Origin of the sequence: Actinophytocola sp., assembly GCF_035762905.1 — a bacterium.
GTDB lineage: Bacteria > Actinomycetota > Actinomycetes > Mycobacteriales > Pseudonocardiaceae > DASYTH01.
Genome location: NZ_DASUCC010000080.1, coordinates 1 through 57,504 on the forward strand (window position 1 = coordinate 1; position 57,504 = coordinate 57,504).

Annotated in this window: 50 protein-coding genes and 1 pseudogene (1 of these 51 only partly in view); 31 read left to right on the forward strand and 20 right to left on the reverse strand. The window is 69.9% G+C overall.

What is annotated here, in order from left to right:
* Nucleotides 1–169 precede the first annotated feature (169 nt).
* A complete protein-coding gene (locus VFV67_RS16390) occupies nucleotides 170–637 on the forward strand; it encodes a hypothetical protein (protein WP_326470975.1) in 468 nt (155 codons plus the stop codon).
* A 12-nt stretch (nucleotides 638–649) separates the two neighbouring features.
* On the opposite strand, the gene VFV67_RS16395 is transcribed toward VFV67_RS16390, so the two are convergent.
* The gene (locus VFV67_RS16395; RefSeq protein WP_326470976.1) at nucleotides 650–964 is read right to left on the reverse strand and encodes a hypothetical protein; all 315 of its coding nucleotides are present in this window, start codon (nucleotides 962–964) and stop codon (nucleotides 650–652) included.
* Between the two features lie 88 nt (nucleotides 965–1,052).
* Between VFV67_RS16395 and VFV67_RS16400 the strand changes: the two genes are divergently transcribed.
* From VFV67_RS16400 to VFV67_RS16410, 3 genes and pseudogenes are all read left to right on the forward strand, one after another.
* Complete coding sequence (locus tag VFV67_RS16400) at nucleotides 1,053–1,841, forward strand: hypothetical protein (RefSeq protein WP_326470978.1); 789 nt, start codon at nucleotides 1,053–1,055, stop codon at nucleotides 1,839–1,841.
* Nucleotides 1,842–2,221: 380 nt separating this feature from the next.
* Nucleotides 2,222–2,389 (forward strand): annotated as a pseudogene (locus VFV67_RS36785) (hypothetical protein); the annotation flags it as partial.
* Nucleotides 2,390–2,465: 76 nt separating this feature from the next.
* The gene (locus VFV67_RS16410; protein ID WP_326470981.1) at nucleotides 2,466–2,624 is read left to right on the forward strand and encodes a GNAT family N-acetyltransferase; all 159 of its coding nucleotides are present in this window, start codon (nucleotides 2,466–2,468) and stop codon (nucleotides 2,622–2,624) included.
* Between the two features lie 76 nt (nucleotides 2,625–2,700).
* Here the strand turns inward: VFV67_RS16410 and VFV67_RS16415 are convergent, their stop codons facing one another.
* The 3 genes from VFV67_RS16415 to VFV67_RS16425 are packed head-to-tail and all read right to left on the reverse strand — an operon-like array spanning nucleotide 2,701 to nucleotide 7,162.
* Complete coding sequence (locus tag VFV67_RS16415) at nucleotides 2,701–3,636, reverse strand: PmoA family protein (protein ID WP_326470982.1); 936 nt, start codon at nucleotides 3,634–3,636, stop codon at nucleotides 2,701–2,703.
* Nucleotides 3,633–4,736 (reverse strand): Gfo/Idh/MocA family oxidoreductase, encoded by a 1,104-nt coding sequence (locus VFV67_RS16420; RefSeq protein WP_326470983.1) that lies wholly within the window; start codon nucleotides 4,734–4,736, stop codon nucleotides 3,633–3,635. The genes VFV67_RS16415 and VFV67_RS16420 overlap by 4 nt, the downstream gene beginning before the upstream one ends.
* Entirely contained in the window at nucleotides 4,733–7,162 is a 2,430-nt protein-coding gene (locus tag VFV67_RS16425) for a glycoside hydrolase family 3 N-terminal domain-containing protein (RefSeq protein WP_326470984.1), read from the reverse strand. Before VFV67_RS16425 ends, VFV67_RS16420 begins: the two co-directional genes overlap by 4 nt.
* Nucleotides 7,163–7,339: 177 nt before the next feature.
* Here VFV67_RS16425 and VFV67_RS16430 point away from each other — a divergent pair, with 177 nt between their 5' ends.
* The 6 genes from VFV67_RS16430 (at nucleotide 7,340) to VFV67_RS16455 (ending at nucleotide 14,382) form a co-directional block, all read left to right on the forward strand.
* Complete coding sequence (locus tag VFV67_RS16430) at nucleotides 7,340–8,329, forward strand: ABC transporter permease (protein WP_326470985.1); 990 nt, start codon at nucleotides 7,340–7,342, stop codon at nucleotides 8,327–8,329.
* The gene (locus VFV67_RS16435; RefSeq protein WP_326470987.1) at nucleotides 8,326–9,213 is read left to right on the forward strand and encodes a carbohydrate ABC transporter permease; all 888 of its coding nucleotides are present in this window, start codon (nucleotides 8,326–8,328) and stop codon (nucleotides 9,211–9,213) included. The genes VFV67_RS16430 and VFV67_RS16435 overlap by 4 nt, the downstream gene beginning before the upstream one ends.
* 16 nt (nucleotides 9,214–9,229) lie before the next feature.
* Entirely contained in the window at nucleotides 9,230–10,882 is a 1,653-nt protein-coding gene (locus tag VFV67_RS16440; protein WP_326470988.1) for a hypothetical protein, read from the forward strand.
* 93 nt (nucleotides 10,883–10,975) lie between these two features.
* The gene (locus tag VFV67_RS16445; protein ID WP_326470989.1) at nucleotides 10,976–11,926 is read left to right on the forward strand and encodes a hypothetical protein; all 951 of its coding nucleotides are present in this window, start codon (nucleotides 10,976–10,978) and stop codon (nucleotides 11,924–11,926) included.
* Between the two features lie 67 nt (nucleotides 11,927–11,993).
* Nucleotides 11,994–13,838 carry a glycoside hydrolase family 15 protein gene (locus VFV67_RS16450; RefSeq protein WP_326470991.1) on the forward strand — a complete coding sequence of 615 codons (1,845 nt, stop codon included), beginning with the start codon at nucleotides 11,994–11,996 and terminating at the stop codon, nucleotides 13,836–13,838.
* Nucleotides 13,839–13,884: 46 nt separating this feature from the next.
* Complete coding sequence (locus VFV67_RS16455; RefSeq protein ID WP_326470993.1) at nucleotides 13,885–14,382, forward strand: NUDIX hydrolase; 498 nt, start codon at nucleotides 13,885–13,887, stop codon at nucleotides 14,380–14,382.
* Between the two features lie 89 nt (nucleotides 14,383–14,471).
* Here VFV67_RS16455 and VFV67_RS16460 read toward each other — a convergent pair whose 3' ends face one another.
* Entirely contained in the window at nucleotides 14,472–15,626 is a 1,155-nt protein-coding gene (locus tag VFV67_RS16460; RefSeq protein ID WP_326470994.1) for a mandelate racemase/muconate lactonizing enzyme family protein, read from the reverse strand.
* 84 nt (nucleotides 15,627–15,710) lie between these two features.
* Between VFV67_RS16460 and VFV67_RS16465 the strand changes: the two genes are divergently transcribed.
* From VFV67_RS16465 to VFV67_RS16475, 3 genes are read left to right on the forward strand one after another with little or no spacing between them, the layout of a single operon-like run.
* Nucleotides 15,711–16,439: a FadR/GntR family transcriptional regulator gene (locus VFV67_RS16465; RefSeq protein ID WP_326470995.1), complete on the forward strand. Its 729-nt coding sequence runs from the start codon at nucleotides 15,711–15,713 to the stop codon at nucleotides 16,437–16,439.
* Nucleotides 16,436–17,434 (forward strand): zinc-dependent alcohol dehydrogenase, encoded by a 999-nt coding sequence (locus tag VFV67_RS16470; protein WP_326470996.1) that lies wholly within the window; start codon nucleotides 16,436–16,438, stop codon nucleotides 17,432–17,434. The genes VFV67_RS16465 and VFV67_RS16470 overlap by 4 nt, the downstream gene beginning before the upstream one ends.
* A 12-nt stretch (nucleotides 17,435–17,446) precedes the next feature.
* Nucleotides 17,447–18,325, forward strand: coding sequence for an SMP-30/gluconolactonase/LRE family protein (locus VFV67_RS16475; protein WP_326470997.1), 879 nt, complete (start codon nucleotides 17,447–17,449; stop codon nucleotides 18,323–18,325).
* A gap of 100 nt (nucleotides 18,326–18,425) precedes the next feature.
* Here VFV67_RS16475 and VFV67_RS16480 read toward each other — a convergent pair whose 3' ends face one another.
* The 12 genes from VFV67_RS16480 to VFV67_RS16535 form a co-directional block, all read right to left on the reverse strand.
* Nucleotides 18,426–19,934, reverse strand: a complete 1,509-nt coding sequence (locus tag VFV67_RS16480; protein WP_326470998.1) for an alpha-L-fucosidase — start codon at nucleotides 19,932–19,934, stop codon at nucleotides 18,426–18,428.
* Entirely contained in the window at nucleotides 19,931–22,810 is a 2,880-nt protein-coding gene (locus tag VFV67_RS16485) for a beta-galactosidase (protein WP_326470999.1), read from the reverse strand. The genes VFV67_RS16480 and VFV67_RS16485 overlap by 4 nt, the downstream gene beginning before the upstream one ends.
* Entirely contained in the window at nucleotides 22,807–23,562 is a 756-nt protein-coding gene (locus tag VFV67_RS16490; protein WP_326471000.1) for a GH12 family glycosyl hydrolase domain-containing protein, read from the reverse strand. Before VFV67_RS16490 ends, VFV67_RS16485 begins: the two co-directional genes overlap by 4 nt.
* Before the next feature lie 26 nt (nucleotides 23,563–23,588).
* Nucleotides 23,589–26,597, reverse strand: a complete 3,009-nt coding sequence (locus VFV67_RS16495; protein WP_326471001.1) for a glycoside hydrolase family 3 protein — start codon at nucleotides 26,595–26,597, stop codon at nucleotides 23,589–23,591.
* 184 nt (nucleotides 26,598–26,781) lie between these two features.
* Entirely contained in the window at nucleotides 26,782–29,100 is a 2,319-nt protein-coding gene (gene yicI, locus VFV67_RS16500) for an alpha-xylosidase (protein WP_326471003.1), read from the reverse strand.
* Nucleotides 29,097–29,960: a carbohydrate ABC transporter permease gene (locus VFV67_RS16505; protein ID WP_326471005.1), complete on the reverse strand. Its 864-nt coding sequence runs from the start codon at nucleotides 29,958–29,960 to the stop codon at nucleotides 29,097–29,099. Before VFV67_RS16505 ends, yicI begins: the two co-directional genes overlap by 4 nt.
* Nucleotides 29,957–30,919, reverse strand: coding sequence for a sugar ABC transporter permease (locus VFV67_RS16510; RefSeq protein WP_326471006.1), 963 nt, complete (start codon nucleotides 30,917–30,919; stop codon nucleotides 29,957–29,959). The genes VFV67_RS16505 and VFV67_RS16510 overlap by 4 nt, the downstream gene beginning before the upstream one ends.
* A gap of 1 nt (nucleotide 30,920) precedes the next feature.
* Nucleotides 30,921–32,231, reverse strand: a complete 1,311-nt coding sequence (locus VFV67_RS16515) for an ABC transporter substrate-binding protein (RefSeq protein WP_326471008.1) — start codon at nucleotides 32,229–32,231, stop codon at nucleotides 30,921–30,923.
* 84 nt (nucleotides 32,232–32,315) lie between these two features.
* A complete protein-coding gene (locus VFV67_RS16520; RefSeq protein WP_414636262.1) occupies nucleotides 32,316–33,332 on the reverse strand; it encodes a LacI family DNA-binding transcriptional regulator in 1,017 nt (338 codons plus the stop codon).
* 105 nt (nucleotides 33,333–33,437) lie between these two features.
* A complete protein-coding gene (locus VFV67_RS16525) occupies nucleotides 33,438–35,006 on the reverse strand; it encodes a glycoside hydrolase family 6 protein (protein WP_326471011.1) in 1,569 nt (522 codons plus the stop codon).
* A 235-nt stretch (nucleotides 35,007–35,241) separates the two neighbouring features.
* Complete coding sequence (locus tag VFV67_RS16530; protein ID WP_326471013.1) at nucleotides 35,242–36,666, reverse strand: glycoside hydrolase family 30 protein; 1,425 nt, start codon at nucleotides 36,664–36,666, stop codon at nucleotides 35,242–35,244.
* Between the two features lie 5 nt (nucleotides 36,667–36,671).
* A complete protein-coding gene (locus VFV67_RS16535) occupies nucleotides 36,672–37,766 on the reverse strand; it encodes an endo-1,4-beta-xylanase (RefSeq protein WP_326471014.1) in 1,095 nt (364 codons plus the stop codon).
* Between the two features lie 219 nt (nucleotides 37,767–37,985).
* On the opposite strand from VFV67_RS16535, the gene VFV67_RS16540 reads away from it, so the two are divergent.
* From VFV67_RS16540 to VFV67_RS16570, 7 genes are all read left to right on the forward strand, one after another.
* Entirely contained in the window at nucleotides 37,986–39,017 is a 1,032-nt protein-coding gene (locus VFV67_RS16540; protein ID WP_326471015.1) for a LacI family DNA-binding transcriptional regulator, read from the forward strand.
* Between the two features lie 134 nt (nucleotides 39,018–39,151).
* Nucleotides 39,152–39,388, forward strand: a complete 237-nt coding sequence (locus VFV67_RS16545) for a hypothetical protein (RefSeq protein WP_326471017.1) — start codon at nucleotides 39,152–39,154, stop codon at nucleotides 39,386–39,388.
* 8 nt (nucleotides 39,389–39,396) lie between these two features.
* Nucleotides 39,397–39,927: a DUF6879 family protein gene (locus VFV67_RS16550; RefSeq protein WP_326471072.1), complete on the forward strand. Its 531-nt coding sequence runs from the start codon at nucleotides 39,397–39,399 to the stop codon at nucleotides 39,925–39,927.
* A complete protein-coding gene (locus tag VFV67_RS16555; RefSeq protein ID WP_326471073.1) occupies nucleotides 39,857–40,780 on the forward strand; it encodes a helix-turn-helix transcriptional regulator in 924 nt (307 codons plus the stop codon). Before VFV67_RS16550 ends, VFV67_RS16555 begins: the two co-directional genes overlap by 71 nt.
* Nucleotides 40,781–40,871: 91 nt before the next feature.
* Nucleotides 40,872–41,330 carry a hypothetical protein gene (locus VFV67_RS16560; protein WP_326471019.1) on the forward strand — a complete coding sequence of 153 codons (459 nt, stop codon included), beginning with the start codon at nucleotides 40,872–40,874 and terminating at the stop codon, nucleotides 41,328–41,330.
* An 84-nt stretch (nucleotides 41,331–41,414) separates the two neighbouring features.
* Nucleotides 41,415–41,792, forward strand: a complete 378-nt coding sequence (locus VFV67_RS16565) for a DUF4440 domain-containing protein (protein ID WP_326471020.1) — start codon at nucleotides 41,415–41,417, stop codon at nucleotides 41,790–41,792.
* A gap of 148 nt (nucleotides 41,793–41,940) precedes the next feature.
* The gene (locus tag VFV67_RS16570; RefSeq protein WP_326471022.1) at nucleotides 41,941–42,609 is read left to right on the forward strand and encodes a DUF998 domain-containing protein; all 669 of its coding nucleotides are present in this window, start codon (nucleotides 41,941–41,943) and stop codon (nucleotides 42,607–42,609) included.
* Here the strand turns inward: VFV67_RS16570 and VFV67_RS16575 are convergent.
* Entirely contained in the window at nucleotides 42,555–43,184 is a 630-nt protein-coding gene (locus VFV67_RS16575) for a helix-turn-helix domain-containing protein (protein ID WP_326471023.1), read from the reverse strand. The genes VFV67_RS16570 and VFV67_RS16575 overlap by 55 nt on opposite strands.
* Nucleotides 43,185–43,322: 138 nt before the next feature.
* Between VFV67_RS16575 and VFV67_RS16580 the strand changes: the two genes are divergently transcribed.
* The 10 genes from VFV67_RS16580 to VFV67_RS16625 all read left to right on the forward strand — a co-directional run bounded on the left by VFV67_RS16580 (nucleotide 43,323) and on the right by VFV67_RS16625 (nucleotide 53,791).
* Complete coding sequence (locus VFV67_RS16580) at nucleotides 43,323–44,645, forward strand: Xaa-Pro peptidase family protein (RefSeq protein ID WP_326471025.1); 1,323 nt, start codon at nucleotides 43,323–43,325, stop codon at nucleotides 44,643–44,645.
* Entirely contained in the window at nucleotides 44,629–45,639 is a 1,011-nt protein-coding gene (locus tag VFV67_RS16585) for a thiamine pyrophosphate-dependent dehydrogenase E1 component subunit alpha (RefSeq protein WP_326471027.1), read from the forward strand. Before VFV67_RS16580 ends, VFV67_RS16585 begins: the two co-directional genes overlap by 17 nt.
* Nucleotides 45,627–46,616, forward strand: a complete 990-nt coding sequence (locus VFV67_RS16590; RefSeq protein ID WP_326471028.1) for an alpha-ketoacid dehydrogenase subunit beta — start codon at nucleotides 45,627–45,629, stop codon at nucleotides 46,614–46,616. Before VFV67_RS16585 ends, VFV67_RS16590 begins: the two co-directional genes overlap by 13 nt.
* Nucleotides 46,617–46,642: 26 nt before the next feature.
* Entirely contained in the window at nucleotides 46,643–48,001 is a 1,359-nt protein-coding gene (locus VFV67_RS16595) for an amidohydrolase family protein (protein ID WP_326471029.1), read from the forward strand.
* Entirely contained in the window at nucleotides 48,001–48,876 is an 876-nt protein-coding gene (locus tag VFV67_RS16600; RefSeq protein WP_326471030.1) for a cupin domain-containing protein, read from the forward strand. The genes VFV67_RS16595 and VFV67_RS16600 overlap by 1 nt, the downstream gene beginning before the upstream one ends.
* A 1-nt stretch (nucleotide 48,877) precedes the next feature.
* Nucleotides 48,878–49,567 (forward strand): SDR family NAD(P)-dependent oxidoreductase, encoded by a 690-nt coding sequence (locus VFV67_RS16605; RefSeq protein WP_326471031.1) that lies wholly within the window; start codon nucleotides 48,878–48,880, stop codon nucleotides 49,565–49,567.
* The gene (locus VFV67_RS16610; RefSeq protein ID WP_326471032.1) at nucleotides 49,567–50,448 is read left to right on the forward strand and encodes an NAD(P)-dependent oxidoreductase; all 882 of its coding nucleotides are present in this window, start codon (nucleotides 49,567–49,569) and stop codon (nucleotides 50,446–50,448) included. Before VFV67_RS16605 ends, VFV67_RS16610 begins: the two co-directional genes overlap by 1 nt.
* Nucleotides 50,449–50,615: 167 nt before the next feature.
* A complete protein-coding gene (locus tag VFV67_RS16615; RefSeq protein ID WP_326471033.1) occupies nucleotides 50,616–51,926 on the forward strand; it encodes an extracellular solute-binding protein in 1,311 nt (436 codons plus the stop codon).
* A 12-nt stretch (nucleotides 51,927–51,938) separates the two neighbouring features.
* Nucleotides 51,939–52,931, forward strand: a complete 993-nt coding sequence (locus VFV67_RS16620; protein ID WP_326471035.1) for a sugar ABC transporter permease — start codon at nucleotides 51,939–51,941, stop codon at nucleotides 52,929–52,931.
* The gene (locus VFV67_RS16625; RefSeq protein ID WP_326471036.1) at nucleotides 52,928–53,791 is read left to right on the forward strand and encodes a carbohydrate ABC transporter permease; all 864 of its coding nucleotides are present in this window, start codon (nucleotides 52,928–52,930) and stop codon (nucleotides 53,789–53,791) included. Before VFV67_RS16620 ends, VFV67_RS16625 begins: the two co-directional genes overlap by 4 nt.
* 56 nt (nucleotides 53,792–53,847) lie before the next feature.
* On the opposite strand, the gene VFV67_RS16630 is transcribed toward VFV67_RS16625, so the two are convergent.
* On the reverse strand, nucleotides 53,848–55,998 hold the full coding sequence (locus VFV67_RS16630; protein WP_326471037.1) for a glycoside hydrolase family 15 protein: 2,151 nt from the start codon (nucleotides 55,996–55,998) through the stop codon (nucleotides 53,848–53,850).
* 119 nt (nucleotides 55,999–56,117) lie between these two features.
* Between VFV67_RS16630 and VFV67_RS16635 the strand changes: the two genes are divergently transcribed.
* The gene (locus VFV67_RS16635) at nucleotides 56,118–57,140 is read left to right on the forward strand and encodes a molybdopterin-dependent oxidoreductase (RefSeq protein ID WP_326471038.1); all 1,023 of its coding nucleotides are present in this window, start codon (nucleotides 56,118–56,120) and stop codon (nucleotides 57,138–57,140) included.
* Between the two features lie 13 nt (nucleotides 57,141–57,153).
* On the opposite strand, the gene VFV67_RS16640 is transcribed toward VFV67_RS16635, so the two are convergent.
* Nucleotides 57,154–57,504, reverse strand: partial view of a helix-turn-helix transcriptional regulator gene (locus VFV67_RS16640; protein ID WP_326471040.1) — the end only. The gene runs 516 nt beyond the window's last position; only the last 351 of its 867 coding nucleotides appear in the window; the start codon falls outside the window, past its right edge — the gene reads right to left on this strand; the stop codon is at nucleotides 57,154–57,156.

Consider the following 57,504-nt stretch of genomic DNA (forward strand, 5'->3'; position numbering starts at 1 on the left):
GGCGAAACCCGGCGTCGTTCATGGGTCGAGACCTCAGGTGCGCGGCCGACCCCGGTCGGGTCGGCGTGGCGTACCGCGACTGTCGGTGCCTCGCGCTAAGTTCAGCCACCACATCTAGTAGCACCAGCCGCGCAAGACACCATCAGTAGTGCAAGGAGGGCACCCCGCCGTGACCCACGAACCCACCCGCGAACGCCTGCCGCAGCGCCGGTCGGGCGTCACACACTCGGTCGAGGTCAACGGGGCCGCGGTGTTCATGACGACCAACCGGTTCGCCGACGGCCGGCCCGGCGAGGTGTTCGCCAAGTGGGGCAAGGAGGGTTCCACCGCGGGCGGCCTGATGGACGCCTTCTCCATCGTGCTGTCCCTCGCGCTCCAGTACGGCGTGCCCGCCGACGTGATCGTCACCAAGCTCAAGGATCTCCGGTTCGAGCCCTTCGGCCGGACCGACGACCCCGACATCCCCGAGGCCTCCAGCGTCATGGACTGGCTGGCCCGGCGGATCGCCCTCGATCACCTATCCTTCGACACCCGCAAGAAACTCGACCTTCTCACCACCGACGAAGAAGCGTCGCTGCCCGCCGATGCCTACGCCGCCACCCCCCTCGTCCCCCACCAAACCTCGCGCAGTGCGTGACGGCCCTCGGCGTCACAGCCGGTCCACGTCGTCGACTCTGGGCAAGATGACCGTCGGAAACTGCCCCAACTCATCTGGCCTGATAGGACTGCGATACAGATCGTCTTCGGGCCAGCTCAGCCGGATACCTTGGCCCTTCTCAGTGGCATCGTCCACCAGCTCAGCCACCGTGATGGCCTCACCCTGGCCCCGGAACCGATGACGGGATCTGCGCGCTGCTCGTCGCCGCCGAGCCCGCCGGGTGTCGCCGACCAGGAACGAGATCGCGCACCCCAGCGCCACCACCAGCGGCACCATGAGGGCCAAGGCGATCCGCAGCTGGTCCACGGTTCACCGGCGAACAACGAGAGTCATGGTCGCGGCATCTCCCGCCCTCGGATCATGGATGGCACCTACTGAGAGATCATCACCTCCGATGACTACTGTTCAGCGCTGGACTGGCGCGGAGATCAAGGCACTCCGCTCCGCGATGCGCCGGACCGTGCGGGCGTTCGCCGAGCACCTCGGGGTGGACAGCCGCACGGTAAACAAGTGGGAATCTCGCGGGAGCGGTATCACCCCGCGACCGGAAACCCAAGGCATCCTGGACAGTGCCTTGCGATTGGCAGGCCCGGAGGTGCAGAGCCGGTTTGCGCAGGCGGTGGATCGCGGGCGGCAGGTATCTCGGGTCGCAACGCCTGTCCGCGACCGCTTCAGCCCTGGAGACGTTGAGCAACTACGCCGCGCACTGCACGACCTGTTCGCCGGAGGGCAGGTGACCGCGGCCAGCTTGGACGACTGGGAGCAAACCGTCGCCCGGCAGGGCACGGCCACCAAGGATCGACCGGCAACGATCTTGGTCCGTGATCTGGCCGCTGACGTTGCCGAACTCGGACGCGTCATGGCCGGATGCCATTCGTTGTCCGCCCAACGCCGACTGACCCGTGTGGCTGCCAACCTGTCCGGCCTGATGTGTCTGACCCAGGTCAAACTCGACGACCGGCAGGCGTTCCGACGCTGGGCCCGGACAGCTCGAATCGCCGCGAATGAAGCCGATGACGCCAGCACCTACTCGTGGGTCCTGCCCTCGGTCGGCCAAACGAAACGCGCGCCGCCCTGCGGCGAGCCGAGACTCTGGTGTCCCGGTTGGGCATGGAAAGGGCGCAACCATCGGCGTTCTCCTACAACGAAGCTCAACTACGCTTCCACGAGAGCAGTGCTATGACGCACCTCGGTGACATCAGGGCCGCCTGGCTGGCCCAAGACAAGGCGTTAGCGCTGGTTGCGTCGGCTGACTTCATGGATAGGACGTTCACCCGGCTGGATCGGGCGACATGTATTGCTGCGACGGGCGATCCGGCCGGGGCCAGCTCGTACGCCAGGGACACGCTGCTCGCCCTGACGGAAGCCCAGCGGGTCGGGATCATCACCGGTCGGGCCCGGCAGTTCATCGAGGCAATGCCGAAGCGCGTACGAGCGCAGCCAGCGGTTCATGAGTTGCATGATCTGCTCATGTTGCCGCAGGGACAGGAGGGATAGCCGGTGGTCTTGATCGCCCAGGTTGAGCCGCAGCACGTGGATGCGCTGACCGGGCTGCTGGAGGAAATGAACCGCCACTACGGGGTCACGGAGTTCGAGCCGTTCCAGCAAAGGTCGGTGCAGGTTCGGGACGCGTTGTTCAGGGAGTTGCCGGCTGGCTTCGCACTGCTGGCCTGGGATGGTGAGCGGCTTGTTGGTCTGGCTTCGTACTCGTTTCTGTGGCCGGCTGCGGGCGTGACCCGATCGTTGTATCTCAAGGAGTTGTATGTTGCCCGGACTCACCAACGGCGAGGCGTTTGGGACGTTGCTCATGGAGGCGCTCTGGGAGGTGGCTCGAAAGCACGCCTGCAGCCGAGTGGAGTGGACGGCCGACCGGGACAGCGATGGCGCGCGGCGGTTCTATGCGAAGCTGGGAACCGCGGTGCACGGGGGGAAGCTGTTCTACCGGGCGGAGTTTCCGGACGCTTGATCGGATCGCTGTTCGACGACGCCGGTTTCGCCGGGGTGGCCGCGCCAGCGGCCACCCGGCGAAACCGGCGCTGCGTTCAGGGGAGCGCGGTGAGGGCGGTGCGGCCGTGTTTGGCGAGGAGTTCGAGTCCGCTGGGGGTGGGTTCGCCGTCGGCGATGGTGATGGCGTAGCGGAGGGTGAGGGTGGTGGCGGGGGGGACGGGGACTTCGGCGCTGAAGAAGGGGGCGGGGCACAGGCAGGCGTAGATGCCGGTGCGCACGAACCATTGGGTGGGGTGGTCGGGGTTGTCGGGGGAGTCGACGAACACCAGGGTGGAGCAGCGGCCGTGGTCGTCGTGGCGGCCGGTGTAGGCGAGCCAGGGGGCTCGGATGCCCATGAGGTCGTCGCCACCGACCACGCCGGGGGCGTGCACGCGGCCGTCGCTGAACGAGCGGGGGCCACGCCAGAACAGGCCGCCGTAGCCGGCGTTGGGCCGGCCTTCGGTGGTGGGGCTGCCGATGCGGATCTCTTGGGAGGTCACGTTGGTCAGGGAGGTGGCGAAGGCCAGGGTCCAGGCGGCCTCGCCGGCCAGACCGAAGCACAGGGTGCGGTGTTCGGTGAACCAGGTTTCGCCGGGTTCGGTCACCCAGTCCAGGGTGTGTCCGATGTGGACGGAGACTTCGTTGGCCGACAGCGCGGTGAAGTCGCGGTGGCGCATCGTGCCGTTGTTGGGCAGTTGCTGGTAGCCGCCGACCCGGGTGTAGGTGACGCCGCCCCAGAAGTTGGCCGGGCCCACGTTCGGCAGCGACCAGGCGATTCCCTTGTGCCACACGTGATCGTGCGGGCGGTACAGGGTCACCAGGTCGCCGCCGAGCGTGTGCACCGGGTGGAGATACGGTCGGGGCGACTCCACCCGGGGATCCCAGGGCCGGTAGACGTAGCGGGCCAACTCCTTGCCGTCGTGGGAGATCCGCACCGACCGGCCGTGCTCGTGCAGCAGCCGCAAGCCGGTGACCGGCGGTTCCTCGGTCATGGCGCGCTCCCCACCGGCACCGCCCACGGCGCCCCGGTGCCGTCCATTCGCTCGTAGAACGGCGATCCGGGGCCGATCTCGCCCCGGTCCACCGGCGTCGCGGTAAACGCCGACGCGTAGATCGCCGCCACCAGCTCCATGGTGACCGCGGTGTCGGCGATCGTCACCGGCGGCGGTGTTCCGGCCTCCAGCGCGTCGAGCACGGCCGCGAACTGCGCGGCGTGCCCGCTCGGCCGGCCGGGCAACCCCTCCGCCCAGGCGGCGGACACCTCGTCCTCGTGGCCCGGCACCGGGGTCACCGACCAGTCGGCGTCCCCGTACCCGTACAGGTGCTCCAGTTCGACCGTGGCCCGCTCGAAGTCGACCCGCAGATAACTGGTCTGCCGCGGCGAGAGCAGGCTGTTCACCACGGTCGCCACCGCGCCGCTGTCGAACGTGACGATCGCGCAGGACAGGTCCTCGGTGGCGGTGGCCCGGGCCATCCGCCGCGCCACCGCGACCACCGACCGCCACGGACCGAGCAGGGACAGCAGCAGGTCGAACTGGTGGATCCCGTGCCCGAGCGTGGGTCCGCCGCCCTCGGTCTCCCACCGCCCGCGCCACGGCACGGCGAAGTACTCGTCGGTGCGCAGCCACAGCGTGTTGCACACCGCGGTCAGGGGCCGGCCCAGCCGGGCGGCGCCGACCAGTCGGCGCACCGACCGCGCGCCGCCGCCGAACCGGTGCTGGAACACGGTGGCGAACCGCCCGCCGCCGGCCTGCTCGGCGGCCGCGATGTCGGCCAACTCGGCCAGGCTGAGCGCCGGCGGCTTCTCGCACAGCACGACGTGCCCGGCGCGCAGGCAGCGCACCGCCTGTTCGCGGTGCAGCCACGGCGGGGTGCACAGATGGATCAGGTCCGGCGACTCGTTGCCCAGCAACAGATCCAGGTCGCGGTACCGGCGCGGCACCGACCAGGCTTCGCCGAACGCCGCCAGCCGCTCGGGATCCACGTCGGCCACGGCGACCAGCCGGACCCGGTCGCCGAGCTGGCGGAGGTTGTCCGCCTGCACGGCGGCGATCCCGCCGGTGCCGATGATCGCGACGTCGAACGTCCTCACCGGACGCTCACGTCCGCGGTGAGCCGGCGGCGGTGGTCCACCTCCCGTTCGGCCCCCACCAGGCGGATGCCGACCACGTGCCGGTCGTCCGCGCTGGAGGTGCCCAGCCGCAGGTCCAGGTCGCCGGGCTCGACGACGATCGTGCCGCGGCGCCCGGTGAACGCGGACAGGTCGGCGTGCACGCCGAAGCTGACGATTCGGGACTCCCCCGGCTCCAGCCGCACCTTGGCGTAGCCGATCAGCCGGACCACCGGGCGGGTGGCCTGCGCGACCGGGTCGTGCAGGTAGAGCTGGACGACCTCGGCGCCGACCCGGTCGCCGGTGTTGCACACCGCGACCGACACGCTCACCGAGCCGTCGGTGCCGGTCACCGTGCGGTCCGCCGGATCCACCGGCCGGCCGTCGATCCGGACGTCGGTCCAGTCGAACTCGGTGTAGGACAAGCCGTAGCCGAACGGGTAGAGCGGTGTGGGGTCGACGTTGGTCGCCTCGCTGCGTTGGGCCAGCGGCGGAACGAGGTAGGTCACCGACTGGCCGCGCCCGTGCCTCGGCATGCCGATCGGCAGCCGGCCGGACGGGTTGACCCGGCCGGCGAGCACTCGCGCCACCGCCGGGCCGCCCTCCTCGCCCGGGAAGAAGCACTGCACCACGGCGGCCAGCCGGCCGTCGAACCGGCCAAGGGCGTAGGGGCGGCCGGACAGCAGCACCAGCACGACCGGCACGCCGGTGTCCAGCAGGGCGGTCAGCAACTCCTCCTGAGCGCCGGGCAGGTACAGGTCCTCGGCGTCGCAGCCCTCGCCCGACGTGCCCCGCCCGAACAACCCGGCCCGGTCGCCGAGCGCCACCACGCACACCTCGGCCGACGTGGCGGCGGCGACCGCGGCGGGGATTCCGCTGGTGTCGGCGCTGTGCACGTCGCAGCCGACCACGTGCTCGATCGGCGTCTTCGGCAGCTCGTCGGCCAGCGCCTCGAGCAGCGTGGGGATGTGAATGCCCAGCGGCACACCGGGGTGCTGGATGCCGACGTGGCTGGGGAAGGTGTAGCAGCCCAGCATCGCCGAGATGGTGTCCGCCTGCGGCCCGACCAGGGCGATCGGCCGGTCCTCGCGCAGCGGCAGGGTTCCGTCGTTGGTCAGCAGCACCACCGACTCCTCGGCCATGGTGCGGGCCAACTCGCGGGCGTGCGGCGGGTCGAGGTCCAGGCTGCCGCGCAGATCCCTGCCCTCGTGACCGTCGGTGCCGACCACGGCCTCCAGTGCGGGCGGGACCGGCCGCCAGTCGGGGTCGAGCAGTCCCAGCTCGCATTTCTGCAGCAGCACCCGGGTGACCGCCCGGTCGATCAGCTCCCCGGGGATCTCGCCGTCCCGGACCGCGGCCAGCAGCGGCTCGCCGAAGCAGTCCACGTTGGGCAGTTCCACGTCAAGGCCGGCGGCGAGGGCCAGCCCGGCCGCATCGGCCGGCTCCCCGGCGACATGGTGCAGGGTCTGCAGGAACCGCACGCCGAAGTAGTCGGACACGACGGTGCCGTCGAACCCCCAGGTCGTCCGCAGCAGCCCGGTGAGCAGGTCGGGGTCGGCGGCCGGTGGTATCCCGTCGACCTCGGCGTAGGAGTGCATGACCGAGCGGGCCCCGCCCTCGCGCACGGCGAGCAGGAACGGCGGCAGGTGCACGTCGGCCAGCTCGCGCCGGCCGATCCCGACCGGAGCCATGTTCCGGCCGGCCCGGGAGGCGGCGTGCCCGGCGAGGTGTTTGAGCGTGGCGATCACGCCGGCGGACTGCAGGCCGCGCACGTAGCCGAGGCCGATGGTGGCGACCAGGTACGGGTCCTCGCCGATGGTCTCCTCGGTGCGCCCCCACCGCGGGTCGCGGTTGACGTCAAGTACCGGCGCCATGCCCTGGTGCACGCCCATGCTGCGCATGCCGTGCCCGATCTCGGCGGCCATCCGCTCGACCAGGTCCGGGTCGAACGCGGCACCCCAGGCAAGCGGCGTGGGGTAGACGGTGGCGGTCCAGGTCATGAACCCGGTCAGGCACTCCTCGTGCACCACGGCCGGGATCCGGAACCGGCCGGCCGAGACGATCTCGCCCTGCAGCCGGGCCAGCGCCATGGCGCCCACCGCCGGGTCGACCGGCGCGCTGCCGAACGGGCGGGTGAGCTGTCCGAGACCGAGCTTGATCAGCTCCGCCCAGTCCAGGTCCGGTCTGATCAGTTCATGCTGGAACGGGGCGACGTCGTCGCCGTCCTCCGGCACGCCGGCCCAGATGCTGTACAGCTGAGCGACCTTCTCGGTCAGGGTCATCCGGCCGACCAGGTCGGCCACCCGGTCCTGCGGGGCCAGCCCTCGGTCCTGCCACGGTTCCAGCTCCCCCGTCACCAGCACGGACTTCTCGCCCGGGCCACCGGGGTACCCGTCGTTATTCAGCATCGTTTCGAGACTCTTCCGGAAGTTGGGCTCAGCAAACCGGGACAGACAGGCCCAAACGTAGCCCCCGCTAAGGTCTTCCTTCAAGGGGTTGACCGGTTTTTTGCCTGGTCGTAGCCTGCAGGCAGCGTCCCGTAATTTTCGGACCACTGACCGATAACTCTTCCGGGAAGGCCAGCGTTGACGCGATTCGCTCAGGCGGTGGCCGAATCCACCCGATCCGTCCCGGTACCGCGCCGGCCGGACACCGGGCGGACCCGGGTGACCTGGCGACAGCGGCTCGGCCGGGACCGGGTGCTGGTGCTTGTCGCGCTGCCCGGCATCGCCTCGCTGGTGCTGTTCCACTACCTGCCGCTGCTCGGCAACGTCATCGCGTTCAAGGACTACGTGCCGTACATCGGGATCCTGGAGAGCGAGTGGGTCGGCCTGGCCAACTTCGCGGTGATCGTCAACGGCGACCCGCTGTTTCTCAACGCGCTGGGCAACACCGTGATCATCACCCTGCTCCAGGTCCTGGTGGTGTTCCCGGCGCCGATCGCGCTCGCCCTGCTGCTCAACAGCCTGATGTCCGAGCGGATCAAGCGGGTCGTGCAGAGTGTGCTGTACCTGCCGCACTTCCTGTCCTGGGTGATCGTCGTCGCGATCTTCCAGTACATGCTCGGCGACGCCGGGCTGCTCAACAACTTCATGCGCGACTACGACCTCGGCACGGTCAGCATCATCGGCAACCCGGAGGCGTTCAAGGCGCTGGTGACCGGGCAGGTGCTGTGGAAGGACGCCGGCTGGGCCACGATCCTGTTCCTGGCCGCACTGGCCCGGATCGACAACACTCTCTATGAGGCCTCCGCGGTGGACGGCGCCGGCCGCGCGCGGCAGCTGTGGCACGTCACCCTGCCCGGACTGCGCAGCCTGATCATCCTGCTGCTGATCCTGCGGCTTGGCGACTCGCTCTCGGTCGGTTTCGAGCAGATCGTGCTGCAGCGGGAGACCTACGGCGCCGACGCCGCCGAGGTGTTGGACACCTACGTCTACTACAACGGAATCCTGGCCGGCGAATGGGGATCCAGCGCCGCCGTCGGCATGGTCAAGGGCCTGGTCGGGCTGCTGCTCGTGTTGGGCGCCAACAAGTTGGCCCACCGGTTCGGTGAGCGGGGGATCTACCAGTCATGACCACCGCACCCGGCCTCAACCCGCCGGGCCTGCCGGCCCGGGCGGTCAAGGGCGTCGTGCTGCTCGCCTGCTGCGCCGTGGTGATCCTGCCGTTCATCACGATCGTCTCGACCAGCCTGGCCACCCGCGAGCAGGTGACCCGCTCCGGCGGCATGGTCTTCCTGCCCGACGAGATCAGCTTCGCCGCCTACCAGGCGATCTTCAACGGCGACGTGGTGACCAGGGCGATCCTGGTCAGCCTGATGGTCACGGTGGTCGGCACCACGCTCAGCCTGGTGTCCACCACGCTACTGGCCTACGGGCTGAGCCGGCGGGGATCCGTCGCACACAAGCCTTTTCTGATGATCGTGCTGTTCGCGCTGCTGTTCACGCCGGGCATCATCCCCAGCTATCTCATGGTCAAGAGCCTCGGCCTGATCGACACGTACTGGTCGCTGATCCTGCCGGTGATGATCAACGCGTTCAACGTGATCATCCTCCGGGCGTTCTTCATGGAACTGCCGGAGGAAGTGATCGACAGCGCCCGGATCGACGGGGCCGGCGACTTCGCCATCCTGTGGCGGATCGTGCTGCCGCTCAGCAAGGGCGTGCTCGCCGTCGTCGCGCTGTTCTACGCGGTCTCCTACTGGAACGCGTTCTTCTCGGCGCTGCTGTATCTCAACGACATCTCGATGTGGCCGTTGCAGCTCGTGCTGCGCACCTTCGTGGTGAACCAGACCCAGGTCGGCGTCGACCAACTAGGCGTGGCCGGCGCCGACCTGCCACCCCAGGAGGCCATCCAGATGGCCATCCTGGTGCTCTCCATCATCCCCATCCTCGTCGTCTATCCCTTCGTACAGCGACATTTCACGAAGGGTGTGCTGATCGGCGCGGTCAAAGGCTGAGCTCGGAGGAGGACCCATGAACAACGAACCGATCGACCGCCGCCGGTTCCTGTCCGGCACCCTGGCGACGGCCGCGCTCGCCGCCGCCGGGCCGAGCGTCCTGGCCGCCTGCGGCTCGGGGTCCGGTTCGGACCCCACCGCGGCGACCGAGGGCCTGAAACTGCCCACCTACCAGAGGTTTGACCGGGTCAAGCCGGACCTGCTCGGCAACGAGCAGGGCCTGCTGGACGCGTTCCTGTCCTACCCCACGCCGCCGGTCAAGGCGTTCGACAGCCCGCCCGGCGACGGCGGCACGGTGTCGGCGTTCGTGCAGACCAACTCCCCGGTGCCGCCCGCCCTGCCACAAAACCAGTTCTGGCAGGAGCTGAACAAGCGGCTCAACGTCGACCTGAAGCTCACCATCGTGCCCACGCCGGACATGGGCACCAAGTTCGCCACCCTGATCGCCGGGGACGACCTGCCGGACATCATCGAGCCGGCGCTGTTCCTGCCCAACGGAATGCCGACCGGGGTGGCCAACCTGCCGGCCTGGTTGGAAGCCAAGTGCCACGACCTCACCCCGTACCTGTCCGGCGACGCGGTCAAGGAGTACCCGTTCCTGGCCAACCTGCCGCCCGCGGCGTGGCGGCAGTGCCGGTTCAACGGCGGGATCTACGGCGTGCCGGTGCCGCGCGGCGTCGGCGGCACGCTGACCTTCCGCCGCGACGATCTGCTGGCCCAACTCGGCGTCAACCCGAACCCGGCGAGCTTCGCCGAGCTGCGGTCGCTGGCCATGCAGGTGTCCGACGCCAAGGCCAGCCGGTGGGCGTTCGCCCAGGCACCGACCGACTTCATCCGCCAGACGCTCGGCCTTCCGTGGCGGTGGAAGGAGGAGGGCGGCAAGTTCACCAGCGGGTACGAGATGGAGCAGGCCAAGCAGGCGCTGGCGGACGCTGCGGCGCTGACGCAGGCCGGCACGGTCCACCCGGACAGCACCGCGAACAACGCGCCGGTGAAGAAGTGGTTCAACTCCGGGCAGGCGCTGTTCATCAGCGACCGGTACACCGCGTGGCCGCAGTACTTCGCCGACAACGTCGCCGGTCCGTCGTTCGCCATCAGCGGGTTGCGCCCGCCCAAGCACGAGGGCGGCGGGTTCGCCGGCACCTGGCAGGCCGAGCCCACCAACAACTTCACCGCGTTCAAGAAGACCAGCGAGGACCGGATCAAGTACATGCTCCGGCTGGCCAACTGGTTCGCCGCCCCGTTCGGCACCGCGGAGTACCTGTTCAAGGTGTACGGCGTGGAGGGCGTGCACTACAACGTGCGCAACGGCGGCCCGGCGCGCACACAGGAAGGCGTGGCGCAGACCGCGTTGGGCATCATCTACATCGTCGACGCCCCATCGGTGATCTTCATTCCGGGCAACCCGGACGCCACCCGCAAGTCCTACGACTACCAGGCCTCGATCATCCCGACGTCGGTGCGCGATCCCAGCGTCGGCCTGTACTCCGATACCTGGTCGCGTAAGCAGGGCCAGCTCGGCCAGATCATCAACGACGCGCAGCAGGACATCGTGAGCGGCCGCAAGCCGGTCTCGTCCTGGGACGACGCCGTGAAGACGTGGCGCAGCACCGGCGGCGACGCCGTACGCAAGGAGTTCGAGGAGGCCTTCGCCCGCGAGAACAGCTAGAGGAGCTTGGGCCCACAAGGTCCAGCCATGGGTGCCACGCACGGGTTCGGTGGGCGGCCCGTGCGTGGCATTCGTGGTTTCTATGCTTGGTCGGTGCGCCGCATCTGGCTGATCCCGTTGTTGCTGCTCGCCGCGTGCTCGGCGCCGCCCGCGCCCTCGCCGCCGCCGGGCCCGGATCGGTGGACCGAGCGGGCCGCCGCGCCACACGCCCGCACCGAGGTGTCCGCCGCGACGCTCGGCAACCGGATCTGGGTGCTCGGCGGCATGGACGACGACGGCCGCCCGGCGCCGGACGTCATGATCTACGACCCGGCCGCCGACCGGTGGAGCACCGGACCGGCGCTGCCCGAGGGCGTGCACCACGCGGCCGCGGCCGGCGACGGCTCCCGGCTGTGGATCGCCGGCGGCTACGTCGATTCCGGCTCCGGCCACCAACCCACCGCCGCCGTGCGGATGATCGACTCGGCCACCGGCACCTGGTCCGACGGCCCCCCGCTGCCATCCCCGCGCGGCGCCGGCGCCCTCGCCTGGGACGGTTCCCGCCTGGTGTTCGCCGGCGGCGTCGGACCGTCCAGCCTGTCCGGCGACGTTTTCGCGCTGGAGAACGGATCCTGGCGCACCCTCGGCCGCCTCACCACCGCGCGCGAACACCTAGCCGCCGCCTCCGACGGCTCCGGCTCGACCTACTTCCTGGCCGGCCGCCTCGGCGGCCTCGACACCAACCGCCCCGACGTCGACCTGGTCACCGGCGCGGTGGTCACCCGCATCGGCGCCGTCCCCACCGCGCGCGGCGGCGTCGCCGGCTTCTACTCCCCCACCCACGGCGCCTGCGTAGCCGGCGGCGAACAACCCTCCGGCACCTTCACCCAAGTCGAATGCATCCGCTCGGACGCAACCACCACCACCCTCCCCCCACTGACCACCCCCCGCCACGGCCTCGGCGCCGTCTACCTCGACGGCACCGCCTACGCATTACTCGGCGGCCCCAACCCCGGCCTCACCGTCAGCCCCACCATCCAGGCGCTCCGACCCACGACGCCCTGAGGTTGCGCCGTAGTCCTCGCCCACGGCAGGCGATGCGCCGGGACGTCCGCACGCGAACACTGCGGCCATGGTCGAAACCGCGATTGCTGATCACGGCCTGATCGGCGACCTGCACACCACGGCGCTGATCAGCACGGACGGTTCGGTCGACTGGTTCTGCTGTCCCCGGTTCGACTCGCCGAGCGTGTTCGGCGCGCTGCTCGACGACCAGCGCGGGGGCCACTTCCGGGTGCGGCCGGCCGGCCAGGCGTACCACAGCAAGCAGATGTACTTCCCGGACTCCACCGCGCTGATCACACGGTTCTTCACCGAGTCCGGCGTGGGCGAGGTCGTCGACTTCATGCCGCCGCTCGGCCCGGTCGCAACCGACAACCACCGGCTCGTGCGGATGCTGCGCTGTGTACGAGGCCGGATGAGCTTCGAGGTGGAGGTGGCGCCCAGGTTCGACTACGGCCGGGCAGCGCACCGCACGCAGGTGACCGAGCACGGAGCGGTGTTCGCCTCCGACGCCCTGACCCTTACGTTGCACGCCGTCCGGGATTCGGACGACGCCAAGCTCGCGCGGATCGAGGTGCGCGATGGCGATGTGCGGGTCTCGGTCGATCTGGTGGCCGGTCAGCTGCGCGGGTTGCTGCTCGAGTCGGCGGCGGACGGGCCGCCGCGCGAGATTCCCGTTGCGCGGTTCCAGGCACTGTTCGACGAGACGGTCGGCTACTGGCGGTCCTGGCTCGCGCGGTCCACCTACAGCGGACGGTGGCGGGAGATCGTGGAGCGCTCGGCGATCACGCTCAAGCTGATGACCTACGCCCCCACCGGTGGCCTGGTGGCCGCACCGACCCTGGGTTTACCCGAACAGGTGGGTGGCGAACGCAACTGGGACTACCGGTACACCTGGATCCGCGACGCGTCGTTTTCGGTCTACGCACTGCTCGGTCTCGGGTTCACCGAGGAGGCCGCCCAGTTCGCGACCTGGCTCGGCGACCGGGTCCGTGACCACGCAGCAGGCGAAAGCGGTCCGCTGAACATCATGTACCGGGTCGACGGCACGTCGGATCTCCAGGAGGAGGTCCTTGAGCACTGGTCGGGCTACCGCGGCTCGCGTCCGGTGCGGGTCGGCAACGGCGCCGCCGGCCAGCTCCAGCTCGACATCTACGGCGAGGCCCTGGACAGCGTCTACTTCGCCGACCAGGCCGGATTGCGGGTATCCCATCAGGGCTGGACCGCGGTCCGCGAGGTGCTGGACTGGGTGGCCGGGAACTGGGACCAGCCCGACGAAGGAATCTGGGAGACCCGGGGCGGCCGGCAACCCTTCACCTACGGCCGCCTGATGAGCTGGGTCGCCCTCGACCGCGGGATCCGGCTCGCCACCGCACACGGCCGACCCGCTGCGCTCGAGGGCTGGACCCGGGAGCGGGACGCGATCTACGACCAGATCATGCTGCGCGGCTGGAATCCCGAGCGACGCGCGTTCGTGCAGCACTACCACACCGACGTCCTCGACTCCGCCCTGCTGCGGATGCCCACCGTCGGATTCATCTCCCCGCGCGATCCCCAGTGGCTGTCCACACTGGACGCCATGGACACCGAACTGGTCACCGACAGCCTGGTCTACCGCTACGATCCGGCCGCGTCCCCGGACGGCCTGCGCGGTTCCGAGGGCACGTTCTCGTTGTGCACCTTCGCCTACGTCGACGCCCTGACCCGGGCCGGACGCACCGGCGACGCCCGCAACGCCTTCGAGAAGATGCTCACCTACGCCAACCACCTCGGCCTCTACTCGGAGGAGATCGCCCTGACCGGCGAACAGATCGGCAACTTCCCCCAGGCCTTCACCCACCTCGCCCTCATCGATTCGGCGATCACCCTCAACGCCGCACTCGACGCCGCTCAGCACCGGTCCCGCGCCAACTGAGCTGCCGCCCCGCCGAGCCGTCGACGTGATCAGGAGACCAGCCCGGATGCCCGACACCCCCGCCGCAGCCGCAGTTCTCCGCGTCGGGGCCCGCGTGCTTCTCCTCGATCGCAACGATCGGATCCTGCTCATCCATGCGCGGGATCCCGACCGGCCCGAGCATCACTGGTGGGAACTACCCGGTGGCGGCTGTGATCCCGGCGAACCTCCGACCCAGACCGCCCGGCGCGAACTGGCCGAGGAAACCGGCATCCTCGTCGAACACATCGGCCCGCACCTCTGGGACCGCGAGACCCGGTTCCACTATCGCGGCCGCGAACACCACCGGCGCGAGAGTGTCTACCTCGCCCGGATCACCGACAGCGCACCGACCCTGCGGCCCAGGCACACCGCCAACGAGAAGGCCGGCCTCATCGAGCACCGCTGGTGGACCCAACCCGACCTCGCCGCCTGCCGCGACAAGCTACTACCGCCCAACCTTCCCGCCCTATTCGCCGACATCCTGCGCGGCACGCTTCGGCGGCCGGTCCTCCTCCTCGCATGAAGCTGCACGACGTCGGCTCCGCGCATTGTGGACCACGAACCGGAACGCCGGCCGGCGGCCGGCTCGGTGGTGGAGCCGGTCCACCTTGGTTACGCGCGTTGGGCTTGGCGGCGTTCCCAGCCGGATTCGAAGAGGTTGAAGTGGACGGCTACGCGGGGGTGTTGGGCCAGGAGGTCGTGGTTCAGCTCGACGCCGAGGCCGGGGGCGGTGGGGAGGGGGAAGTGGCCGGCGGTGACCTCGGGAAGGCCGGGGACGCAGTCGGACACGAAGGGGTCGGCGAAGTCGTTGAAGTATTCCTGGATCTTGAAGTTGACCATGGTGGCGGCCAGGTGCAGGTTGGCGGCCGTCGAGATGGCGCCGCCGACGTTGTGCGGGGCCATCAACAGGTAGTGGGTTTCGGCGGTGCCGGCGAGTTTCTTGGCTTCCAGGAGGCCACCCGAGTGGGTGATGTCGGTTTGCAGGATGTCGGCGGCCTGGGATTCGAAGAGTTCGCGGTAGTCATAGCGGGTGTGCAGGCGTTCGCCGGTGGCGATGGGGATGTCGGTGTGGGCGGCGACGGTGACGAGGGCCTTGAGGTTTTCCGGGGGAACGGGTTCCTCGATCCAGGCGGGGCGGAACGGGGTCAGCAGCCCGGCCACGCGAATGGCGGTGGCGGCGCTGAAGCGGCCGTGCATCTCGATGAACAACTCGGCGTCGGGGCCGATGGCGTCGCGCACCGCCTCGACCAGCGACACCGAGCGGGCGGTCTCGTTGGCGTCGAGCTCGAACATGCCGGCGCCGAACGGGTCGACCTTGAGGCCCTGGTAACCGCGGGCCACCACGCGCGCGGCGGCGGCGTTGAACTCCTCGGGGGTGCGCTCGACCTGGTACCAGCCGTTGGCGTAGGCGCGGATCTGGTCGCGCACGGCGCCGCCGAGGAGCTTGTAGACGGGCAGACCGAGGGCCTTGCCCTGGATGTCCCAGCAGGCGATCTCGATGATGGCGAGGGCGGACATGGCGATCTCGCCGGGGCGGGCGTAGTCGTACCGGGTCATCCGGTGGACCAGGCTCTCCACGTCGAACGGGTCGGTGCCCACCACGTGCCGGGGCACGGCTTCGGCCAGGTAGCCGTGCAGCGCGTCGGTATGGTTGAGCATCCGGACCTCGCCAAGGCCGGTGATGCCCTCGTCGGTCTGCACCTCGACAATGGTGAGATTGCGCCAGGCCGTGCCGAGCACGTGAGTGCGGACCCCGGTGATCTTCATTGGCGGACCCCCTTGAGCGCAACGAGGTGCATGGTCGATGCTAGGTGGTTTGACTTTATCTATCAATCATTCGATGATTCAGCCGTGAAGGCGGAGGGGCCGCTCGGTCGGCACCGGACCATGCACGGCCAGGTGGTGGAGTGGCTGGGCCGGCGCATCGTGTCCGGTGAGCTCGGCGACGGCAGCCAACTGCCCAACGAGGCCGATCTGGCCGCCCAGCTCAAGGTCAGCCGCGGTGGCATCCGCGAGGCGGTGAAGGCGCTCGCGGCCAAGGGTTTGGTCGAGGCGCGGCCCCGGCTCGGCACCCGGGTGCTGCCGCGCAGCGAGTGGAACCTGATGGACGCCGAGGTGATCATCTGGCGCGGCCGGCCGGCCGACCCGCAGTTCCTGCGCGAGCTGTTCGAGCTGCGGCTGATGGTCGAGCCGGGCGCCGCCTGTCTCGCCGCCGACCGGATCACCCCGGAGCAGGCCCGGACGCTGGAGTCGGCCTACCTGGCCATGGCCGAATACGCCCCCCAACTTCCCGAGCGCGAGGCGGAGTTCGTCGAGGCCGACCTGACCTTTCATCTGACGCTGCTGCGGGCCAGCGGCAACCAGCTGGTCGAGCACCTCGGCCGGCTGCTGGAACCCAGCCTGCACCACGGACTGGAGGCCAGCTCGCACGTGCCGGGCGGGGTCGCCGCGACGCTTCCCCACCACAAGGCGGTGTTCCACGCCGTGCGGGACCACCACGCCCGCGCCGCCGAACGATCCAGCCGCCGGCTGATCGAGGCCACCGCCACCGCCGTCGAGACGATGCTCGGCCCCCCGTGAGGGAAATATGGATCGACGAGCCCGGCCGGATCCGGGTGGCCGGCGCCGAGCCGCGCACCCCGGGCCCTGGCGGGGCGCTGGTGCGGGTGGCCTATGCCGGGATCTGCGGCTCGGACCGCGAGGTGCTCGCCGGTAGCCGGCCGGCGGCGTTCGTGCGCTATCCCGTGGTACCCGGGCACGAGTGGTCCGGCACGGTCGAGGCGGTCGGCGACGGCACCGACCCCGGGTTGGTCGGAAAGCCCGTGGTGGGCGAGAACATCCGCGCCTGCGGGCGGTGTCCGGCCTGCCGGCGCGGCGACGGCAACCTGTGCTCGGCCGACTACGACGAGACCGGCTTCACCCGTCCCGGCGCCTGGGCGGACCAGCTCATCGTGCCGGCGGGGGCGCTGCACGTGCTGCCGGCGGACAGCGACCTGCGGGCGGCGGCGGTGCTGGAGCCGGCCGCCTGCGTCGCGTCGGCCTGCGGCAAGCTCAGCCCGGCTCCCGGGGAGCGGGCGGCGGTGGTCGGCGCCGGCACCCTTGGCCTGTTGGCCACCCAACTGCTGGCCGCCCACCACCCGGCCGAACTGGTGGTGATCGACCCCAGGGCCGACCGGGCCGAGCTGGCCCGGCGGTGCGGGGCGACCGCGGTGCACGCCGATGCGCCCGCGACCGGCGGGTTCGACCTGGTCGTGGAGGCGGCCGGGGTCACCGGAACCGCCCGTACGGCGGTGCGGCTGGTCCGGCGCGGCGGCCGGATCGCGCTGATCGGGATCCCTGGCGCCGACGACGACCCGCCCACCCCGGCCGAGCTGGTGCTCGGTGAGATCACCGTGCACACCGTGTTCGGCGCGCCGACCCGGGCCTGGGCGGCGGCGGTGCGCGCGTTCGCCGCCGGCGCGCTCGATCCCGCCGTGCTGATCACCCACGAGGTGGGTCTGGCCGACGTGACCGAGGCGTTCCGGCTGCTCGCCGATCCGGACTCCGGCGCGGTGAAGATCCTTCTCCGACCCTGAAAGGAAACCCGGGTGTCCACAGTGGAGCAGATCACCGACCCGGTCGCCGCGCACGGTGAGGGCCCGGTCTGGCACCCCGGCTGGCCCGGCCTGCGCTGGGTGGACATGCTGGCCGGCGACGTGCTCGAACTGAACCGGCAAACCCTTGCGGTGACCCGGTTCCACGTCAGCGCCGTGGTGGCGGCGCTGCGCCCGTGCGCGGACGGTGGCACGGTGCTCGCCGTGGAGCGCGGATTCGCCCTGGCCGACGCCGACCTGCGCAACGTGCGCCCGCAGGGCGAGCTGTGGACCGATCCCGGTGTCCGGATGAACGAGGGCGACTGCGACCCGCACGGCCGGTTCTACTGCGGATCGATGGCGTACCGGGAAACTCCGGGCGCCGGAACGCTGTACCGGCTGAACAGCAACAGCACGGTGAGCGTGGTGCTCACCGGCGTGACCATCTCCAACGGCCTGGCCTGGAGCCCGGACGGCGGCACCGCCTACTACGTGGACAGCCCCACCCACCGCGTCGACGCGTTCGACTACGACGGCGAGCTGACCGGCCGGCGCACGCTGTTCACCATCGACGAGGCGGACGGCGCCCCGGACGGCCTGACCGTGGACGCCGACGGCCGGCTGTGGGTCGCGCTGTGGGGCGGCGGCGCGGTGCGCTGCTACACGCCGGACGGCCAACTGGTCGAGCAGTTCGACCTACCGGTCCCCCGGGTGACCGCGTGCACGTTCGGCGGGGCCGAACTGGACGAGCTGTACATCACGACCTCCCGACAGGACACCGACCTGGCGGTCCACCGGCAGGCCGGTGCCCTGTTCCGGGCCCGCCCAGGGGTCAAGGGCCGGCCCGCTCGGACCTATGTCGAAGGCCCCGCTCTCGTCGTCCAGCCGACGTGACAGGGCACCGACCTCCACGCCCACCGGGAGGCCGGTGCCCTGTTCCGGGCCCGCCCAGGCGTCGAGGGCGGGCCCACTCGGACAGTTGCCGGGAGCTCCGCTACTCCCGGCTGCCCAACGTGATCTCGCTGACCCGCACGGTCCCGCCGCCGACCGCGGAAAGGGCGTGCAGCCGCACGTAGCGGGCCCGGACCGGACGGAACCGGGCCTGCTTGAGCAGGTGGTCACCGGCCCAGGTGCCCCGGCTCACCTCGCGGAACCGCACACCGTCCACACTGGTCTCGACCCGGTAGCCGGTGATGTTGCCCTCGGTCAGGTAGTCGTACTGATGGTTGGTCGCGGTGTCCTGGCGCGGTAGGTAGGCGAGCGTGTCGATGCCGGACCGCACCCGGCCGAGGTCCAGCGTGATCGCCTGCGGCGCCGGGGCTTCGGACAGCCACAACGTCTGGTCGGCCTGGCCGTTCCAGCCGAAGTCGCTGTGCCCGTCGATCAGCGCGGCCGCGGTGCCGCTGGTGGCCGTCGCGGCGACCGGGGTGAGCTGGCGGATCAACTGGTCCGGCTGGGCCGGCAGCGGCGGACGACCGCGGTCCGGCCGCCACCGCGCGCCGACCTGGTGCAGGGTCTGGACCATGGTCGCGTCCAGCAGGCCCTGCGGGTTGGGCGGGCAGTTGAGGATGAACGTGCAGTAGCGCGGTTCCAGGATGTCGAGGTGCCCTTCGACGATCTGCTCCGGGGTGAGCAGCAGGTTCGGCGTCGCCGGGTGCCAGAACCAGCCGGCCGGGGAGATGGTCTGTCCCTGGCTGGCCGCGAACGTGTTGTCCTCCGGGCAGAACACGCCACCCTTGGGCTCCTCGATGAACAGCAGGTCGGAGTCCCACGGCACGGTCAGCCCGTTGAGGTCCAGCACCAGGCAGTCGGGCTGGATGGACGCCACGTGCGCGCGGATGTCGCCGAACGAGATGGTGTTGTGGCCGAGCTTGGGATGCCAGGCCCAGCCGTCGAAGATGAGCAGCGGCACCCGCCCGTACCGGGTGAGCAGCTCGGTCAGCTGGCCCTTGACCAGGTCCAGGTCGATCGGTGCCGGCTCGTCCCAGACCGGCGGACCGACCCCGTTGGTGCGGTCCCAGATGGAGAAGTACAGGCACGGCGTGACACCCCGGGACCGGAACGCGTCCATGTACTCGCGGACCACGTCGTGCCGGTAGGAACTGCTCATCACGTCGTAGTCGGTGTAGCGCGACGGCCACAGGCAGAACCCGTCGTGGTGCTTGGCGGTCAGCACGGCGAACCGCATTCCGGCGGCGCGCGCGGCGTCCGCCCACTGGCCGCAGTCCAGCTCGGTCGGGTTGAACGAGAGCGGGTCCTGGTTGGGGTTGACCCATTCCTGGTCGTGGTACGTGCCCATGTTGAAGTGCAGGAACATCCCGAACCGCCAGTCGACGAACCGCTTCTGCAGCTCATAGCGGTTCCCGGCCCGATGAGCACCGCCACGGCGACCGTCATCGTCGCGCGCCGGGTCGGCCGCGGCTGGCACCGGCAGCGCGCCCGCCGCCGCCAGCGCTCCGGCCGCGGCAAGGAAACCGCGGCGGCCCAACGCATCCGTACTCACTGTCGGACACCTCCCCGTTGGTTGCCGAGCGCCACCAGGCTGACCGGACCCGGTCCGCCCGGCGCGGCCTCGGGTGCGATCACGGCCAGCGCGAGTGTGTTGCGGCCGTGCTCGTCGAGCAGTCCGGCGGGCAGCACGAAGTCCCGCTGCGGACCGAGGTTGTTGATGTACTTGCCGACGTTCCAGCCGTTGAGGAAGATCAGCACGCGGTAGTCGCGGCTGGTGTCGCCGCCGAACCGCAGGCCGACCGGCACGTCCTGGTCGCGCGGCAGGTCGAGCCGGAACGTGGTGCGGTACCAGGAGATTCCGGGGGTGAGCGGGCCGTCGTCCGGGGTGCCGACCGGGCGCCAGGCCCGGTCCGGGGACTCCGGCAGGTGCCAGCCGGCCCGTTCGCCGAACAGGCCGCCGTTGTTCAGCGGGCCACGCATCCGGTCGGCGAGGTCCCGGCCGCCCCGGGTGCCCTGGATCCGCCAGGCGATCGGTGCGGACGAGCCCTGCAGCACCGCGCCGGTCAGGCCGCGCGGCTGCTTGAACCGCATGTCGTTGGCGATCCAGTCGTCGTTGTGGCCCATGTTCTCGACCAGGACGGCGAGCGTGGCGGTGGATCCGGGGGTGAGCAGCCCGGCCGGGATGGCGAAGTCGCCGCGGCCCGGGTCGGGGTTGGGGTTCGGGTTGTCCGGATCGGTGTCCGCCTGGGTGCCGCCGTTGGCGACACCGAGATAGCGGCCGTTCAGCCACACCTGGTAGATCCCGTTCTTGCCGGTGATCGCGTTCAGGGTCACCGCGGTCTCGGCTCCGGTGGCGGTGAACCGGCCGCGATACCAGACGTGGCCGTAGTCGAACCCGTAGTCGCCGGCGTAGAGCACCGGCAGGGTCCGGGGCGGCAGCGGGCTGGTCGAGACGGTCTTGTCCGCCACCGTCCAGCCGCGGTCGTCGAAGTCCACTGTGGACTCCGGCGCCTCGGTGCGCTGCCGCCAGCCGGTCAGCGCCGGCAACCGCACCGGATCCGGGCCGCGGAGCACGGCAAGCAGCGAGCCGCTCGCCGTGCGCCGGGCGTGCACCGGGCCGGCGTCAACGATCAGCCGACGCGCCGGCGCCGGCCCGAATACTTCCACCTCCCCCGTGGTGGCCAGGTCCGCGCGCAGGTGCACGGCGTCCCGGGAGACCTGCGCCGAGCGGGCCAGCGAGGTGCCGCGCACCAGCACCGGTCCGGCGTTGGTGTCCAGGCGCCAGAAGGCGGCCGCGGTCTGGTCGGTACCGAGCAGCAGCAGCACCGGCCGCCGGCCGCCGTCGCTGACCAGCACCCTGGCCAGTCCGGAGTGGACGTAGTCCAGCCGGAGGTCTCCGGTGGCCGGGTCGTAGGCGGACCGGACGGTTCCGTCGAGCACCCGCACGGTGGGCCGGGAGCGGTAGCGCAGCACGGTCGAGCCGGACTCGCCGTCCCGGCCGTAGAGCAGGGCCACGTCCTTGCCGCCGATGAACGCGTGCGTCATCAGCTCCGAGTTGGACCACACCAGCCGCTGCCCGCCGAGGTCGTAGCCCGCCACCAGGACCTTGGCGTCCCGCCCGTTCACCCGGACCGGCACGGTGTAGCGGCCATCCGGCGTCATCCAGTCCAATGTGGACTGATCATCGGTCTGCGCCGCCCGGTCGGCGTGCCGGACCAGCACGAACTGGGTGCGGGTGTCCGGGTTGGCCCGCGCGCTGGTGGCGACGACCGGGTTGGCCGAGGCCGGCGCGGTGGCCGGATCGGTCTTCGTCAGCGGCGCCACCGAGGTGACGAAGTAGCCCTGGCGCTTGAACTCGTCGTACTTGTCGGTGTGCTGACGGGCTTCGGTGATCGCCGCGCCGTAGTCGTAGGAGGTGTAGACGTCGTTGGGTTGGCCCAGCCAGCCCCAGTTGGTGCCGCCGTAGGTCATGTAGTAGCCGTATAGCGTGGCGCCACTGGTGATCAGGTTGGATTTGTAGAAGAACTTCATGTAGCTCGGCCCGGTCAGCTCGGCGCAGCCCTCGTAGCCGGCCCGGTTCAGGTCGATCGCGCCGGCCTGGTACTCGGCCGCGTAGACCGGCGCGTCGTCGCGCAGCCGCTCGGTGATGCCCTGGCCCCACGGCCCCCAGACGTCCGGCGTCTGGCACTCGAAGGACTGGGGATAGTCGTCCACGCCCGGAATCTGCACCGCGCCCGGCCCGGTTCCCCAACTGGACGACCATTCCGCGGCGTCACAGCAGGCGTTGTGGGTGATCGGCACGTCGATGTCGGCCGCCCGGGCCTGGTCCTGGAGGTCCTGCATGTATGCGGCGGAGGTGTTCACCGCGTATTCGTTCTCCACGTTGTACAGCAGTACCGAACCGCCCCGGGTGACCTGGTGCCGTGCGATGATCGGGTTGATCCGGCCGAGCCATTCCCGGTAGGCCGCGGTGTAGCCGGGGTCGGACGACCGCGCCCGGCCGGGAACCTGCTTGAGCCAGGCCGGGAAGCCGCCGCCGCTCACCTCGGCGTTGATGTACGGGCCTGGCCGGACCACCGTGTACAGCCCGACCTCCTCGGCCAGGCGCAACAGCTTGTCCACGTCCCGCACGCCGGTGAAGTCGTACACGCCCGGCGCAGGCGAGTGGTAGGCCCAGTTGAAGTACAACGAGACGCCGTTGAACCCGGCGGCCTTGATCCGTTCCAGCACGTCCCGCCACAGCTGCTGGCTGGGCAGCCGGAAGTAGTGGAACTCCCCGCCCCACAGGAACAGCCGCTTCCCGTCGACGCTGACGGAGTGGTGGTCGTAGCTGACCGTGTGCACCGGCCGGGTCTGCGGCTCCGCCGAAGCCGGTGGCACGGCGAGGAATCCCGCGATCAGCAGCGCCGCGAGCAACCGTCGCGTCATCGGATGTCCGCGGTGTAGGAGTCGACGTCGAGCCGGCCGCTGCCGATGAACACCTCGGTGCCGTGCTCGATGCTGGACAGGTACTTGGTGTTGCTCATCCAGCCGCGGGAGATGAGGTTGTTCAGGAAGTCCTGCATGTGCAGGGTGGCCGAGGTGGCGTTGGACCGGCGGATGAACGAGAAGACGTTCCAGCCGATGTTGCCGCGGTAGAGGTCCCAGCTGGTGCCGGCGATGTTCACCGTGCCCTGGAAGGTGCCGAGCGGCCCGGCCCCACCGGACCGGTAGGTCCAGATCATCACCTCGTCGGTGGGGTTGTCCGGCCAGTCCGGGTTCGGGATGGTGTGCAGCCACAGGTCGTAGGCGACGTTCATGGTGCCCGAGCCGGACACCCGGTAGCGCACGTCGGTGAAGATGTCCCGCCCGGCGTTGAGCCGGACCGGCAGCTCGGTGCCGCCGGTCTTCCAGCCCCAGTGCCAGCCGAGCACGCTGCTGGTGAAGGACTTCACCTGGCTGGGCTGCCCGGACCAGGTCCAGCTGGTGTTCCAGCCGATGGTGGCGCCGGACCTGGTGTCGGACAAGCACTGCGAGCCGGAGCCGGCGCTCTGGCCCCACAGGTTGTTGTTGACGTAGTACTTGCCGAGCGTGATCGTGCCGAACGCGGTACAGGTGGTGGCCGCCTGTGCCGGCGTGGCGGGGGCAAGGACCACCGCGGCGCAGGCCGCGGCGAGCAGGGATGCCGTCTTGCGCAACATGTTTTCGCCTCTTGGCTATTCAGGTTTCATCGCAGGGAGAAGGTGCTGATCCTTTGATCTCCGGTGAACACGAGGTACACGTCGTGCCGGCCGCTTGCGCCGGTCAGCCGCGCGGTCGCCGTGGTGTAGACGTACTTGTCACCAGTGCTCGGCACGGTTGCGGTACCGACCAGGCGGCCGTTCACCGGGTCGTCCAGCCGAATCTGGATGGACGTGGGGCCGGCCTCCGCCCGGGCCACCCTGGCCCGGAAGTTTCGTGCGCCCGAGCGGAGGTCGGCGTCGGTGAACTTGACCCAGTCGCCCGCGGTGGCGCCGACCGCGTCGCCGCGCACCTTGCTCTCGTCGACCAGGTCAACCCCGGAGTAGTCGTCGAAGTCGATCGCCCGGGTGTCGCTGCCGAGGCCGCGCGCCGGAATCCGGTCGCCGTCGACCCGCAACGTGGTCCGCTGCCGGATGTCCGCGAGCGAGGCGCCGACCAGGACGTCGTGCGTGGCCGACTCGACCACCCAGCGTCCCCGGGTCACGTCCCAGTGCGCGAGGTCTGCCGCGGGCAGCCGCAGCCGCACCGTCTTGCTCTGCCCCGCTTCCAGGTGCACCCGCTGGAACGCGCGCAGCTGCGCGACCGGCTGCTTGTCCCGGGAGGTGCGCTGGTGGGTGTAGAGCTGGACCACCTCGTCGCCGGCCCGCCGCCCGGTGTTGGTCACCCGGACGCTCACCTCGACCGTCCCGTTCGGACGGACGCGGGTGTCGCTGAGCCGAATGTCGCCGTAGCGGAACGTGGTGTAGGACAGCCCGTGCCCGAAGGCGTAGAGCGGGTCGCCGCGGTAGTAGAGGTAGGTGCGGTCGGTCTTGATGATGTCGTACTCGAGGATGCTGGGCAGGTCGGCGTCGGACCGGTACCAGGTCTGGGTGAGCCGGCCGGCCGGGTTGACGGCACCGAACAGCACGTCGGCAACGGCGTGCCCGGTCTCCGCCCCGGCATGCGTGGTCCACAGGATCGCCGGGACGTTCTGCTGCTCCCAGTTGAGCGTTGTCGGGTAGCTGTTCTCCACCACGACGATCGTGTTCGGGTTGGCCCGGTGCACGGCCTGGATCAGTGCGGACTGGCTCTCGGCCAGCGCCATCGTGGTCCGGTCGTGGTCCTCGCGGCCGTTGATGAACGGCATGCTGCCCACCACGACCACCGCGGCGTCGGCTCCGGTCGCGGCCGCGACCGCGCTGTCGATCCCGCTGCTGAGCGTCTCCTTGGTGAACCGGGTGGCGCCGGCGGCGTCGGTGGCGCCAAGGGTCAGGGTGCCGTCCGCGGCGACCGTGACGTAGTTGTTCGGGCCCTCCCAGTCGTTGGGGGTCTCGAACCCGGCGTAGCGGATCACGAAGGTGCCGTTCCCGGCGTCCTCCAGCTTGAACTGCTGCTGGACGAACCAGTCCCGGGGCTGCGGCGCGCGGTTGACGAACGGGCTGGTGGCGCCGAAGTCGAACCGCTCGACGTAGCGCCCGTTGGCCACGCTGCGCAGGGTCAGCACGCCCTGGCCCCAGTCGAACACGTCGAACTGTTCGGTGGCGCCCGCGCCGGTGCCGGCGGCGCGCAGCAGTTCGCCGTCCGCGTCGGTCCCGGCGGTGACATAGCGGCCGGTCGCGGCCTCGCGCAGCGCGATCCGGTCCACCGCCTCGGTGTCGGCCACCCGGGCACCGCCGCCCAGCCGCTCGCGGATGCCGTCCAGCGGGGTGACCCGGTACGGCAGGGCGCCGGAGTACCAGTCGGTGTAGAGGGTCTTCTCCAGCGGGCCGATCACCGCGACGTTCCTGGTCCTGGCCGGGTTCAGCGGCAGCGCGCCGGTGTTCTTCAACAGCACCATGGCCTCGCCGGCCACCTTGCGGGCCAACGCCTGGTGCGCCGGGCTGTTCACCACGTCCTTGGTGATGCCCGCGTACGGGCCGCGGTCCGGGTCGAAGTCGCCGAGCCGGAACCGCACGCTGAGCACGTGTCGCACCGAGGTGTCGATGTCGGCCTCGGTGAGCAACCCCTGGGCCAGCGCGTCGCGGATGTGCCCGATGGTGGGCGCGGAGTTCTGGTTGTCCACGGTGAAGCTGTCCAGGCCGGCCTTGAGCGTGGCGGCGAAGCCCTCGGCGTTGGTGGCGTAGTACTGCTCCGAGCCGGTCAGGTTGTACGGCGCGAACGCGTCACTGACGTTGTAGAGCGTCTTGTCGGTCCAGGTCCGCACCACGTCGTTGAAGTCCGGGTTGACCGTGTTGGGCCGGCCGTTGACCAGGTTGTAGGCGCCCATCACGCCGGTGGCCGCGTCGGCGGAGATGGCCGGCTTGAAGGCCGGCTCGTCGTACTCGCGCAGCACCCGGGGACGCAGGTTGGACGATGCGGTGTCCCGGCGGATCTCGTTGTTGTTGGCCAGGTAGTGCTTCAGCACCGGCGCGGTCTTGAGATAGAACGGGTGGTCGCCGGAGAGACCCTTGCCGTAGGCGGTGGAGATCTGCCCGGTGAGGAACGGGTCCTCGGAGTAGCCCTCCTCGTTGCGGCCCCAGCGCGGGTCGCGCAGCAGGTTCACCACCGGCGCCCACACCTGCACGCCCCAGACCCCGGGCGCCTCCGAGTTGAAGCCGCGCGCCTCGTCGCCGACCACCGAGCCGACCTGCCTGATCAGCGCCGGGTTCCAGGTCGAGGCCAGCCCGACCGCCTGCGGGAACACCGTCGCGGTCGCGGTCACCACCGCGCCGTTGTTGTTCCGGTCCGTGGTCCAGCCGAGTCCGTGCAGCGCCTCGGTGCCGGCCTTGAACTCGGGGATGCCCAGCCGCGGGATCGCCGGCTGGAACTGGTGCAGCAACGAGATCTTCTCGTCCAGCGTGAGCCGGCGCAGGAGGTCGTCCACCCGCGCCGACAGCGGCGCGGCGGGATCTTGGAAGGGATACGCGGGCGCGCGATGCGCCGCCGCGACCGGGCCGGTGAGGCCAACCATCAGAGCGACGGAGACGGCAAGGACGCCGAACCGGCGCGAATGGGCAGGGACACGTCGGATCCTCATGAGCACGCTCCATCGGGGCTCAGTCGAATGCGGCTGTCGAAGCGCTTCGACACGGTCGCCGATCGTCGGAGGGTCGTTTGCAGTTCTGGGGTGGTGCCGTGGTCTCCGCCCTAATGATCAACTCATCGAAGCGGTTCAACGCGTAACGGCGATGTTAAGCGGTCAGGTGGCGGCGGACAAGGGTTCAGTTCCGCGCCAACCGAACGGTGAGCACCCCTCCCTCCGCCTCGATCAGCGTGCCGAGCGGATGTTCGGTCGCCGAGCCGCCGGTCACCGACTCGATAGCCCGCTCCCCCACCAGAAGCACGCGCCAGCCCGCCGGCGCCGGATCCGCCTCGACCCGGATGACGTCGCCGTCCCGGGCGGTGACGAACGCGGCCGCCGGCTCACCGGTGATGGTCGGAACCGTGGTGGCCACCCGACCCTGAGCCAGCGCGAAGACGTACAGCGTGACACCGTCGGCGTAGTCGTAGGCCGGGCCGTCGTCCAGCGCGCCGACCGGGATCACCGAGCCGGGCCGGGCCAGCAGCGGCACGCTGTCGAAGCCGTGCCGCTCGCGCACCCAGCGCGGCCCCTGAACCTGCTCACCGGTAAGGAAATGGGTCCAGACGCCGGGCGGCACGTAGTAGTCGACGGTGCCCTCGGCGGCGAACACCGGAGCCACCAGGAGATCGTCGCCGAGCAGGTACTGCCGGTCCAGGTAGGTGCAGGCCGGGTCGTCCGGATACTCCACGACCATGGCCCGCATCACCGGGATGCCGTCCCGGTGCGCGATGACCGCGGCCTGGTACAGGTACGGCATCAGGCGAGCCTTGAGCCGGGTGAACGTGCGCAGCACCGTCACCGACTCCTCGTCGAACAGCCACGGCACCCGGTAGGAGTAGTTGCCGTGCAGGCGGCTGTGCGAGGACAGCAGCCCGAACGGGATCCACCGCTTGAACAGCTCCGCCGTCGGCGTGCCCTCGAAACCGCCGATGTCGTGGCTCCAGAAGCCGAACCCGGACATGGTCAGGGACAGGCCGCCGCGCAGCGTCTCGGCCATCGACTCGTAGGTCGAGGAGTTGTCGCCGCCCCAGTGCACCGGGAACTGCTGGCAGCCGACGGTCGCCGAGCGGGCGAACACCACCGCCTCGCCGTCGCCGCGGCGCTTGCGCAGCAGGTCGAACACGGTCTTGTTGTAGAGATAGGTGTAGTAGTTGTGCATCAGCTCGGGATCGGCACCGTCGAAGTACTCGACGTCGGTGGGGATCCGCTCGCCGAAGTCCGACTTGAAGCAGTCCACCCCTATGTCCAGCAGGGCATCCAGCTTGGCCGCGTACCATTCCCGGGCTTCGGGGTTGGTGAAGTCGACCACGGCGAGGCCGGGCTGCCACAGGTCCCACTGCCACACGTCGCCGTTCGGGCGGCGGAGCAGGTAGCCGCGCTTCTTTCCCTCGGCGAACAGGGCGGACCGCTGCGCGATGTACGGGTTGATCCACAGGCAGATCTTCAGGCCCTTCGCCTTGAGCCGGGTCAGCATCCCGCGCGGGTCGGGGAAGGTGCGTGGGTCCCACTCGAAGTCACACCAGCTGATCTCGCGCATCCAGAAGCAGTCGAAGTGGAAGACCGACAGCGGAATGTCCCGTTCGGACATTCCCTCGACGAAGCTGTTGACGGTCTCCTCGTCATAGGCGGTGTTGAACGAGGTGGTCAGCCACAGGCCGAACGACCACGCCGGAGGCAGGGCCGGCCGGCCGGTGAGCGCGGTGTACTTCCGCAGGATGTCCTTGGGTGTCGGGCCGTAGATCAGGTAGTAGCGCAGCGACTGGTCCGCGACGCTGAACTGCACCCGGGCCACGTCCTCGGAACCCACCTCGAACGACACGTGGCCGGGGTGGTCGACGAACACCCCGTAGCCGGCGTTGGTCAGGAAGAACGGGATGTTCTTGTACGCCTGCTCGCTGCTCGTCCCGCCGTCGGCGTTCCAGATGTCGACCACCTGGCCGTTGCGCACCAGCGGGCCGAACCGCTCCCCCAACCCGTAGACGGCGGTGCCGACCCCGAGCACCAGCCGTTCCCGCACATGGTGGCCGTCGTCGCCGGTCTGGATGAAGGCCAGATCCTCCGGCCCGCTGGTGGTCAGAACCCGTTCGCCGGCAACGAAATCCATTCGCCAGTCGGCCCGGTTCACCCGCACCGACAGCGCACCCGAGGTGAGCGCCGCATGTTCGGCGTCGGCGTCGACCCACGGCTCGGTGGCGCCGTTGGTGAACAGCTCGAACCGGGGCGGCCGGGCGACCTGGCCGGCGTAGTGCGTGACCGACACCCCGACCACGTCCGGCAGCGGCGCGGAAAGCTCTACCGTGAACACCGGACCGCGTTGCAGGTCCAGCCGGCTGTGTACCCGGTAGGACGGGGCCAGCAGGGTCAGCGTGCCCGGTCCCGGTTCCACGTCGAGAACTTCGACCGGGTAGGCCGGATCCACGCCGGCACGCATCCGCCAGTGTCCGTCGGTGAACTTCATTTGACCGCTCCCGCCGCGATGCCTCTGGTCAGTGTTCGTTGGAACAGCAAGAAGAACACGACCGCCGGCACGATGCCGAGCAGGGCGGACGCGCTCTGCGTCGTGGCGTCCATCAGTCGCTGCCCCTGCAGAACCCCGAGCGCGACCGGAACGGTTTGGTTCTCGTTGGACACGAGCATCACCAGCGGGATGAAGAACTCGTTCCAGGTCCAGATGAAGAAGAACACGAGCAGCACGGACAGGGTCGGCCAACTCATCGGCACGACCACCCGCCACAGCGTGTGCCACTTGCCGGCGCCGTCGATCCGGGCGGCGTCCAGGATCTCGGTGGGGAACCGGGACAGCACGGCGGAGAGCAGGTAGGTGCCGAACGCGGCCTGGACGGCGGTGAAGATGATGATCACGGCCAACCGGGTGTCGTACAGGTCGACTTCCTTTGCCATGTAGTACAAGGGATAGATCAGCGCCTCCTGCGGCATCAGGTTGGCCAGCAGGAAGATCGCGATGATCCACATCCGGCCGCGGACCCGTCCGATGCCGAGCGCGTAGGCCGCCACCACCGAGACCAGCACGGCGAACACCGCCACCGATCCGGCGATCACCGTGCTGTTCCACAGCTTCTCGCCGAAGTCGACCCGAACCCAGAAGTCGATGATGCCTTGCAGGTACAGGCTGTTCGGCGGTTGCAGTGGGCCGCCCTGGCTGTAGTCGGCCGGCGACTTCACCGCGTTCAGGGCGACCAGTCCGAACGGCACCAGGGTGATCACCGCGAGGACGGCCAGCCCGATCAGCACCACCCAGCGCACCGGGTCCGGCCGGCACCGGGCCCGCTGCCGCGACGTCAGGGTCGGGGCGCTCATCGTTCGTCCCGGTGCTGGGCCCGCAGGAACAGAAACGTCAGGCCCACGATGATCACCGTGAGCACGGTGGCGATCGCCGCCCCGTAGCCCACGTTGGCCTTCTCGAAGAAGTTCTGGAAGGAGAAGTACGAGGGCACGTTGGTCGCGCCGCCCGGGCCGCCCCGGGTCAGCACGAAGATCTTGTCGAACGTCTTGAGCGCGGCGATGGTGCAGGTGAGCAGCACCACGAAGATCTCCGGCCGGATCTGCGGCACGGTGATCAACCACAGCCGCTGCCACCAGCCGGCCCCGTCCACCTCGGCCGACTCGTACAGTTCGGGGTCCACCCGCTGCAGGCCGGCCATGAAGATCACCACCGGGTAGCCGATCTGGATCCAGACCAGCACCGCCATCACCGACAGCAGCGCGGTCTTCTCGTCGCCGAGCCAGTTCTGCGTCCACGAGTCCAGCCCAACGAACCGCAGCATCTCGTTGAGCGCACCGAACTCCGGGTGCAGGATCCAGCCCCACACCACGCCGGCCACCACGGCGGGCAGCACCTGCGGCAGGTAGAACGACGCCCGCAGCGCGCTGGCCGAGCGCTGGCCGAACCGCTTGCCGACCACGTCGAACATCGCGCCGGCGAGCAGCAGCCCGAGAAACGTCGGCACGATCGCCATCGCCACGATCAGGGCCAGGTTGTTGCGCGCCGACAACCAGAACGTCTCGTCACTGAACAGCTTCCGGTACTGCTCGAGGCCCACCCAGTCCGGGCTGCCCACCCCCTGCCACCGGGTGAAGCTCAGCCAGACGTTGCCCACCAACGGGATCGCGATCACCACGACGAACAGCAGCGCCGCGGGGATCAGGTAGGGCAGGTATCCGCCGTGCCCGCCCGGCCGGCGGTGGCCGGCCGGGCGGGTCGGGGTGCGCGGCGCCGGCCCGGCCGGAGCCGGCGCGGTCTGTACCGGAAGCGTCATCTCACCCGCCGAGGTTCGCCCGGTTCTCTTGGTACGGCTTGGCGATCTCGTCCAGCACCTGGTCGGGGCTGGCGCTTCCGTTGATCAGCTTCTGGGTGGCGGAGACCAGCACGTCGTAGTAGCCGGGTGCCGGCCAGTCCGGGTAGAAGGCCAGCCCGTCCTGCTTGCTCAGCGTGTTGAAGTCGCTGATCAGGGTCTTGGTCGCCGGATCGGTGACCGCGTTCGGGTCGGCGGCGATCGGGACCCCGCCAGAGTTGCCGAGCAGGGCCTGGTTCTGCTGCTGCATGGTGATGTTGATGAAGTCGTAGGCCAGGTCCTTGTTCTTGGAACCGGTCGGCACCACCCAGATGTTGCCGCTGGAGCCGGCGCTCATCTTGCTCGGCCACAGGAACGAGCCCCACTGGAAGTTCTTGATCTCGGTCTGCAACCGGCCGAACCACCAGGTTCCGGAGATCATGATCGGCGCCTTGCCGGAGATGAACGAGATGCCCATGTCCTCGGCCTTGCTGCTGGTGGACGCTTTGTCGATGTAGCCCTTCTGCACCCACTCGGCCAACGTGTTGGCGCCGTAGGACCAGGCGCTGTCATGGAAGTCGACGTCGCCGGTGTAGCGCTGGTAGCGGTCCACCCAGCCGCGGTCGGCCTTGGTCAGCGCCAGCTGGTACATGATCTGGTGTGCCGGGTACTCGGCACCGCCGACGGCCAGCGGGGTGACCCCGGCCTGCTTGAACCTGTCCAGCGCCGCAACGAACTGATCGAACGACGTCGGCACCTGGATGCCGTGCTGGGCGAACATGTCCTTGTTGTAGAACACCAGCACGTACTCGGCGTAGTTCGGCACCCCGAACCACTTGCCGTCGCCCATGATGCCGCGCTCGTCGTACTTGCAGGTGGTCTGCAGGCTCGGGCTGAGCAGCTTGTCCCAGCCGCGCTTGGTGACCTCCTCGCTCATGTCGGTGAGCAGCCCCTGCTTGGACAGCAGGCCGGCGGTCGCGTTGCCCTTGTTGTACTCCATCAGATCCGGCGCGTCGTTGGAGTTGAGCACCATCTGCGCGGTCTTCTGGATCTGCTCGAAGCCCTTCTCCTCGAACTTCACCGTCACGTTGGGGTGGCTCCTCTTGAACTCCTCGATGGCCGCGTTCCAGGCCACGCCCATGGCACTGGTCGGGCCCTCGTAGTGCCATAACTTGAAGTCGCGCGGGCCGGTGTTGTCGCCGCTCGCCTGGTCCTCGTCGCTGCCGCACCCGGCCAGCGCCAACATCGCCGCGGTGAGGGCCACCAGCAGCCGCGCGCCCTTGCCTGCCCTGAACATCGTTGTTCCTCCTCGCGGTCCGTCGAAGCGCTTCACTCGTCGTGACGTGGGGATATAGGGATATGTAGGGGTTGGGAACTGGACTTACGGTCTGGGCTTCGCCGTGCTGTCACGCACGGTGAGCTGGGGTTGCACCAGGGTCGGTGCGCCGTTCGGGTCGTTCTCCGGGTGGTTGAGCAGGCCCATCACCGCCTGTACGGCCATCCGGCCGATCTCCTCGGCCGGGATCGCCACCGAGGTGAGGCCCGGCGTCACCCGCACCGCAAGCTCGTCCGGGCAGACCGCCACCACCGACAGGTCGGCCGGCACCTCGCGCCCGGCCTCGGCGAACGACCGGAGCACCGGCTCCACCACGGGTTCGTTGTGCACCACCACGGCGGTCAGGTCCGGGTGCTCGTCCAGCAGTTGGGCCACAACGGTTTTGGCGCCCACCGGGGTGGCCTCGCACGGGTGCGTGGTGGCGGCCACCGACCGGCGCGCGGCGGCGTCGGTGAACCCGGTGGACAGCCGGGTCGCGAACCCGGTCTCCCGCTCGTAGACCTCGGGCGGCGAGCCGATCAGCGCCACCCGGCGGTGCCCGAGGTCGGCAAGGTGGTCCAGGCAGGCGGCGCCGGCCGCGGCGAAGTCGAGGTCGATGCAGTGCAGTCCCTCGGCGTCGTCCGGCACGCCGATCAGCACCGAGGGCCGCTTCAGCGCGCGGAGCACCGGCAACCGCGGATCGTGCAACTCCACGTCCATCACGATCAGCGCGTCCACCAGCGAGGTGCCGGCCACCCGCTCCAGACCCTTGACCCCCTCGTCCGCGGTCAGTAGCAGCACGTCGTGCTCGAACTGCCGGGCCGCGGTGACCACCGAGATGGCGAACTGCATGATCACCGGAACGTGCATGCCGGTACGCAGCGGCACGAACAGCGCCAGCACGTTGGACCGGTTGCTGGCCAGCGCCCGCGCGCCGGCGTGCGGCTGGTAGCCCAGCACCTGGATGCTCTTGAGCACCCGCTGCCGGGTCTCCTCCGAGATCGCCCGCTTCCCGCTCAGCACGTAGGACACGGTGCTCGGCGCCACGCCCGCATGCCGCGCGACATCATCGATCTTGGCCAAACCGCTCACCAGCTCGTCGTCGAACCGCTTCGATCGGGTTGATCGTAGGTGCCCCCTCCCCCGTGGGCAATGCCTCGTGGGAGAGGGGGCTGGCGGAGCTACGGGTCAGGGCGTGATCGTGCAGTTGTTGCCGTTGAGCGTGAACGCGGTGGGTGCCGGGTTGGCACCGGTATGGGTGCCCTGGAAGCCGAACGACACCGTGGCGTTCGGGGCGATGGTGCGGTTGTGGTCGGCCGGTGTCGCGGTGACCGACTGCTGGTTCTGGGTCACCGTGGCGTTCCACCGCCCGGTGATCGTCTGGTTGGCGGTGAAGGCGAACGCCAGTGTCCAGCCGGAAACCGCGGTGGTGCCGGTGTTGGTGATGAAAACGTCGGCGGTGAAGCCGGTGTTCCAGCTGTTCGGGGCGTAGCGGACCGAGCAGCCGCCGGTGGTGCCGCCGCTCTGTGTGGTGAACGTGGCGAGCGCGGAGTTGGCGGACCGGTTGCCGGCGGCGTCCCGTGCGCGAACGTAGACCTGGTAGGTGGTGTTGGCGGACAGGCCGGTCAGGGTCGCCGAGGTGGCCGTGGGCGAGGCCAGCAGGGTGTCGGTGGCGCCCTGCTCACGGAACACCTCGTAGCCGGTGACGGCGGTGTTGTCGGTGGACGGCGCCCAGCTCAGCGTGGCGCCGGTCGCGGTGACGCCGGAAACCGTTGGGGTGCCCGGGGTCGACGGTGGCGTGGTGTCCCCGCCCGCGGCGACCGCGAGGTCGAAGGCGCGCTGCGGGACGAACTGGCCGGCACCGGCGATGCAGCCGTCCGCCTCGCCGGGCAGCTTGACCCACAGGAACGCGGCGATCATCGGGTCGCCGGTGGCGTCGGTGCTCGGCGTGCCGACCGCCCGGCCGGCCGGGTCGCACCACTCGCTGCCGAGTGGCCCGTTGCCGTTGCGGCTGGTGTCGATCACGGCGCGCAGGTTGGGCGCACCGGTCGCGGCGAGGACCGCCTTGGCGTAGTTGACCTCGGCCGTCGTGGTCCGGTAGTTGGACACGTTGGTGGAGATGCCGTCCGCGCTGGTGGCGATGTTGGCGGCGACCAGCCGCGCGGCCATCGCGCTTGGTGTGAGCCAGGCGGAGTGCGCCGCGTCGAAGTACACCCGGGCCTGCGCGGAGCCGGCTTTGAGGCGCTGGCCCGCGTAGGACATCGAGGCGCGGACCTCGGCCTGTTGCGCGGCGGTCATGCAGTCGCTCATCAGGGCCAGCACGTCCGGCTCGAGGATGATCGCGGCCGGGCGGCCGGCCAGGCCGGCGGCGACCTCGTCGACCCAGGCCCGGTAGGCGGTGTGGTTGGGCGCGCCGCCGGAGCTGGCGCCGCCGCAGTCCCGGTTCGGCATGTTGTACACGACCATGATCGGGACCTTGCCGGCCGCGGCGGCGGCGCCCACGAAGGCGTCCACCTGGGACCGGACCGTGGCGGTGTTGGTGGTGGTGAACCAGCGACCCTGCGGCACACTGGCGATCCGGTCCCGGATCACCGGCATCCGCGAGTCGTTCGGGTTCGCCGCCACCCAGCGGGCGGCCTGCGTCTGCGGATCTACGTAGAACACCGAGTCGGCTCCGTGGGCGTTGGGCGCGCACAGCAGTGCGGCCATGGTCAGGCCCGTTGCCAGGGCGGCCGTCAGCGTACCTCTTCGTACCATGTCGTGTCCTTCTTGGACAACGGGTTGGCATCGTCGCCAACCCGTTGTCCTGCAACATTTCCGATTCTGGGAGCGCTCCCAGAATCCTAGCGTAGCGTGTCGTTTACTCAGAAGGAAGACTTCTGTCACAACCAGACACAGGTCCGACAGCCGGTAACCCTCCCCGACCAACGACAGAGCCCAGGATCGGCGGGGATGCAGCGGTCCCCACCGATCCTGGGCCTGTTTGGTCGAGCTATCGGCTGATGACCACGGTTGTCAGGGACCGTGGGGCTAGCTCGACCGCCAGGCGCCGGTCGCGCACGGAAAGCGTGCCGGTCCTGGACAAGGAGTGCGTCTCGTCGGTCAGGTACACCGCCGCGCGGTGCGAGCGGGACGCCTCGCGCAGGGCGAAGTCCGTGCGGGTGGCGGTGGTGTTGGTGTTCAGGATCTCGATCACCTTGCTGCCGTCGGCGTTGCGGAATGCCGAGACCTTGACGCCGGGAGCGGTGCTGGCGGCCGCCACCCGGTCGGCGTCGGGGCGGATGAACCGGCTGTAGGCGGCCATCGCCCACAACCGTTTCGACACGTGGTAGTTGGCGCCGTCGAGCTGGATGAACGCCCGGGTGGCGCCGAGCGACGCGCCGAACCAGTAGACGTAGGCACTGGCACCGGCCAGGGTGAGCGTGTCGTGGATGTTCTCGGCCACGGTGATCCCGGCCCAGCCGCTGCCGTCGTCCCACGCCTCGTTCCAGGTGTTTCCGTTGGGCTGCCACTCGGTCATCCACACCGGGCGGCCGGTGGGCAGCGGGCGGTTGGCCGGGTTCTTGTACGGGTGTCCGGTGTGGACGGTCACCAGCCGCCGGGCGGCCGGGTCGGCTTCGATCGCCGTGGACAGCACCTCCTGCTCGGTCCAGCCGGCGCCGTCACAGCAGACCAGCCGGGCGGGCAGGCCGGACCGGGCCAGGGTCGGGCCGAGAACCTTGACGAAGTCCACGATCTGCGGGCCGTCGAAGCGCATCGAGGCGTAGGTCGCGGTGAAGTCCGGCTCGTTGGTGAAGCCGAGATCGGTGATCCGGATGCCCTCGCGGGCGTAGAACCTGGCGTACTGCGCCAGATAGTCGGCGTAGGCCTGGCGCCAGTCGCCGCTGGCGCACGAGGTCCCGGGCAGACCGCAGAGCATGCCGCCGTTGCGGTCGTCGCCGTTGGTCTTCATGTATCCGGGCGCGCTCCACGCGTCGGCGAAGAACCGCCGGACACCGTAGGCCTTGGCCTCCTTGGCAAGCCACACCTGGCCGCCGTCGTAGCCATCCCACTCGTACCGCGGCGGCGCGGCCGGCCCGCCGGGGTCGACCGGCTGGATGGAGCGCATCAGGTCGTACGGGGCCTGCGGCGAGGACCCGATGCCCAGGCGCAGGATGGACAGCCCCGCACCGTTTTCGCGGGACAGCAGCAGGTCCAGCACCGCGCGCTGGTTCTCCGGCGGGAGGCCGAACAACCCGTTCATCGCCGCCGCCCGCTGGAACGCCTGCGCGAAGCCGAAACCGTCGATCGACTGCAGCCGGTCGCCGAAGTCGATCCGACCGGCCGCGCCGTGGGTGGCCGCCGCGGGCGTTACCCCGGTCAGCGCGACGGCACCCAGCGCCGCGACCGCCAGCCGAAGCAGTCGCCGTCCGGACATGCGGCCTACCGCCCGGCCAGGGCGAGTACGGCCTGCAGTTCCCGGTAGCCCGGTTTCGCCGCGAAGTTCTCGTCCAGCAGGTTCGCCGCGCCCTCGCCGGTGAAGAACCCGGGCACCCAGGAGTACTTGTCGGTGTAGCCCCACACCGTGAACGAGGTGCACTTACGGGCCAGCAGGCAGCCCTGCAGCAGCACGCTGTAGCCCTGCGCCTGGGCCTGCAGCTTGACCGTGTCCGGCGGCATGATCATGCGCACGTCCACCTCGGTGATCGACGTCTCCAGGCCGAGGTCCTCGAACCGGCGCAGGTTGGTCATCACCTCGGACGCCGAGTGGAAGCCGAACTGCACGCCGTAGTGCCCCTGCGCGCCGAACCCGTCGACCGGGACGCGCTGCCGCAGCAGGTCCTTGACCAGCTGGAAGTAGGCGTCGCTCTTGGCGTTGAGCCCCTCGACGTTGTAGTCGTTGAGGTACAGCTTGACCTTCGGGTCGGCCTGCCGGGCCCAGCGGAACACGTCGGCGATGTAGCCGGGGCCGAGGTTCTGCAGGAAGATCGTGTCGCGCAGGTTCGCGTCGTCATCGATCACCTCGTTGACCACGTCCCACTGGTAGAGCTTGCCGCGGAAGTGCGAGGCCACGTCGATGACGTGCTTGCGCAGAATGTTGCGCAACTCGGCCGGGCTGATCTCGCCGCTCGCGACGCCCTCGGTGAGCCAGGTCGGAAGCTGGTTGTGCCACAGCAGGGTGTGGCCGCGGACCTTCTGGCCGGACCGCTTGGCGGCGGCGATCAGCTCGTCGGCGGCGGTGAAGTCGAGCTTGCCGCGCTCGGGCTCGAGCAGCTGCCACTTCATCACGTTCTCGGCCGTGATCGAGGAGAACTCGGTGGCGATCCGCTCGCGATAGACCGTGTCGGCGTTGAACGCGTCGTAGTCGACCGCGGTGCCGATCAAGAGATCCTGGCGTTTGGCCAGGTCGCGCAGGGGTGAGTCGACGGGCACGGTGTGTCGCTGGGTGCCCGCGTCGTCGGCGGAGCTGGTCAGGCTGACGGAGTAGAGGATCGATGCGGCCAGGACGGTGACGGCCGCGATGCTGGTCAGCTTCATTGCACGGCTCCTCGGCCGAGGTGATGTGACTGTTTCCGAAATATTTCGGTAATGCTTCCGGTACTCTACCGGAAGATTAGGGGGCCGGGGTTTTGAGCGTCAAGCGACACTCGGCCGTGAAACCAGCAGGCAAGAGGGGAAACCGAGCCACCCGGGGCATATGCTGGGCGGCGCAACCTTTCGGCCACAGGCCGAACGGGATGGCGTAAGGAGAGGCCCTTGACGATCGACGGGGAACGCAAAGTCACCATCACCGCCATCGCGCGCGAGGCCGGTGTCTCGGTCCCGACCGTGTCGCGGGTGGTGAACGGCCGGTCCGACGTGTCACCGGCGACGCGCGCCCGGATCGAGGAGCTGCTCCACGAGCACGGCTACCGCAGGCGGACCTCCCGCCGCCGGGACCGCGCCGGCCTGATCGACCTGGTCTTCAACGACCTGGACAGCCCATGGGCCGTGGAGATCATCCGTGGGGTGGAGGAGGTCGCGCACGCCGCCGCCGTCGGCACCGTGGTCTCCGCGGTCCACCGCCGCTCCACCTCCACCCGGCAGTGGCTGGAGAACCTGCGCACCCGGGCGTCCGACGGCGTCATCCTTGTGCTCTCCACCCTGCAACCCACCCACCAGGCCGAGCTGCGCCGCCTCAACGTCCCGATCGTCGCCGTCGACCCCGCCGGCGGCCCCGCCCTCGACATGCCCACCGTCGGCGCCACCAACTGGGCCGGCGGCCTGGCCGCCACCGAACACCTGATCTCGTTGGGCCACACCCGGATCGGCTTCGTCGCCGGCCCCCCGCGCCTACTCTGCAGCCGCGCGAGGCTGGACGGCCACCGCGCCGCCCTCGAGGCCGCCGGCATCGACTCCGACCCCGACCTGATCCGCCCCGGCGACTTCTACCACGAAGGCGGCTTCCAAGCCGGCCGCGCTCTCCTCGAGCTCCCCAATCCCCCCACCGCCATCTTCGCCGCCAGCGACCAGATGGCCTTCGGCGTCTACGAAGCCGCCCGCCAGCACGGCTTCCGCATCCCCGACGACCTCAGCGTCATCGGCTTCGACGACCTCCCAGAAGCCCGCTGGTCCTCACCCCCACTCACCACCATCCGCCAACCCCTGGCCGAAATGGGCACCCTCGCCGCCCGCACAGTCCTGCGCCTAGCCAAAGGCGAAGAAGTCGAAAGCCCCCGCGTCGAGTTGGCCACCCACCTCGCCGTCCGCGACAGCACCGCCACCCCAGGCAAACCCAAGCGCAGGTAACCAAAGAGCCCGATGTCCGACGGGCGGCGCCGCAGGCGCCGCCCGTCGGACATCGGGCGCGTTTGACGTACCGTGCCTGATGCGCCACTCTGTGCGAGAACGGTTCTCTACATTTCTCGAAATGAGGTGCGCTCATGCGCGCTCGATTCCTCGGCAAGGATCCCGACTCAGACGTGGACGGCTCGCCCACCCTGTTCGCGACGGATCGAACGGACCGCGTGACCTACATCGCGCAGGGCTGGAAGGTCACCGACCCGCAGGTGTTGGCGGACATCGGCCCGGTACCGGTCCACGAGACGCTGATCGAGATCCCCGAAGACGTGCTGGAGTTCTACACTCGCCGCTACCAGGAGCAGGAGGGCGAAAACTGAACCGACTCATCCGACTCGGGCCGGAGTTCCGCCAGCTCTTCCACTCGTTCGAGCACACGGCCTACCGGCTCGAGGTCCGCGACGCCTACAACGTCAGCTATGAGCACGAGTCGATGCGGAAGTTCCTCGCCGGCGAGCCGGACGATCGGATCTGGAAGCGGAGTTGGCTGGATATGGTGCGCGAGGCGACGGCCGCCGGACGGCGGTTCCGCCGCGTCCGGGTGGTGACACTGCCGCTCACCGACTACAGCCGGTTCGGCCTGTGGGGTGCGCAGTCCAACAACGCCGCAGGCGAGGACATCCGTTACCTGCCCAGGGACAAGGCCGAGGCCATTGGCCTACCCAACCACGACTACTGGCTGTTCGACTCGACCAAGCTGCTTCACATGCACTTCGACGATGACGACGTTCCTCTCGACCACGAGTTCGTCGACGATGCGGCCGAGATCGTGCGACACAACTACTGGCGTGACGCCGCCTGGCATCACGCGATCAAACGGGACGACTTTGCCAAAGAACAAGGCCTCGGGCTCGACTAACGTCCACGAAGCCCGGACCGCACTCGGCAAACGACTCCGCGAGGCTCGCCAGGTCGCCGGCCTGAACGGGCGACAGCTCGCGGAGTCGTTGTCGTGGCCGCCGTCCAAGGTGTCCAAACTGGAGAACGGCCGCCAGACCCCGACCGACGACGACATCCGTGCCTGGACCGACGCCACGCACACCCAGGACGAAACCGACGCGCTGCTCGCCTCACTACACACGCTGGAAGTTCAATACGCCGAGTGGCAACGCATCTTCCGAACGGGTCTGAAGCCTCGACAGCGACAACACCTGGAGTGGGACCAGAAGACGCGCTTCATCCGTGCCTTCGAGGCGTCCCTGATCCCCGGATTGTTACAGACCGCGGAGTACGCCCGATTTCGCTTCGCCGATGGCATTCGCCGGCTGAAGCTTCCGAACGACCTCGATGATGTTGTAGCCCTGCGGGTGAAGCGGCAGGAGATCCTGTACCGCCCGGATAAGCGGTTCCACTTCGTGCTGACCGAAGCGGCGCTCAGATACCGCCTGTGCCCGACCGAAGTCATGATCGGACAACTCGACCGACTGCTTTCCCTGTCCCAACTGCCCAACGTGCGGCTCGGCATCATCGCCTTCGAGACGCAGTACGACACCGCACCGAAGCACGGCTTCTGGATCTACGACGAGGAGCGCGTGCTGATCGAAACGGTTTCGGCCGCACTCGACCTCCGACAGCCACAGGAGGTCGAACTGTACGCCAACACCTTCGAGCAACTGGCCGCCGTCGCCAGTTACGGCCGAAGCGCGCGAAAGATCATCAATCGGGTGATCGGTGACATCGCACCCGAGGATGAGTCCGGCGATAGCGGCTGATTTCCGCGAACCCCAGGGCAATCGAAATATCTCTAGAAATTTCGAGAAACTGGCCAGCAGTCACCCCCGAGGCCGTCTTACGTTCAGCTTCGTGCGGACCACGCCATCGTTGCTCGACGAGCTTCACCTGCTGCTGGACCGGCTCGGCCGGTGCGGGTACCTCATCCATCAGTTCGACCATGACGGCCGGAACGGCCCCGCCACGGTCGCGGGCGTGCTGGATTGGGGCGGCTGCGCCGATGTCGTGATCCTGCACGACGAGACGCACGCGGTGGCCTACCGGATGCCGACCGAGCCCGGGACCGACGTGCTCGCCCCGACAGCCGTGTTCTGGTCCTACGCGAGCTGCCCGGTCTGGACCCTGCGGGCGCTGCTCACCCTCGCCCCGCCCGGCCATCCGGACGCCCCGGTCACCCTCACCGCCGCCCCGCCCGGCCTGGGCCTGGCCAGTGACCACCGCCTACCAGTGCGCGTGCGCAGACGCGTGTGGCTGAACAACCCACAACTCTCCCACCGGCTCGTGAACCCAAGCGCTGGTAACCGGCCCTGACCGATGGGGCGGCGCCGCAGGCGCCGCCCCATCGGTCAGGGCATGTCGCGTGCCGCCCGGGATCGGGTTGGTTAGGTTCCGGCCATGACGGCGCCAGCGGCAGACGACGATGTGGAATCGGTGATCAGCAGTGAATTGCGGTTGCTGAGGCCGGAGGTGCGGAGATCCGCCGCGCAGGTCGAACGGCTGTTGCATCCTGACTTCTTCGAGTTTGGCGCATCAGGTCGTCGGTGGGACAGAACGGCCATGGTTGCCGCCATCGGCCGGGAGCTCACCGATGGCGACCTGCCGACCGTGTCCGAGATGCACGGCGTTCGCCTGGACGACTCGGTTGTACTGGTCACGTATGTGACCGATCGTCCCGATCGGCGGGCGCGACGAAGTTCCATTTGGCGCAGGGTCGACGATGGAACTTGGCGGTTGTACTTCCATCAGGGAACGGTGCTCAGGGACTCATCGTGACGTAGCGGTCCGGGGGGTTGACGCGGGTGGGGGTGTGCCGGGCGCCGCCGCGCGGCGCCGCAGGCGCCGGGCGGCGGTGGCGGGTTGACCTTGAACCGGACAAGTTTCTTAACAGAGACAAACCCCCCGGGGTGGGTAGCCTGGATGGATGGCCCGGGCCGGATTGTTCTCGCTGATGGTGGGCGTCGTGTTGATGCTGGCGCTGCATGTGGTGCCGCCGACCGACCAGATCAGTCCGGTACGGCGGACGCTGAGTGAGTATGCGCTTGGGCCGAACAAGTGGATGTTCGACGTGGCGGTGCTCGCCGTGGCCCTCGGGTCGGCGTTGTTGTTCGGGGAGTTGGTGCGGCGGCGGGCGATCAGGACGGTCTCCGCGCCGGTGGTGTTTGGTGCGCTGTGGACGGTCAGCTTGCTGGTGATCGTCGCCTATCCGAAGAACAACTGGGCCATCGGGCCGAGCATGGGCGGGATGGTGCACCGGTACGCCAGCATCGTCGGGTGGGTGGCACTGCCGTTGGCCGTGCTGCTGGTGGCAAGAGCGGCGTTTCCGGAGATGGCGGGGTGGCGGTGGGGGGCACGCGCCATGGCGTTGCTGACATTGGGGTGGTTCGGGGCGATCCTCGTCGGGGTGGTGAACTGGCTGGCCGGTGGGGTGTCGTGGTGGCGGTTCCTGCCGTTGGGGATCGTGGAGCGGGGGCTGGCGGCGAGCGCGGCGGCGGCGATCGGGGTGGTGCTGGTCGGGATGGTCCGGACCAGCAGGGTTCACTCGGATACGAACCAGACGCCGACCGCGGGTTCGGTGCCGTCGTTGCGGTAGCTGTGCGGGGTGGTGGACTCGAACGAGATCGAGTCGCCGGCCGAGACGAGGATCTCCTCGAAGCCGAGGGTGAGCACGAGTTCGCCGCTGATCAGGTAGCCGAACTCGGCGCCGTGGTGGCGCATCAGGCCGCCGTTGCTCGATGAGGTGCCGCCGGGGGGATAGGTGACCAGGAGGAAGTCCACCCCGTGCGGCGGGAGTTCGCCGAGGCGTTCCCAGGTGACGCCAGTGTCCAGGGTGAGGGCCTGCCGGTCGACGGCGTGCACGACCGGGCCGATGCGCAGGCCGCGGGACGAGCCGAGCGCCTCGAGCAGGGTGCCCGGCGCGGCGGGCGTGGTCACCGGCGGCGCCGGCTCACGCAGCGCGGCGTCGAACACCTCCTGGATGGACACGCCCAGCGCGGAGGTGATCGCGTAGAGGGTGCTCACCGATGGCTGGCTCTTGCCGTTCTCGATCTGGGAGATCATGCTCGCCGAGACGCCCACCTCGCTCGCCAGGGCGCGCAGGCTGACTCCACGCTGGATCCGCTCCTCTCGGATGCGCTGACCCAGCGACGGCAGCTCGGACGCGGCCATCCCCGACTCCTTTCAAGTGGTGCTGAACGGTCATTATGCGCCATCCACCCCGGGTGTTAAGTGATGCTTGACACTCGGCGGACCCGGTTTTACGGTCGGCAGGCACACCTCCCCCAACGACGCGGATCGAGGTGCCCGATGGCCATTCGAACCTACGGGCAGAACGCGGTCGACTGGGAGCAGCGGGTCGATCTCGACCGGCTGCGCGTCGAGCGGCTGGCCCGACTGAAGGACACCCTGGAACGGTCCGAGCTCGGCGCCCTGCTCACCTTCGACTTCGCGAACATCCGGTACATGACGTCCACCCACATCGGCACCTGGGCGATGGACAAGCTGATCCGGTTCGCCGTGCTCCCCCGCGGCGGCGAACCGGTGATCTGGGACTTCGGCTCGGCAGCCAAACATCACCAGCTCTACAACCCGTGGCTGGACGGCGAATCCCGGGCCAGAGCCGGGATCTCCACGCTGCGCGGCGCGTTCCACCCGGACGCCGGCATCGCCGAGGAGGTGGCCAGGAAGGTCGCCGCGGTGCTCGCCGAGCACGGCCTCGCCGGCGAGCCGGTCGGCGTCGACCTGGTCGAGATGCCGATTCTCCTTGCCCTGCAAGGACAGGGGCTGACGATCGTGGACGGCCAGCAGGTCTTCCTGGAGGCCAGGAAGATCAAGACGCCGGACGAGATCGGCCTGCTCGCCCAGGCCTGCTCGATGGTGGACGCCGCCTACGAGGAGCTGTACGGGTTCCTGCGTCCCGGGGTGCGCGAGAACGAGTGCGTGGCGCTGGTCAGCAAGGTGCTCTACGAGCTGGGCAGCGAGTACGTCGAGGGGGTCAACGCGATCTCCGGCGAGCGCTGCTCGCCGCACCCGCACGTGTACTCGGACCGGCTGATCCGCCCGGGCGACCCGGCGTTCTTCGACATCCTGCACAGCCATCTCGGCTACCGCACCTGCTACTACCGCTGCTTCGCGGTGGGCAGCGCGTCCCGGGCCCAGCGCGACGCCTACACCCGCTGCCGAGAGTACATGGACCAGGCCATCTCGCTGGTCCGCCCGGGCGCCACCACGGCCGACATCGTCTCGGTGTGGCCGCGGGCCGAGGAGTTCGGCTTCGCCAACGAGGAGGCGGCGTTCGCGCTGCAGTACGGGCACGGTGTCGGACTGTCCATCTGGGAGAAACCCATCTTCTCCCGGCTGGTGTCGCTGGACCACCCGGAGACGCTGGAAGAGGGCATGCTCTTCGCGCTGGAGACCTACTGGCCGGCCGAGGACGGCTGGTCGGCGGCCCGGATCGAGGAGGAGGTCGTGGTCACCGCGAACGGCTGCGAGGTGATCACCAAGTTCCCGGCCGAGGAGCTGCTGGTCGCCGGGCGCAAGTACTGGACGGCCGGCGGTGCGCTGAACACGTTGCGCGAAGCGCAGTCCCACCTCAACACGGACAAGAACGGCGATGGACACCACGACTAGAGAGCCGGTGCACGCCGGTCCGGCCGCCGAGCTGCTCGATCTCTACCAGCAGCTCCTGGTCATCCGGCGCACCGAGAAGGCGGCACACGATCTCTTCCTTGCCGGGCTGGTGAAGGGCACGACGCACCTGGCGGCCGGGCAGGAGGCGGTCGCGGTCGGGGCCGCGGCGGCGCTGCGCCCGGACGACTACGTGTTCGCCACCTACCGCGGACACCATCACGCGATCGCCAGGGGCGCCACCCCCGAGGAGTGCCTGGCCGAGCTGATGAGCAAGGCCACCGGGGTGTGCAAGGCCAAGGGCGGCTCGATGCACCTGACCAAGGCCTCGCACAACATGTTGGGCTCCTACGCCATCGTCGGCGCGCACCTGCCGATGGCCGCCGGCGCGGCGTGGTCGGCCCAGCTGCGCGGTTCCGGGCAGGTCGCGGTGGCCTTCTTCGGCGACGGGGCGACGAACATCGGCGCGTTCCACGAGGCGCTCAACCTGGCCGCGGTGTGGAAGCTGCCGGTGATCTTCGTGTGCGAGAACAACCTCTACATGGAGTACACGCCGATCGCGTCGGTCACCGCGGTCAAGGACCCGGCCGCCGGGCGTGCCCCGGCCTACGGCATCCCGGCCGAGATCATCGACGGCAACGACGTGCTGACCGTGTGGGACGCGATGCGCGCGGCGGTGGAGCGGGCCCGCAACGGCAACGGTCCCACGGTGATCGAGGCCCGCACCTACCGGCACTACGGGCACAGCCGGACCGATCCGGGCAAGTACCGACCGGAGGCCGAGGTGCGCGAGTGGATGGCGCGCGACCCGCTGACCGTGGCGCGTGCGCACCTGCGCCGGCTGGGCCTGTCCGACGCCGCGGTGGAGCAGGCCGAGGCGGCGGCCGAGCGGATCGTCGCGGAGGCGATCGACGCGGCCAAGCAGGCCCCGGAGGCGGATCCGGCCGAGGCGTTCACCGACGTGTGGGCGGACGGAGGTGCGGCGTGGCGGAGCTGACCGGGACGATCACCTACCGGGAGGCGGTGGCCGAGGGCATCGCCCGGGAGATGCGTCGGGACTCCTCGGTGGTCTGCCTCGGCGAGGACATCGGCGCCGCGGGCGGCGTGTTCAAGACCACCGTCGGCCTGTTCGAGGAGTTCGGCCCGCGCCGGGTCTGGGACACGCCGATCTCCGAGCAGGCCATCGTCGGCGCCGCGATGGGCGCGGCGATGACCGGGATGCGCCCGGTGGCCGAGATCATGTTCTCCGACTTTTTGGCCTGCTGCTGGGACTACCTGGCCAACGAGATCCCCAAGGTGCGCTACATGACCGGCGGGCAGGTCACGGTGCCGCTGGTGGTGCGCACGGCCAACGGCGGTGGACTGGGGTTCGGCGCGCAGCACTCCCAGGCGACCGAGAACTGGGCGTTCACCGTGCCCGGGCTGAAGATCGCCGCTCCGGCCACGCCCTCGGACGTGATCGGCCTGATGGCCTCGGCGATCCGCAGCGAGGACCCGGTGGTCTTCTTCGAGCACAAGGGTCTGTTCGCCAGCAAGGGTCCGGCCGCGCCCGCGGACCACGTGATCCCGTTGGGCGAGGCCGCGATCGTGCGGCCGGGCCGGGACGTGACCGTGGTTGCGCTCGCCTCCACCGTGCCGGTGTCGCGCGCCGCCGCCGAGGTGCTCGCCCCGGAGGGGATCGCGGTCGAGGTGGTGGACCTGCGCTGCCTGGTGCCGCTGGACATGCGCACCGTGCTCGAGTCGGTGGCCAAGACCTCGCGGCTGCTCATCGTCGAGGAGAACCCGTACCAGGGCGGCTGGGGCGGGACGGTGGCGTCGATCGTGGCCGACGAGGGGTTCGAGTTTCTGGACGCGCCGATCCGTCGGGTGGCCGCGGCCTGCGTGCCGCTGCCGTTCGCGGACCGGCTCGAGGACGAGGTCATTCCGACCGTCGACAAGGTGGCCGACGCGGTGCGCCGGCTGGCCGTCTTCTGAATCCAACCGAGGCAAGAGGAGTCACCATGAGCACCCGGACGCTCATCAAAGGCGGCCAGATCCTGAGCATGGACGGCAACGTCGGCGATCTGCGCGGCGACCTGCTGATCGAGGACGGCAAGATCGCCGACGTGCGGCCGGAGATCAGCGCGGACGCCGAGGTGATCGACGCCAGCGGGTTCATCGTGATCCCCGGGTTCGTCGACACCCACCGGCACACCTGGGAGGCGGCGATCCGCGGCTGCGCGCCCAACGCCACGCTGGACGACTACTTCGTCGACATCCTGGACACCTTCGCGCCGCTGTACCGCGCGCAGGACGTGTACGCGGCGAACCTGGCCGGGGCACTGGAATGCCTCAACGCCGGGATCACCACGGTGGTGGACTGGTCGCACATCAACAACACGCCCGAGCACCCGGACGCGGCGATCAAGGGCTTACAGGAGGCGGGGATCCGCGCGCAGTACGCCTACGGCAGCGCCAACACCTCGCTGGCCGACTACTGGTTCGAGAGCAAGATCGCGATCCCGGGCGACGACGTGCGCCGGATCCGGGACACCTACTTCTCCTCCGACACCGGCCTGCTCACGATGGCGCTGGCCACCCGGGGTCCCGGGTTCTGCGTGGACGACGTGGTGCGGTCGGAGTGGGCGCTGGCCCGCGAGCTGGGCATCCCGATCACCGTGCACGTCGGGATGGGCCGGGTGGCCGGCCGGTTCGGCATGATCACGCAACTGAACGACCTCGGTCTGCTCGGCCCGGACACCACCTACATCCACTGCTGCTACTTCAGCGAGGACGAGTGGCGGCTGGTCGCCGATTCCGGCGGCACCATCTCGATCGCGCCGCAGATCGAGGTGCAGATGGGGCACGGCTGGCCCCCGGTGATGAAGTCGATCGAGCACGGCCTGCGGCCCAGCCTGTCGATCGACGTGGTGACCACGGCGCCCGGCGACATGTTCACCCAGATCCGGTCCGCGTTCGGCACCGAGCGGGCCCGGGTCAACGCCGAGTGCTGGCAGGCCAATGTGGACATTCCGGAGACCATGCTGACCGCGCAGGACATGCTGGAGATGGCCACGGTCAACGGCGCGCACGTGGCCGGACTGGAGGCCCGCACCGGTTCGCTCACCCCGGGCAAGCAGGCCGACGTGGTGCTGCTGGACGCCAGAATGCTGAACATGGCCCCGGTGATCGACCCGGTCACCGCCGTGACGCTGTGCGCCGATGTGTCCAATGTGGACACCGTGCTGGTCGACGGCGTGGTGGTCAAGCGCGGTGGGCAGCTGGTTGCCGACGTGGCCGCGGCCCGGGCGGGTGTGGAAGCGGCCCGCGACTTCCTGGTCGAGCAGGCGGCGCAGCGCCAGACCGCGGCACCGGTGTGATGTCCCGGCACGTCGTGCGCCGGGGCGGCGAGGCCCGGTTCGTGGAAGGCGAAGGAGGGCTGTCGGTCTGGTCGGTAGTCGACGAGACGGCGCCTGCCGTGCACACTGGGTTCGAACTGTGCGCGCTGGAACCCGGCGGGTCGGTCCCGCCCCGGGTCCAGTCGTTCGAGGAGTCGGTGTACGTGACGGAGGGCGAGCTGGTGCTGCGCACCCCCGAGGGTGCCGTGCTGCTCGGTCCCGGCGACTACGGCCTGCTGCCGGTCGGCTATCCGCACGCCTGGCGCAACGACGGCGACGCGGTGGCCCGGTGGGCCCGGATGCTCGCCCCGCAGCCGCGGCAGCGGTTCGGCGGCGACACGGTTCCGGTGCCGCTGGACGATCTCGGGCCGCCCCAACGGATCGACGTGCGGGACCCGCGCACCCGGCTGTTCGGCCACATCGAGCCGGCGAACATGGACCCCGGCAAGCAGAGCCAGGAGCTGCTGGCGCTCTCCGCCAGCATGCGCACCGCCCTGCTGGTGTACAGCGGGATCACGGTGAAGATGATGGTCGACTCGGATCTGGGCGCGTTGCTGGCGACGATGTTCATGGTGCAGTACGAGCCGGCCGGGGTGGCCGGCCCGCACGACCATCCGTTCGAGGAGGCCTACTACTTCCTCGAGGGCGTCGGCGAGGGCACGTTCGACGGCGAGACCTACCAACTCGAGCCCGGCGACGTGGCGTTCGCCGGGGTCGGCTGCGTGCACGGTTTTCGCAATCTGGGTGATGGACCGCTGCGCTGGCTGGAAACCCAGGCACCGCAGCCACCCGGTCGGCACTCCTACCGGTTCGTGCGCGACTGGGACTACCTCAAGGTGGCACTCGAAGGGAGCTGACATGGGCGCGATCGTGGTGGTCGGCGGGACGGCGGGCATCGGGCTTGAGCTGGCCCGGCACTACGCGGACGCCGGGCGCGAGGTCGTGCTCACCGGCCGGGACATCGACCGGGCCAAGGCAGCCGCCGACGAGGTGGGCGGCGCCACGACGGGTCTGGCCTTCGACCTGTCCGAGCCGGAGGGGATCGGCGCCGCGCTGGTCGATGTCGGGCCGGTCGACGGGCTGGTGCTGGCCGCCGTCGAGCGGGACGCCAACGCGGTGGCCGACTTCGACATCGGCGGTGCCCGGCATCTGGTGACACTCAAGCTGGTCGGCTACGCCACCGTGGTGAACGTGTTGCGCGAGCGGCTGGCGGCCGACGGCGCGGTGCTGATGTTCGGCGGCCAGGCCCGGATCCGGCCGTATCCGGGATCCACCACCGTGTCGACGGTCAACGCCGGGGTGGACGGCATGGTGCGCACGCTCGCCATCGAGCTGGCCCCGGTCCGGGTCAACTCCATCCACCCCGGGATCGTCGGCGACAGCCCGTTCTGGAAGGACAAGCCGGCGCCGGTGCTGGACGCGTTCACCGCGGGCACGCTCACCGGAAAACTGGCCAGCATGGCCGATGTCGTGTCGGCCGCGGTCCTGCTGCTGGAGAACCGGGCGATCAACGACGTGAACCTGGTGGTGGACGGGGGCTGGCGGTAGTGCCGGCCGACCCGGTCGCGGTGGTCGGCGCCGGAACCATGGGTGCGGCCATGGCGGCGACACTGCGCCGGGCCGGGCGGGACGTGGTGCTGTACAACCGGACCCGGGACCGGGCCGAGCGGGTGGCGGCGGAGTCCGGGGCGAGCGTGACCGGCACCGCGCGGGCGGCGGCCGGCGGCGCCCAGGTTGTGATCGTGTCGCTGGCCGACGACGCCGCGGTTCGATCCGTCTACCGTGGACCGGATGGGCTGATGGCCGGACTGCGGCCGGGTGCGATCGTGCTGGAGACCAGCACGATCGCGCCCGGCACGGTGCGCGAGTTGGCGCCCGCGGTCGCGGAACGCGGCGCGGTGCTGCTGGACGCGCCGGTTTCCGGCAGCGTGGCGCTGGTCGAACGGGGCGAGCTGACGTTCATGGTCGGTGGCGCGCCGGAGGCGATCGAGCGTGCCCGGCCGGTGCTGGACATCCTGGGGCGGCGCACGTTCCAGCTCGGCGGGCCGGGCAGCGGCGCGACGATGAAGCTGGTGGTGAACTCCGCGCTGCACGGGCTCAACCAGGCGCTGGCCGAGGCGCTGGTGCTGGCCGAGAAGGCCGGGTTGGACCGGTCGGCCGCCTACGAGGTGTTCGCGGCCAGCGCGCTGGGCGCGCCGTTCGTGCAGTACAAGCGCGCCGCCTACGAGCACCCCGAATCGGCGCCCGCGGCGTTCACTCTCGAGCTGGTGGCCAAGGATCTGGCGCTGGTCGCCGGGCTGGCCGAGGAGGTCGGCGCGGTCATGGAACAGCTGGCCGCGAACCGGCGGGTGGTCGCCGCCGCGGTGGACGCCGGGCTCGGTGCCGCGGACATGAGCGCGCTCGCAACGCACCTGCGCGAATCCCGATAATTTTCGGCATCAAGCCGTTATCGACATTGGGGCCTTGGTCTGCCCAAGATGCAGGCATGGTCCCTCGACCACGGGTCTTGATCCCCGACTCAGCCCGGAGGTAGTGTGACCACCGCCACCGAAAACTACCGGACGCATGTCCGAAAACTTGCGGCGAAGGGAAAGCAATGACTGCTTCCAGCCCGATGCCACGCCGGGCCTTCCTCGGCGCTCTGGGTGCCGGCGCCACCATGCTCGGCATCGGAGCCTGCAGCAGCAGCGGCGACGACAGCGGAAACTCCGGCGGCGACCCGAACGCCGCGCAGACCATCGAGTGGTGGCACATCCAGAACACCCCGCCGATGCTGCCCGTCTGGCAGGAACTGGCCGACCAGTACACCGCGCAGCACTCCAACGTGAAGATCAACATCACACCGATCGAGAACGAGGCGTTCAAGGCCCGGCTCACCACCGTGACCCAGTCCGGCGATGCCCCGGACATCTTCCAGACCTGGGGCGGCGGCGTGCTCAAGCAGCAGGTCGAAGCCGGCCTGGCCAAGGAGCTGACCGGCGACCTCGCGTCGATCAAGGACAGCCTGGTCTCGACCGGCGTGCAGCCCTACGAGTGGGACGGCAAGGTCTACGGCGTTCCGTACGACATCGGCATGGTCGGCTTCTGGTACAACAAGAAGCACTTCGCCACGGCCGGGATCAGCGCGCCGCCCGCCACCTGGACCGAGTTCCTGGACGCGGTGCGCAAGCTCAAGGGCGCTGGCATCACCCCGATCTCCCTTGCCGGCGGGGCGAAGTGGCCGGGCCACTACTACTGGACCTACCTGTCGATGCGGCTGCTCGGGCCGGACGGGCTCAAGAAGGCCGCGGCCGACAAGAAGTTCGACAGCCCGGAGTTCATCCAGGCCGGCCGGCACCTGAAGGAACTGGTCGACCTGCAGCCGTTCCAGAACGGGTTCCTCGGCGCGCCGTTCGACACCCCGGACGGCGAGGCCGCCGTGATGGGCAACGGCCAGGCCGCGATGGAGCTGCAGGGCCAGTGGGCGCCCGCGGTGCAGAAGGAGCAGTCCGGCAAGGACCTCGGCGCGGATCTGGACTGGTTCTCGTTCCCCGCGGTGGACGGCGGCAAGGGCAAGGTCACCGACACGATGGGCGGCGGTGGCGGCTTCGCGGTCGGCAAGGACGCCCCGCCGGCAGCCATCGACTTCCTCAAGTTCCTTGTCACCGCGGACAACCAGCGCAAGGCGGTGGCGACCGGATCGGTGCTGCCGATCACCAAGGGCGCCGAGGACGCGATCCAGGACGCCCGGCAGAAGAAGGTGGCGGACGCGGTGAGCAAGTCCACCGGGTTCCAGCTCTACCTCGACCAGGACTACCCACCCTCGGTCGGGCAGACGGTCAACGACAGTGTCGCCCAACTCATCGCCGGCGCGATGAGCCCGGAGGACGTGGCAAAGGCGGTCACCGAGGCCGCGCAGAACGCCTAGCAGCCCCGTTCTATGACACGGTCGGCCGTCGACGAGGCCAAGCCCGCAAGGGCAAGGGAGGTGCCGGAACCGCCCGCCGATTCCACAGGCCGGCGGCGGTTCCGCACCGACCTCGTCACCATCGTCCTGTTCCTGCTCCCGGCGCTGGTGCTGTTCGGGCTACTGGTGCTGGCACCGATCCTGCTGGCCAGCTACACCAGCCTGTTCAAGTGGAACGGGCTCGGCGGGCCACCCGAGGATTTCATCGGCCTGGACAACTTCACGAGGTTGTTCAGTGACAAGGTGTTCCTCGGCGACCTGCAGCACGCGGCGATCCTGATCGCCCTGACGGTCGTGTTCCAGCTGCCGTTCGCCCTGGCCATCGCCCTGCTGCTGTGTCAGCGAATCCGCGGCCGGATGGCGTTTCGGCTGCTGTTCTTCGCGCCCTACGTGCTCTCCGAGGTGATCGCCGGCGTCCTGTTCGCCATGGTGTTCTCGCCGAACCGGGGGCTGGCCAACCATCTGTTCGGGCTGGTCGGGCTGGAGGACCTGGCCACCAACTGGCTGGCCGACCCGGCGGTGGTGCTGTACTCACTGTTCTTCGTGATCACCTGGAAGTACTTCGGCTTCCACATGATCCTCTACGTCGCGGCCCGGCAGGCCATCCCGGACGAGATCATCGAGGCGGCCACGATCGACGGCGCCAGCCCGTGGGAGACCTTCCGGTACGTGACGCTGCCGCTGCTCGGCCCGACCATCCGGATCAGCATCTTCCTGGCCGTGATCGGCACCATCCAGCTGTTCGACCTGGTCTGGGTGCTCACCAGGGGCGGCCCGATCCACGCATCGGAGACCATGGCGGTGACCATGTTCGACTTCGGTTTCGTCCGCTCGCAGGTCGGCTACGGCAGCGCGATCAGCGTGGTGATGTTCATGATCAGCTTCGTGTTCGCCCTGTTCTACCAGCGGTTCGTGATGCGCAGGGACATCGAGGGCGCGGTGACCGGAATGCGGGACCGGCGATGAAGGCGCTGCCATCCGGCCCGGTGCGGCCCGGCGGAACGCGCGCCGTGGCGCGGAACACGGTGCTGTACCTGATCGTCCTGGTCGTCGGGCTGTTCGTGGTGGTGCCGATCGGCTACGGGGTGCTCGGCGGGTTCAAGAACAACGGGCAGCTGTCCAACAACCCGTTCGGCCTGCCCGACCCGTGGATCTTCAGCAACTACACCGACATCCTCGGCTCGGTCACCTTCTGGCGTCCACTGTGGAACAGCACGGTCATCGCGCTGGCCACCACGCTGCTGTGCGTCGGGGTGGCCGCGATGGCCGGGTTCATCTTCGCCCGGTTCGCCTTCCGTGGCCGGGAACTGCTGTTCATGCTGTTCACCGTCGGCCTGATGTTCCCGTTCGCGGTGGCGATCCTGCCGCTGTTCGTGCTGCTGCGCGAGTTCGGCCTGCTGAACAACCCGCTCGGCGTGGTGCTCCCCCAGGCCGCCTTCGGCCTGCCGGTCACGATCATCATCCTGCGCTCGTTCTTCCGCGCCATCCCCAGCGAGATCGAGGAGGCCGCCACCATGGACGGGTGCACCCCGTTCGGCTTCTTCTGGCGCATTCTGCTGCCTATGGCCCGCCCGGCCCTGGCCACGGTTTCCGTGCTGGCCATCGTGACCAGCTGGAACAACTTCATGCTCCCGCTGGTCGTGTTCAACGACCCGACCCAGTGGACCATCCCGGTCGCCGTGTCCCAGTTCAACAGCCAGTACTCGCAGGACACCGCCAAGGTGCTGGCCTACGTCGTGCTGGCCATGGTTCCCGCCCTCGCCCTCTACGCCGTGGCCGAACGCCAACTCGTCGGCGGTCTCGCCTCCGGCGCCACCAAGGGCTGACCAACCAACCCCAGCCCACCCGGCCGCCGCGCAGCGGCGGGCACCCGAGCGACAGCTCAGCAGGGCCCGGCGTAGCGGCAGGCGACCACGGCCGGGCGCTCGATCGGGTGGCCGGCGTCGATGGCGGCGGCCAGCCGGACGTACTGGGCATGGGTCCAGGCCAGCGGCGTCGCCGAACCGGTTCCGGTACCGGGGCGGGCGGCGCCGGGAGCCGGCGGCCGGGTGTCCCAGACCTGTTCCGGGAGCATGAGACCGCTGCCCGCGGTGGCGGCGATGGCGCGCAGCCGGGTGCCGGCCGCGCTCGCCGCGCCGGCCAGCAACTCGTACTCCCCGCGCTCCCCGGCGAAGATCGGCCACAGCCGGCCGAAGGTTCGGGTCGGCCGGGGGAAGTTGACGTTCCACGGACCGCCGTCGGCCTGCTCGCCGTAGCCGTCGCTGGTGAACCGGTGCCAGAACTGGCCGGCCGGCGTCGAGGTGGACAGCTCCCGATCCACCACGGCGATCGTGTTGCGGACGACCGGGTCGTCGAACCGCTTGACGCCCAACCGAACCAGCTCGAGGAAGCTGGGGTCGACGACCGCCCGCTGGTCGGTCTCACCGGGATTGTTGTCGCCGAGGTTGTAGCTGGTTCCCCGGTCGGGCTGGGCGTCCTTGGTCAGGCGTAGGTAGTACGGGTCCGGCGAGTAGGGACCGGTCCTGGTGGCGGTCCAGCCCTCGACCGCGGCGGCCCAGGAGTCGGCGACGGCCAGGTAGCGGCCGGCTTGTTCGCCCCGGCCGGCGCGGGTGAGCAGGTCGGCCAGGCAGACCAGCCCGGCGACCTCGGCGGCGATCGTGGCCGGCGAGTAGCCGCTCTGGTTCTCCCAGCGTTCCTGCTCGGTCCACGGCGCGACGTTGCCGTCCTTGCGGTAGTTCACCATGAACTCGGCGGCCCGGACCAGGGCGTCCATTGTGGACGGATCGGTGCGGTCCAGCAGCCAGGCCAGCAGCATCGGCGCGGCCGTCTCGTCGAGCTGGACGCTGGTCCAGTACGGACTGCCGTCCACCCGGGTGTTCTGCGCCAGGTGGCCGTCGGGCTGTTGCTGGTGGCGCAGCATGAAGTCCAGCGCGCGGTGGGCCGCCTGCCGGTCACCGGCCGCGATCAGCGCCGTGGCCACCTGGTACAGGTCGCGCGGCCAGACCAGCGCGTACGGACCGAACTCCGGCACGATCACCCGGTCGAACCCGAACGCCCAGGGCAGCGCGGGTGCGGCCACGAACGCACCGGGGTTGCGCTTGTCCTCGGTCGCGGCGATGACCAGCAGCGAGCTGGTGTAGACCGCCCGTTCGTGCGGCGTACGCACGCTTTCCGGCGGGCGGCGCAGGCCGGCCAGGTAGGAGCGCCACCCCGCCCGGTACCCGGTCGCGGCCGCGCCGAAACCGGTGCGCAGCGAGCCGCGCGCGGCCGCGAGGGCGGCGCCGCGGTCGGCGCCGAAGCCGAGCACCAGCGTCTCGTGCCGGTGGCCGGCACCGTCCACTCGCAACTGTCCGGTCTGCACCACGTTTCCCGGTCCGGCCGAGCGGTACCGCGAGTCCAGCCGCCGGTCCGCGGCCAGGTCGGTCCACCCGTCGCTGGTACCGAGGAACCCGTTGGAGGTGCTGGCAAAGCCGCGCCCGGCGAGCAGTGCGCTCGCGGTGCCGGCATCCATGGCGACCAACGCGTTGCCCACGGTCTCGGCCCGGTCGTCGTCGCCCTCCCGGGACAGCGCCGGGTCGTACAGCACGAACGCGGTCAGCGGGCGGCCGGAATGCGAACGCAGCTCGAGGTCGACCAGCAGGGTGGCCCGGTTCGGATCGGTGACGTAGGTGAGCACCGCGGTCCAACCGCGCCCGCCGGCGGTCTGCCGGAACACCAGGTCGCCGACCTGCTCGGTGCGCACCCGGACGTCCTGCGCCCGCTCGGCGAAGCTCACCCCGTCGGTCACCACCAACTGCAGGTCGCGCACGGCCGGCGTGCTCAGATCCGGGTAGAACACCTCGGTCATCCGGCCGCCGCCGAGGGTGAACCAGACCGGGCTGCCGGCCCCGGAGCGCGCGGTGCCGAACCCCTGCTTGTCCGCCGGGGTGAACACCGCCGGTTCGCCGGGACCGCCCGGCGCCGTGTCCGCCGCGGCGGCCGGTACCGGCAGGGTCAACGCGAGCACGGCCGCGAGCAGGGCTGCCTTCAGCATGCTCCTCGCATTCCCGCCCCTGCCGACCGCAAACCGAACCAGCCCGGCCCGCGCCGCCATTCGGCACCTGCCGATCGGCATCTACCGTTGGCCGGCCGCGCACGCCTACCGTCGGCGGCATGCTGCGCGCACCGGCCCCGCGGGTGACCAACCTGGCCCTGCTCGCGGTGCTGGCGCTGGCGTTCGCCACCGGCATCGGCGCGGTCGCGGCCGGCGCACCCGGCGGCCGGTGGACGGTGCTCGCACACGGCATCGTGGGGATGGCCGTGATCGTGCTGGTGCCGTGGAAAAGCCTGGTGATCCGGCGCGGGCTGCGCCGGTCTCGCCGGACCCGGTGGTTGTCCCTGCTGCTGGCGGTCCTGGTGGTCACCACCCTGCTGACCGGTATCGCCTACACCACCGGCCTGGTCCGCTCCGTGGCCGGAATCCTGGTCATGTGGTTGCACATCGCCGGGGCGCTTGCCCTGCTGCCGCTGGTGGTCTGGCACGTGCTGGCCCGCCGGGTCCGGCCACGAAGAGCCGACCTGTCCCGGCGTGCGCTGGTCAGGGGCGGCGTGTTCGCCGCGGTCGCGGCGGGCCTGTACGGCAGCCAGGCCGCGGCGGTGAGCCTGGCCGGGTTGCCCGGCGCCGGCCGCCGGTTCACCGGGTCGTACGCCGCCGGCTCGTTCAACCCGGCGGCCATGCCCAGCTACAGCTGGCTGGACGACACCACTCCGGCGATCGACCCGCGGGACTGGCGGCTCGCCGTGGTCGCCGGCGGTACCCGGCGCGAGCTGACCCTCGGCGACCTGGACGCGGCCGCGGTGCGGACGGTGCGGGCGACGCTGGACTGCACCTCCGGCTGGTATGCCGAGCAGGACTGGGCCGGCGTTCCGGTCCGCGCGCTGCTGCCCGACCCCGGCTCGGCGCGCAGCCTGCTGGTCCGGTCCCGCACCGGCTACTGGGTCCGCTTCCCGATCCGCGATCTCGACCACCTGCTGCTGGCCACCGGGGTCGGCGGTGTGCCGCTGCGCCCCGGCCACGGCTATCCCGCGCGGCTGGTCGCCCCCGGCCGCCGGGGGTTCTGGTGGGTGAAGTGGGTGGACCACCTCGAGCTGACGGACACCCCGTGGTGGTGGCAACCGCCGTTCCCGCTGACCTGACTCCACGGTCGAGCTACTGGGACAGCTCCTCGATCCGGCGCTGCACGGTGGCCCGGGACTCCTCGACCGAGTAGGCCGACTCGCGCAGCCGGCTCAACGTGGTGCGGTACCGGGCGATGGCCTCCGGGTCGTCGTGGTAGGTGCCGCGGACCCGGTCCTCGGTGTAGACCACGCCGGGGTCGTTCTCCAGCCGCTCGGGGAAGGTCAGCAGCACGAACGTGCCGGCCACACCGGCGTGCACGCCGGCCGAAAGGGGCAGCACCCGGATCGTGACGGCCGGCGACTCGGCCACCTTGAGCAGGTGGTTGAGCTGCTCGGTCAACACGATCTCTTCGCCTGCGAGGCGGTAGAGCGCAGACTCGTC

Coding starts and splice junctions, on each gene's coding strand:
- VFV67_RS16400 (WP_326470978.1), top strand. CDS start 1,053: ATGACTACTGTTCAGCGCTGGACTGGCGCGGAGATCAAGGCACTCCGC.
- VFV67_RS16410 (WP_326470981.1), top strand. CDS start 2,466: ATGGAGGCGCTCTGGGAGGTGGCTCGAAAGCACGCCTGCAGCCGAGTG.
- VFV67_RS16415 (WP_326470982.1), bottom strand. CDS start 3,636: ATGACCGAGGAACCGCCGGTCACCGGCTTGCGGCTGCTGCACGAGCAC.
- VFV67_RS16425 (WP_326470984.1), bottom strand. CDS start 7,162: ATGCTGAATAACGACGGGTACCCCGGTGGCCCGGGCGAGAAGTCCGTG.
- VFV67_RS16435 (WP_326470987.1), top strand. CDS start 8,326: ATGACCACCGCACCCGGCCTCAACCCGCCGGGCCTGCCGGCCCGGGCG.
- VFV67_RS16440 (WP_326470988.1), top strand. CDS start 9,230: ATGAACAACGAACCGATCGACCGCCGCCGGTTCCTGTCCGGCACCCTG.
- VFV67_RS16450 (WP_326470991.1), top strand. CDS start 11,994: ATGGTCGAAACCGCGATTGCTGATCACGGCCTGATCGGCGACCTGCAC.
- VFV67_RS16455 (WP_326470993.1), top strand. CDS start 13,885: ATGCCCGACACCCCCGCCGCAGCCGCAGTTCTCCGCGTCGGGGCCCGC.
- VFV67_RS16460 (WP_326470994.1), bottom strand. CDS start 15,626: ATGAAGATCACCGGGGTCCGCACTCACGTGCTCGGCACGGCCTGGCGC.
- VFV67_RS16485 (WP_326470999.1), bottom strand. CDS start 22,810: ATGACGCGACGGTTGCTCGCGGCGCTGCTGATCGCGGGATTCCTCGCC.
- VFV67_RS16490 (WP_326471000.1), bottom strand. CDS start 23,562: ATGTTGCGCAAGACGGCATCCCTGCTCGCCGCGGCCTGCGCCGCGGTG.
- VFV67_RS16495 (WP_326471001.1), bottom strand. CDS start 26,597: ATGAGGATCCGACGTGTCCCTGCCCATTCGCGCCGGTTCGGCGTCCTT.
- yicI (WP_326471003.1), bottom strand. CDS start 29,100: ATGAAGTTCACCGACGGACACTGGCGGATGCGTGCCGGCGTGGATCCG.
- VFV67_RS16505 (WP_326471005.1), bottom strand. CDS start 29,960: ATGAGCGCCCCGACCCTGACGTCGCGGCAGCGGGCCCGGTGCCGGCCG.
- VFV67_RS16510 (WP_326471006.1), bottom strand. CDS start 30,919: ATGACGCTTCCGGTACAGACCGCGCCGGCTCCGGCCGGGCCGGCGCCG.
- VFV67_RS16515 (WP_326471008.1), bottom strand. CDS start 32,231: ATGTTCAGGGCAGGCAAGGGCGCGCGGCTGCTGGTGGCCCTCACCGCG.
- VFV67_RS16525 (WP_326471011.1), bottom strand. CDS start 35,006: ATGGTACGAAGAGGTACGCTGACGGCCGCCCTGGCAACGGGCCTGACC.
- VFV67_RS16530 (WP_326471013.1), bottom strand. CDS start 36,666: ATGTCCGGACGGCGACTGCTTCGGCTGGCGGTCGCGGCGCTGGGTGCC.
- VFV67_RS16535 (WP_326471014.1), bottom strand. CDS start 37,766: ATGAAGCTGACCAGCATCGCGGCCGTCACCGTCCTGGCCGCATCGATC.
- VFV67_RS16545 (WP_326471017.1), top strand. CDS start 39,152: ATGCGCGCTCGATTCCTCGGCAAGGATCCCGACTCAGACGTGGACGGC.
- VFV67_RS16565 (WP_326471020.1), top strand. CDS start 41,415: ATGACGGCGCCAGCGGCAGACGACGATGTGGAATCGGTGATCAGCAGT.
- VFV67_RS16570 (WP_326471022.1), top strand. CDS start 41,941: ATGGCCCGGGCCGGATTGTTCTCGCTGATGGTGGGCGTCGTGTTGATG.
- VFV67_RS16575 (WP_326471023.1), bottom strand. CDS start 43,184: ATGGCCGCGTCCGAGCTGCCGTCGCTGGGTCAGCGCATCCGAGAGGAG.
- VFV67_RS16580 (WP_326471025.1), top strand. CDS start 43,323: ATGGCCATTCGAACCTACGGGCAGAACGCGGTCGACTGGGAGCAGCGG.
- VFV67_RS16585 (WP_326471027.1), top strand. CDS start 44,629: ATGGACACCACGACTAGAGAGCCGGTGCACGCCGGTCCGGCCGCCGAG.
- VFV67_RS16595 (WP_326471029.1), top strand. CDS start 46,643: ATGAGCACCCGGACGCTCATCAAAGGCGGCCAGATCCTGAGCATGGAC.
- VFV67_RS16600 (WP_326471030.1), top strand. CDS start 48,001: ATGTCCCGGCACGTCGTGCGCCGGGGCGGCGAGGCCCGGTTCGTGGAA.
- VFV67_RS16605 (WP_326471031.1), top strand. CDS start 48,878: ATGGGCGCGATCGTGGTGGTCGGCGGGACGGCGGGCATCGGGCTTGAG.
- VFV67_RS16615 (WP_326471033.1), top strand. CDS start 50,616: ATGACTGCTTCCAGCCCGATGCCACGCCGGGCCTTCCTCGGCGCTCTG.
- VFV67_RS16620 (WP_326471035.1), top strand. CDS start 51,939: ATGACACGGTCGGCCGTCGACGAGGCCAAGCCCGCAAGGGCAAGGGAG.
- VFV67_RS16625 (WP_326471036.1), top strand. CDS start 52,928: ATGAAGGCGCTGCCATCCGGCCCGGTGCGGCCCGGCGGAACGCGCGCC.
- VFV67_RS16630 (WP_326471037.1), bottom strand. CDS start 55,998: ATGCTGAAGGCAGCCCTGCTCGCGGCCGTGCTCGCGTTGACCCTGCCG.
- VFV67_RS16635 (WP_326471038.1), top strand. CDS start 56,118: ATGCTGCGCGCACCGGCCCCGCGGGTGACCAACCTGGCCCTGCTCGCG.